The organism is Acinetobacter sp. AOR43_HL, from assembly GCF_027854635.1.
Taxonomy (GTDB): Bacteria; Pseudomonadota; Gammaproteobacteria; order Pseudomonadales; family Moraxellaceae; genus Acinetobacter; species Acinetobacter pittii.
In genome coordinates this window covers 576,714-634,384 of the sequence record NZ_JAKTHX010000029.1, presented here as the reverse complement: position 1 = coordinate 634,384, position 57,671 = coordinate 576,714, and the positions used below count along the sequence as shown (strand labels likewise).

Annotated in this window: 50 protein-coding genes (2 of these 50 cut by a window edge); 19 read left to right on the top strand and 31 right to left on the bottom strand. The window is 37.4% G+C overall.

What is annotated here, in order from left to right:
* Both MKL33_RS14885 and MKL33_RS14880 read right to left on the bottom strand, forming a co-directional pair.
* Nucleotides 1–223: the 5' portion of an energy transducer TonB gene (locus MKL33_RS14885; RefSeq protein WP_270907268.1), read on the bottom strand. It extends 605 nt beyond the left edge of the window; only the first 223 of its 828 coding nucleotides appear in the window; the start codon lies at nucleotides 221–223; its stop codon lies off the left edge, out of view.
* A 190-nt stretch (nucleotides 224–413) separates the two neighbouring features.
* Nucleotides 414–1,547, bottom strand: coding sequence for an LLM class flavin-dependent oxidoreductase (locus MKL33_RS14880; RefSeq protein WP_270907267.1), 1,134 nt, complete (start codon nucleotides 1,545–1,547; stop codon nucleotides 414–416).
* Between the two features lie 314 nt (nucleotides 1,548–1,861).
* Here MKL33_RS14880 and MKL33_RS14875 point away from each other — a divergent pair, with 314 nt between their 5' ends.
* From MKL33_RS14875 to tatC, 7 genes are all read left to right on the top strand, one after another.
* Entirely contained in the window at nucleotides 1,862–2,935 is a 1,074-nt protein-coding gene (locus MKL33_RS14875) for an ABC transporter substrate-binding protein (RefSeq protein WP_270907292.1), read from the top strand.
* Nucleotides 2,936–2,938: 3 nt separating this feature from the next.
* A complete protein-coding gene (locus tag MKL33_RS14870; protein WP_270907266.1) occupies nucleotides 2,939–3,778 on the top strand; it encodes an ABC transporter permease in 840 nt (279 codons plus the stop codon).
* Entirely contained in the window at nucleotides 3,778–4,566 is a 789-nt protein-coding gene (locus MKL33_RS14865; protein WP_270907265.1) for an ABC transporter permease, read from the top strand. The genes MKL33_RS14870 and MKL33_RS14865 overlap by 1 nt, the downstream gene beginning before the upstream one ends.
* Before the next feature lie 19 nt (nucleotides 4,567–4,585).
* A complete protein-coding gene (locus MKL33_RS14860; protein WP_270907264.1) occupies nucleotides 4,586–5,356 on the top strand; it encodes an ABC transporter ATP-binding protein in 771 nt (256 codons plus the stop codon).
* Between the two features lie 96 nt (nucleotides 5,357–5,452).
* On the top strand, nucleotides 5,453–5,668 hold the full coding sequence (locus MKL33_RS14855) for a Sec-independent protein translocase subunit TatA (protein ID WP_005040670.1): 216 nt from the start codon (nucleotides 5,453–5,455) through the stop codon (nucleotides 5,666–5,668).
* A 13-nt stretch (nucleotides 5,669–5,681) separates the two neighbouring features.
* Nucleotides 5,682–6,098, top strand: coding sequence for a Sec-independent protein translocase protein TatB (tatB, locus tag MKL33_RS14850; protein ID WP_151823345.1), 417 nt, complete (start codon nucleotides 5,682–5,684; stop codon nucleotides 6,096–6,098).
* Nucleotides 6,095–6,841 (top strand): twin-arginine translocase subunit TatC, encoded by a 747-nt coding sequence (gene tatC, locus MKL33_RS14845; protein ID WP_019459176.1) that lies wholly within the window; start codon nucleotides 6,095–6,097, stop codon nucleotides 6,839–6,841. The genes tatB and tatC overlap by 4 nt, the downstream gene beginning before the upstream one ends.
* A gap of 29 nt (nucleotides 6,842–6,870) precedes the next feature.
* On the opposite strand, the gene MKL33_RS14840 is transcribed toward tatC, so the two are convergent.
* On the bottom strand, nucleotides 6,871–7,947 hold the full coding sequence (locus tag MKL33_RS14840; protein ID WP_000846949.1) for a sigma-54 interaction domain-containing protein: 1,077 nt from the start codon (nucleotides 7,945–7,947) through the stop codon (nucleotides 6,871–6,873).
* Nucleotides 7,948–8,263: 316 nt separating this feature from the next.
* On the opposite strand from MKL33_RS14840, the gene MKL33_RS14835 reads away from it, so the two are divergent.
* On the top strand, nucleotides 8,264–9,352 hold the full coding sequence (locus MKL33_RS14835) for an LLM class flavin-dependent oxidoreductase (RefSeq protein ID WP_270907263.1): 1,089 nt from the start codon (nucleotides 8,264–8,266) through the stop codon (nucleotides 9,350–9,352).
* Nucleotides 9,353–9,445: 93 nt separating this feature from the next.
* Here the strand turns inward: MKL33_RS14835 and MKL33_RS14830 are convergent, their stop codons facing one another.
* The 4 genes from MKL33_RS14830 to MKL33_RS14810 form a co-directional block, all read right to left on the bottom strand.
* On the bottom strand, nucleotides 9,446–10,708 hold the full coding sequence (locus MKL33_RS14830; RefSeq protein WP_431732261.1) for a lipase family protein: 1,263 nt from the start codon (nucleotides 10,706–10,708) through the stop codon (nucleotides 9,446–9,448).
* Between the two features lie 37 nt (nucleotides 10,709–10,745).
* Nucleotides 10,746–13,238 (bottom strand): TonB-dependent receptor plug domain-containing protein, encoded by a 2,493-nt coding sequence (locus MKL33_RS14825; protein WP_270907262.1) that lies wholly within the window; start codon nucleotides 13,236–13,238, stop codon nucleotides 10,746–10,748.
* Nucleotides 13,239–13,404: 166 nt separating this feature from the next.
* The gene (locus tag MKL33_RS14815) at nucleotides 13,405–15,237 is read right to left on the bottom strand and encodes an ABC transporter ATP-binding protein (RefSeq protein ID WP_270907260.1); all 1,833 of its coding nucleotides are present in this window, start codon (nucleotides 15,235–15,237) and stop codon (nucleotides 13,405–13,407) included.
* On the bottom strand, nucleotides 15,234–17,045 hold the full coding sequence (locus MKL33_RS14810) for an ABC transporter ATP-binding protein (RefSeq protein ID WP_270907259.1): 1,812 nt from the start codon (nucleotides 17,043–17,045) through the stop codon (nucleotides 15,234–15,236). The genes MKL33_RS14815 and MKL33_RS14810 overlap by 4 nt, the downstream gene beginning before the upstream one ends.
* 282 nt (nucleotides 17,046–17,327) lie before the next feature.
* Between MKL33_RS14810 and MKL33_RS14805 the strand changes: the two genes are divergently transcribed.
* Nucleotides 17,328–18,380 (top strand): ABC transporter substrate-binding protein, encoded by a 1,053-nt coding sequence (locus MKL33_RS14805; protein ID WP_270907258.1) that lies wholly within the window; start codon nucleotides 17,328–17,330, stop codon nucleotides 18,378–18,380.
* A gap of 337 nt (nucleotides 18,381–18,717) precedes the next feature.
* Here the strand turns inward: MKL33_RS14805 and MKL33_RS14800 are convergent, their stop codons facing one another.
* Genes MKL33_RS14800 through MKL33_RS14765 form a run of 8 tightly spaced genes read right to left on the bottom strand, consistent with a single transcriptional unit; the run spans nucleotide 18,718 to nucleotide 28,430 of the window.
* Nucleotides 18,718–19,986, bottom strand: a complete 1,269-nt coding sequence (locus MKL33_RS14800; RefSeq protein ID WP_270907257.1) for an acyl-CoA dehydrogenase family protein — start codon at nucleotides 19,984–19,986, stop codon at nucleotides 18,718–18,720.
* Nucleotides 19,987–20,013: 27 nt separating this feature from the next.
* Nucleotides 20,014–21,831, bottom strand: coding sequence for a dipeptide ABC transporter ATP-binding protein (locus tag MKL33_RS14795; protein WP_075382975.1), 1,818 nt, complete (start codon nucleotides 21,829–21,831; stop codon nucleotides 20,014–20,016).
* Nucleotides 21,832–21,833: 2 nt separating this feature from the next.
* Nucleotides 21,834–22,682 (bottom strand): ABC transporter permease, encoded by an 849-nt coding sequence (locus tag MKL33_RS14790; RefSeq protein ID WP_167563602.1) that lies wholly within the window; start codon nucleotides 22,680–22,682, stop codon nucleotides 21,834–21,836.
* Nucleotides 22,679–23,830 carry an ABC transporter permease gene (locus tag MKL33_RS14785; RefSeq protein ID WP_167563603.1) on the bottom strand — a complete coding sequence of 384 codons (1,152 nt, stop codon included), beginning with the start codon at nucleotides 23,828–23,830 and terminating at the stop codon, nucleotides 22,679–22,681. Before MKL33_RS14785 ends, MKL33_RS14790 begins: the two co-directional genes overlap by 4 nt.
* A 5-nt stretch (nucleotides 23,831–23,835) precedes the next feature.
* On the bottom strand, nucleotides 23,836–25,410 hold the full coding sequence (locus MKL33_RS14780) for an ABC transporter substrate-binding protein (RefSeq protein WP_270907256.1): 1,575 nt from the start codon (nucleotides 25,408–25,410) through the stop codon (nucleotides 23,836–23,838).
* Nucleotides 25,411–25,420: 10 nt separating this feature from the next.
* A complete protein-coding gene (locus MKL33_RS14775) occupies nucleotides 25,421–26,614 on the bottom strand; it encodes an LLM class flavin-dependent oxidoreductase (protein ID WP_270907255.1) in 1,194 nt (397 codons plus the stop codon).
* 33 nt (nucleotides 26,615–26,647) lie between these two features.
* Nucleotides 26,648–27,358, bottom strand: a complete 711-nt coding sequence (locus MKL33_RS14770; protein WP_000209266.1) for a class II aldolase/adducin family protein — start codon at nucleotides 27,356–27,358, stop codon at nucleotides 26,648–26,650.
* Nucleotides 27,359–27,371: 13 nt separating this feature from the next.
* Nucleotides 27,372–28,430 carry an ABC transporter substrate-binding protein gene (locus tag MKL33_RS14765; protein ID WP_000060708.1) on the bottom strand — a complete coding sequence of 353 codons (1,059 nt, stop codon included), beginning with the start codon at nucleotides 28,428–28,430 and terminating at the stop codon, nucleotides 27,372–27,374.
* A 1,194-nt stretch (nucleotides 28,431–29,624) separates the two neighbouring features.
* Here MKL33_RS14765 and MKL33_RS14760 point away from each other — a divergent pair.
* The 6 genes from MKL33_RS14760 to MKL33_RS14735 all read left to right on the top strand — a co-directional run bounded on the left by MKL33_RS14760 (nucleotide 29,625) and on the right by MKL33_RS14735 (nucleotide 36,458).
* Entirely contained in the window at nucleotides 29,625–29,915 is a 291-nt protein-coding gene (locus tag MKL33_RS14760; RefSeq protein WP_270907254.1) for a hypothetical protein, read from the top strand.
* A gap of 478 nt (nucleotides 29,916–30,393) precedes the next feature.
* Nucleotides 30,394–30,927, top strand: coding sequence for a fimbrial protein (locus tag MKL33_RS14755; protein WP_000731824.1), 534 nt, complete (start codon nucleotides 30,394–30,396; stop codon nucleotides 30,925–30,927).
* 87 nt (nucleotides 30,928–31,014) lie between these two features.
* Nucleotides 31,015–31,749 carry a fimbrial biogenesis chaperone gene (locus MKL33_RS14750; protein WP_162897226.1) on the top strand — a complete coding sequence of 245 codons (735 nt, stop codon included), beginning with the start codon at nucleotides 31,015–31,017 and terminating at the stop codon, nucleotides 31,747–31,749.
* Between the two features lie 55 nt (nucleotides 31,750–31,804).
* On the top strand, nucleotides 31,805–34,366 hold the full coding sequence (locus MKL33_RS14745; RefSeq protein ID WP_130172652.1) for a fimbria/pilus outer membrane usher protein: 2,562 nt from the start codon (nucleotides 31,805–31,807) through the stop codon (nucleotides 34,364–34,366).
* On the top strand, nucleotides 34,363–35,376 hold the full coding sequence (locus MKL33_RS14740; RefSeq protein ID WP_069031244.1) for a fimbrial protein: 1,014 nt from the start codon (nucleotides 34,363–34,365) through the stop codon (nucleotides 35,374–35,376). Before MKL33_RS14745 ends, MKL33_RS14740 begins: the two co-directional genes overlap by 4 nt.
* A gap of 104 nt (nucleotides 35,377–35,480) precedes the next feature.
* Complete coding sequence (locus MKL33_RS14735) at nucleotides 35,481–36,458, top strand: DUF4882 family protein (protein WP_130119193.1); 978 nt, start codon at nucleotides 35,481–35,483, stop codon at nucleotides 36,456–36,458.
* A gap of 57 nt (nucleotides 36,459–36,515) precedes the next feature.
* Here MKL33_RS14735 and MKL33_RS14730 read toward each other — a convergent pair whose 3' ends face one another.
* Both MKL33_RS14730 and MKL33_RS14725 read right to left on the bottom strand, forming a co-directional pair.
* Nucleotides 36,516–37,625, bottom strand: a complete 1,110-nt coding sequence (locus MKL33_RS14730; RefSeq protein ID WP_270907253.1) for an S-(hydroxymethyl)glutathione dehydrogenase/class III alcohol dehydrogenase — start codon at nucleotides 37,623–37,625, stop codon at nucleotides 36,516–36,518.
* Between the two features lie 228 nt (nucleotides 37,626–37,853).
* Nucleotides 37,854–39,725, bottom strand: a complete 1,872-nt coding sequence (locus MKL33_RS14725) for a non-contractile tail sheath protein (protein ID WP_213074439.1) — start codon at nucleotides 39,723–39,725, stop codon at nucleotides 37,854–37,856.
* A gap of 183 nt (nucleotides 39,726–39,908) precedes the next feature.
* Between MKL33_RS14725 and MKL33_RS14720 the strand changes: the two genes are divergently transcribed.
* Complete coding sequence (locus tag MKL33_RS14720) at nucleotides 39,909–41,066, top strand: catalase family protein (RefSeq protein ID WP_119685205.1); 1,158 nt, start codon at nucleotides 39,909–39,911, stop codon at nucleotides 41,064–41,066.
* 65 nt (nucleotides 41,067–41,131) lie between these two features.
* Here the strand turns inward: MKL33_RS14720 and MKL33_RS14715 are convergent, their stop codons facing one another.
* The 3 genes from MKL33_RS14715 to MKL33_RS14705 all read right to left on the bottom strand — a co-directional run bounded on the left by MKL33_RS14715 (nucleotide 41,132) and on the right by MKL33_RS14705 (nucleotide 43,345).
* A complete protein-coding gene (locus MKL33_RS14715) occupies nucleotides 41,132–41,437 on the bottom strand; it encodes a hypothetical protein (RefSeq protein ID WP_057070836.1) in 306 nt (101 codons plus the stop codon).
* A gap of 830 nt (nucleotides 41,438–42,267) precedes the next feature.
* Entirely contained in the window at nucleotides 42,268–42,723 is a 456-nt protein-coding gene (locus tag MKL33_RS14710; protein WP_057070835.1) for a hypothetical protein, read from the bottom strand.
* Between the two features lie 187 nt (nucleotides 42,724–42,910).
* Nucleotides 42,911–43,345, bottom strand: a complete 435-nt coding sequence (locus tag MKL33_RS14705; protein ID WP_270907290.1) for a GFA family protein — start codon at nucleotides 43,343–43,345, stop codon at nucleotides 42,911–42,913.
* A gap of 189 nt (nucleotides 43,346–43,534) precedes the next feature.
* Here MKL33_RS14705 and MKL33_RS14700 point away from each other — a divergent pair, with 189 nt between their 5' ends.
* Entirely contained in the window at nucleotides 43,535–45,124 is a 1,590-nt protein-coding gene (locus MKL33_RS14700) for a phospholipase D family protein (RefSeq protein WP_086395242.1), read from the top strand.
* Nucleotides 45,125–45,141: 17 nt separating this feature from the next.
* Here the strand turns inward: MKL33_RS14700 and MKL33_RS14695 are convergent, their stop codons facing one another.
* The 3 genes from MKL33_RS14695 to adeR all read right to left on the bottom strand — a co-directional run bounded on the left by MKL33_RS14695 (nucleotide 45,142) and on the right by adeR (nucleotide 47,634).
* Nucleotides 45,142–45,729 carry a uracil-DNA glycosylase family protein gene (locus MKL33_RS14695; RefSeq protein ID WP_270907252.1) on the bottom strand — a complete coding sequence of 196 codons (588 nt, stop codon included), beginning with the start codon at nucleotides 45,727–45,729 and terminating at the stop codon, nucleotides 45,142–45,144.
* Nucleotides 45,730–45,848: 119 nt separating this feature from the next.
* A complete protein-coding gene (gene adeS, locus MKL33_RS14690; RefSeq protein WP_032003636.1) occupies nucleotides 45,849–46,913 on the bottom strand; it encodes a two-component sensor histidine kinase AdeS in 1,065 nt (354 codons plus the stop codon).
* Entirely contained in the window at nucleotides 46,903–47,634 is a 732-nt protein-coding gene (gene adeR / locus MKL33_RS14685) for an efflux system response regulator transcription factor AdeR (RefSeq protein WP_202724095.1), read from the bottom strand. Before adeR ends, adeS begins: the two co-directional genes overlap by 11 nt.
* A gap of 143 nt (nucleotides 47,635–47,777) precedes the next feature.
* On the opposite strand from adeR, the gene MKL33_RS14680 reads away from it, so the two are divergent.
* Nucleotides 47,778–48,944 (top strand): efflux RND transporter periplasmic adaptor subunit, encoded by a 1,167-nt coding sequence (locus MKL33_RS14680; RefSeq protein WP_151302556.1) that lies wholly within the window; start codon nucleotides 47,778–47,780, stop codon nucleotides 48,942–48,944.
* Nucleotides 48,941–52,048, top strand: coding sequence for an efflux RND transporter permease subunit (locus MKL33_RS14675; protein ID WP_270907251.1), 3,108 nt, complete (start codon nucleotides 48,941–48,943; stop codon nucleotides 52,046–52,048). The genes MKL33_RS14680 and MKL33_RS14675 overlap by 4 nt, the downstream gene beginning before the upstream one ends.
* Nucleotides 52,049–52,128: 80 nt before the next feature.
* Here the strand turns inward: MKL33_RS14675 and MKL33_RS14670 are convergent, their stop codons facing one another.
* The 8 genes from MKL33_RS14670 to pqqA all read right to left on the bottom strand — a co-directional run.
* Entirely contained in the window at nucleotides 52,129–52,365 is a 237-nt protein-coding gene (locus MKL33_RS14670) for a hypothetical protein (protein ID WP_016806236.1), read from the bottom strand.
* 252 nt (nucleotides 52,366–52,617) lie between these two features.
* Nucleotides 52,618–52,794, bottom strand: coding sequence for a hypothetical protein (locus MKL33_RS14665; protein ID WP_002113575.1), 177 nt, complete (start codon nucleotides 52,792–52,794; stop codon nucleotides 52,618–52,620).
* Nucleotides 52,795–53,373: 579 nt separating this feature from the next.
* Nucleotides 53,374–54,426, bottom strand: a complete 1,053-nt coding sequence (locus MKL33_RS14660) for a dipeptidase (protein ID WP_270907250.1) — start codon at nucleotides 54,424–54,426, stop codon at nucleotides 53,374–53,376.
* 15 nt (nucleotides 54,427–54,441) lie between these two features.
* The gene (gene pqqE / locus MKL33_RS14655) at nucleotides 54,442–55,596 is read right to left on the bottom strand and encodes a pyrroloquinoline quinone biosynthesis protein PqqE (protein WP_270907249.1); all 1,155 of its coding nucleotides are present in this window, start codon (nucleotides 55,594–55,596) and stop codon (nucleotides 54,442–54,444) included.
* Nucleotides 55,593–55,877 carry a pyrroloquinoline quinone biosynthesis peptide chaperone PqqD gene (pqqD, locus tag MKL33_RS14650; RefSeq protein ID WP_004792407.1) on the bottom strand — a complete coding sequence of 95 codons (285 nt, stop codon included), beginning with the start codon at nucleotides 55,875–55,877 and terminating at the stop codon, nucleotides 55,593–55,595. Before pqqD ends, pqqE begins: the two co-directional genes overlap by 4 nt.
* Nucleotides 55,874–56,632, bottom strand: coding sequence for a pyrroloquinoline-quinone synthase PqqC (gene pqqC / locus MKL33_RS14645; protein ID WP_270907248.1), 759 nt, complete (start codon nucleotides 56,630–56,632; stop codon nucleotides 55,874–55,876). The genes pqqD and pqqC overlap by 4 nt, the downstream gene beginning before the upstream one ends.
* A gap of 8 nt (nucleotides 56,633–56,640) precedes the next feature.
* The gene (pqqB, locus tag MKL33_RS14640) at nucleotides 56,641–57,552 is read right to left on the bottom strand and encodes a pyrroloquinoline quinone biosynthesis protein PqqB (protein ID WP_270907247.1); all 912 of its coding nucleotides are present in this window, start codon (nucleotides 57,550–57,552) and stop codon (nucleotides 56,641–56,643) included.
* Nucleotides 57,553–57,626: 74 nt separating this feature from the next.
* Nucleotides 57,627–57,671, bottom strand: the 3' portion of a protein-coding gene (pqqA, locus tag MKL33_RS14635; protein ID WP_001982218.1) for a pyrroloquinoline quinone precursor peptide PqqA. The gene runs 30 nt beyond the window's last position; 45 of the gene's 75 nt are visible here — the last part of the coding sequence; the start codon falls outside the window, past its right edge — the gene reads right to left on this strand; it ends in the stop codon at nucleotides 57,627–57,629.

Genomic DNA, 57,671 nt, shown 5'->3' with positions numbered 1-57,671 from the left:
AAGCTGGTGTCGGCAATTGTTTTGCGACATACCAAATTCCAAGATGTGCTGAAGCAACCGCAATAATTGCGATTAAGACTTTATTCAACTTCACAGGAGCAGGTTGAATAACATCTTGATCATGCCGTGCAAACGGATCTGCAATTTCAGTTGTGGCTGCAACTGTCGCAAATTGCTCAAAGAGCAAAGCCCGTTTATGGGGATTAAAGATTTGATCACGCATAAAAATTTAAACTAAAAATAAAAGATTAAGTCGTAAATTGCACAAGCCATGCCAAATCTATAAGTTATTATTTTTTATTAATTTAATTTATGTTTTTCAAATGATTGATACAAAAGATGTTGGTTTTCAGACAGTCTTATGCTGTTCAAACAACAAGACCCCTTTGATTTCTCAAAGGGATCTTAGTTTATTATTTTAATTTATATCCTACTAAGGGTAAGACTTCTTCAGCTACTCGATATGCTTCTTCTAAATGCGGGTTACTGGCTAAAATAAAATGTCCAACCCCAATATCAATATACTCTTGCAAACGTTCTGCGACTTGCTCATAGCTCCCGACTAAAATACAGTTTGGGCCACCTCGTACATTTGACATTCCCGCCCATACATTTGGACTCACAAATAGGTCTTCAAAACGGTTGCCCTGTGCTAAGGCTTGCTGGCGCTTTGCTCCTACCGATTCAGTGTCTTTGTGTTCAAAGGCATTGCTATCGACAGCAATGGTTTCATACATTTGTTTAAGCTCTTGGAAGGCCTGTTCTTGGGTTGGTCGCGCTAAAATATCAATACGCATGCCAAATTTAACTTTGCGTTCTGGCGAATTCTGCTCAAAGAAGTTTTGAGCCTGTTCGATTACTTTCTTCTGTTGGTCTACAGGTTCGCCCCAAGTTAAATGGATATCTGCATGACGTCCTGCGACTTGTAAAGCTGCATCGCTTGCACCTGCTAACCATAAGCGTGGAACCTCATATTGGTTCATTGGGTATTTTAGGCCACCTTGTTCAACATGGAAAAACTTTCCATCGTAATTGAAAGGTGCATGATGCGAATAACCTTTCACAAATTCTAAAAATTCGTTGGTCCGTGCATAGCGTTGATCATGTTCAATGAAGTCCCCATACGCGCGTTGCTGTGCGCCACCACCGCCTGAAATTACATTCCACTCTACTCGTCCCTGACTTAAACGCTGCAAACTGGCAGCCATTTGGCTTGCATAGGCTGGATGAATAAACCAAGGCTGAATTGCGATGAGCAAGCGAAGCCTTTTTGTCTCTCTTGCCAGCGCAGATGCTAACACCCATGGCTCTTCAGTATGTGGAAAAGCAGGAATGAGTGCGCCATGAAAACCAACAATATCGGCTGCTTTCGCCACTTGCTGGACATAGTCATAGTAAGCAAATAACTGATCTTCATGTTGCGGTACAACACGTTGTGGAGATTGAACTGCTGGAGTTAATTGATTCCATTCACCGCGTGTGTGTAATTGATGTGCTCGACGACCATCCCCATGAACAGGGATTCTCCATAAAAACTCAACTGACATAATGAATCTCGATAATTTAAAGATTTGACGATATTTAATTCGTTAAAGGTCTTATGAGCAGGAATCATGCCGATATTTTTTTAAATTAATTTTCAGCTATAGTGCTGTTTTATATAAATATTAAAAAAAAGAGTTTAAATGCTGTGTTGATATTCCAACACTTAAACAATAACAAGTGTCCCAATCACAACATAACTACGGTATTTAACCTCAATAATAGTTTTAAAAAATTATAATTAATTGATTTATTTAGGATAATTTTATTGGCTTGGTTCTTGCTCTATACCCATATATTTTTTAATTCTTATGATGATATGCGTATTTTTCCACGTCTACTTTTAGGTTTCAGTTTTTTGGGTCTTGTTGCTTGTGGCGCACAAAAAACCGAAGAGTCCACGCCAAAACAGTCTGAACAGCAACAACTCCGAATTGCAGTCGTTGCCAATGGCACTTCGGGTAGTTTGGACTTTATTGGTGTGCCACAACTGATTTCACAAGATCAAATTTTTCTAAAAGCATTAAAGCAAAATCACATTGAATTAAAATGGGAACCAGTGACGACTGCTGCTGTAGCAACTCTGGTTAATGAAAGTTTTCTAAATAATAAAATCGATTTTGCTTTTTATGGAAACCTTCCTGCTGTAGTCCTTAATGCAACTGGCGTTAAAACGCAAATTGTTGTACCCGGAGGTGTGGGTAATAACGTCTACCTTATTGTTCCAGAAAATTCACCTATTAAATCTATTGAGGAATTAAAAGGTAAAAAAATTGCCTTACATCGAGGACGTCCGTGGGAAATTAACTTTGGACAACTCATACAAAGTAAAGGGCTAAGCTTAAAAGACTTTCAAATTGTGAATTTAAACCCGCAAGCTGGGGCCGCTGCTTTATCTGCCAAAAGTGTAGATGCCTTTTTTACCTTAAGTGATGCACTTACTTTGCAAGATCGCCATTTGGGTAAAATTATTTGGTCATCACAATCTTTGCCAGCAGACTGGAAAATGCGTGCCGAACTCTGGGGCAGCAAAAGTTATATTGAGCAACATCCAGATACGACACAATTACTCGCCGATGCGACAGTACGTGCAATGGATTGGATTGCACACCATCAAGATGAGTTCCAGCAAAGCCAAACTAAGTTTGGTCAACCGCTTAGCGTGATTCAACGTGAAAGCCAGAATACAGCAAGCACATGGCAACAAGACTGGTCACCTAACTATCAAGTCGATTTTCTGAAACAGCATTATTCAAAAGTTATTGATCACGCTGTGAAAAATCAGCTTATTCAAACACCAATCAAAGCAGATGAACTGTTGAATCCGCAATTTACACGCCAAGCGATTCAAAATTTACAGGCAAATCATGCCTCCAATAAGCAGGGAAACTAGACCATGAAAATACTAGTAAAGCCACTTATTGAGCAAAATAATGATTTATTTAAAACCCCACTTCGGAACAAGTTCTCTTCTAAAAAAGTGTACGGGCTGCTCTCTGTAATTTCACCCTTATTAGTATTACTCATTTGGCAGTTGATTAGTTCTTTACAAGTTTTCCCTACTCAAATTTTGGTGCCACCTAAAACTGTCTGGAATACCTTCATTGCGTTGTTACAAAGTGGTGAACTTCAAATGCATCTCAAAGATAGTCTTTCTCGTCTGTTTTTGGGATTTTCTATCGCGGCAATCAGTGCAATTGCTTTTGGTATTGCCTATGGAGCAAACACAACGTTCCGTAATTACACCTATATTTTATTCAACGTTTTTTATCAAATTCCAATCTTTGTCCTTATTCCTATTTTTATTTTAGTTTTTGGGATTGGTGAATTATTTAAAATTTTACTGATTATAAAGGCCTGTTTTTTTCCAATAGCGTTAGCAACGGCCGATGCAGTCAAAAATATTCCAAAAAAATATATTGAACTAGGACAAATCTACCAGCTTAAAACACGTGCTTGGCTCAGGCTTATTGTTCTTCCATCCATACTCCCGCCGTTAATTGGTGGGCTACGAATTGCACTTGGTCGTGCATGGTTGATTTTAGTTGCCGTTGAACTACTGGCAGCTGGAACGGGTATTGGGCAAATGATGGAACTAGGACGTCAAATGTTGCGCTTAGATGTTGTGATGGTTGGTGTGTTTATCACAGGCGTGGTCGGGTTTGGTTTGGATAAAGTTTTACGTTTAGTAGAACACCGCTTTATCTCACCTGCACTCAGTTCGAGGGATAAATAATGTCTCAGCGTTCATTTACTTTAAAACAGGCATGGCAACGGCCAATTATTTTAGTACAAGGCTTGGTACTGCCATTATTGTTATTAGGCTTATGGCAATACAACTCAAGTTTAGGTGCCAGTCATGCTTATGCATTTGTTCCTTTACAAAACATTTATTTCGCATTTATTAAATTGCTTGAAACAGGTGAATTGTGGCTAAACACGTGGGGAAGCCTTAAAAAAGCTGGAATAGGTTTCATATTAGGTTCAATAAGCGGCTTAATTTTAGGTACTTTGCTTGCCTATTCTAAGGTCTTAAATGCTCTCGTTTCTCCACTATTTAACAGTATTCGACAAGTACCGTTACTGGGTTTAACACCTTTAATTGCCTTATGGTTTGGTAATGGAGAAGAAGCAAAAATCTTTATTATCGCGCTTGCCTCGTTTTTTCCATTAGTAATCAATACGTTTCAGGGCCTCAGCCACAATGATACAAAATACGAGGAAATCGCACGTATTTATCAATTTTCATTCTGGCACAAATTTAAAAAAATACGCCTTCCCCAAGCCTTACCCCATATTTTAACTGGTCTAAATTTAGCCGTACCCTTTACTTGGATCACCACTACAGCAAGTGAATTGCTATTCAATGCGGGTGCAGGACTCGGCAACTTAATGATGAAAGCCGAGATTAACGCTGAAATGGATATTCTGTTGGTTTGCGCCATAACAGTTACCCTTTGTGGGGCCTTTATGACGGCAAGTATTCATCTTATTTCAAAACGCCTGCTGCAATGGCGTACCTAATTTGTCTTTTTAAAAAATATTGTTAGGAATTTATATGTCGTTCTCACTACTTTCTATTAAAAAACTCAATAAATCTTTTCAACGTGATCAAAATACTTTGACCGTTTTAGATGGGATTAATCTCAACATTGAGCAAGGTGAATTTATCTCGATTGTTGGGAGTAGTGGCTGTGGAAAATCAACATTATTACGTCTTATTGCTGGATTAGATCAAGACTATGACGGTGAAATCCTACTGAATCAAACTCAGATAAAAGGCACAGATTTAAAATGCGGTCTTATCTTTCAAGAGCACCGATTACTTCCATGGCTTACTGTTTTTGAAAATATTCATTTAGCACTTGAAGAGACCCCACTCACTCGTGAAGAGAGAAATTTACGGGTAAATGAACATATAGAAATTGTCGGACTGAAAGGTTTTGAAAAGGCTTATCCACATGAGCTTTCGGGTGGCATGGCACAACGTGTTGCAATTGCACGCGGACTCGTCAATAAACCCGATATTCTACTTCTGGATGAACCTTTTGGTGCTTTAGATGCCATAACACGAAGTCATTTACAAGCTGAACTTCAACGTATTTGGCAACATGAAAAAATCACCATGATTTTAGTCACTCATGATATTGAAGAAGCTGTCTATCTTGGAGACCGTGTCATTGTGATGTCAGCCCGACCAGGAAAAATTAAAGAAATTATTCATGTTCCCCTGACACATCCTCGACATAAAGAAAGTGAACTTTTATTTGGTTTCCGCAATCAGGCACTTAATATGCTAGATCACTCAGCATAATTAATTTGAATATTGATCGATATTAATATGATTTAGAAAACAGATAATATCGTGATATTAATACTATTTACATTTAATTAATATAGGATAGAGAAAATGGGTTTATCTATTTGGCATATTTTACTGTTTGCAGTGATTGTTATTTTATTATTTGGAACTTCAAAGTTAAAAAATTTAGGTAAAGACTTAGGTGGTGCAATTAAAGATTTTAAAGATTCAGTTAATTCTGATGATCAGAAGTTATTGCAAAACCAACAGTACAAGGATATTAGCCCAGTTGAATCACATAATGAAAAACAAAATAAAATATGAGTGATTTATTATTATGTTTAATATCAGCTTTGGAGAGTTATTAGCTTTTGCAATTATTGCGCTTATTATTTTAGGACCTGAAAAGCTTCCTCACACGTTAAGATCAGTCCTCCTTAAATACAGAGCAGTTAAAAACCAAATTAGTAAAATTCAAAATGATATTGAAAACGAACTTGACCTGATCGAACTTAAGAGAGTCATGCAAGAAGAGCTGCAAAAAATAAAACAAAATGAAGAGCAGCTCAAACAACAACTTGTTCTTATGCAACAAGAAATTGAAAATGTACAAACATCTGTTTTTACGGAACAAAAAACCAAAGCACGTCGCATCAATGACTACATCTATACCCGCTCACAAGATGGGTTAAAGACACCATTTTTAACTCATTTTAAAACAGCCAATAAATTCAGTGAGGATCAAGCCGCATGACGGAACATATTGTCAGTGAAAGCCTCACTGAAATGAAATATAGCGAACATTTAAAAGAATTAAGAAAACGGCTGATCTATAGCATTAGTATTGTTTTAGCGATTTTTTTATTATTACTTCCGCTTGCTCAGAAGAACTACCATTTTCTTGCTCATCCTTTAATTTCATTACTTCCTAGCAATTCCACCATGATTGCAACAGATGTGATGAGTACATTTTTAGCGCCATTTAAACTTAATATTTATTTTGCGATTTTATTAAGTATTCCCTTTATTCTTTATCAATTTTGGCAATTTGTTGCTCCAGCTCTTTATCAAAAAGAAAAAAGGTTCGGTATAGCACTTGTGCTTTCGAGTAACCTACTATTTTATTTAGGAATTGTGTTTGCCTACACTTTAATTTTGCCTCTCGCTTTAAAGTTTTTTGTCTTGGCATCGCCTGATAATGTGTTACCCATGACGGATATCAATAGCTATTTAGATTTTTGTTTAAAACTTTTTCTTGCTTTTGGTCTGGCATTTCAAATTCCAGTTTTAACTTATATTCTTATTTTTATTGGTCTTATTTCTATTCAACAGCTAGAAGCACATCGTAAACACATCATTGTATTCTTCTTTTTTATTGCAATGTTTATTACCCCTCCTGATGTTTTTAGCATGCTTGCTCTTGCAGTCCCAATGTGGTTGTTATTTGAATTGGGTTTATGGGTCACAAAATTCACAACGCAAAAAAACATCCATTAAAAAATGGATGTTTTTTCTATGTAAAACCCTCAAGCAATTTCATTTTCATTCTTATTAGGTAGTAAGTTATATCTTGATAGAAGATTACGTAAAACATTACGTGATAGGCCTAACATTTTTGCTGTCTTGACCTGATTATTCCAGCAACTTGAAAATGCAGTATTTACTATTTTATCTTCAATAATATGCCATGCTTCCCCATCATATTCTTGAAACAAACGCTTCAAAATACTTTCAAACTCTTGAATAAGATCATTGTCTGGTAACACGGCGGACCCAGTTTCCTCAGAAAATCTTAAATGCTCAAGATCAATCGTTTTACCGCCACTTACGAGCAAAGCATAATGAATATTGTTTTCTAGCTCACGAATGTTGCCGGGCCAGCTATAGTTCAGCAGTGCATTTCTTGCTCTATCACTGATATTTGGCTTAGTAGTAATCAGCTTCTGAGAGTATGAACTTAAGAAGAAATCAACCAGAGGTAAAATATCTCCTTTACGTTCACGCAGTGGCAAAATATTAAGCACAACCACGTTCAAGCGATAATATAAATCTAGACGAAACTTATTTTCTGCTACAGCTTTGCGTAGATCGACGTGTGTCCCCGACAAAATACGGACATTAATTGGGATTGGTTTTCGACCACCCACACGTACGACTTCTTTTTCTTGCAACACCCTTAATAGCTTAACTTGTAAGGATAGAGGCAACTCACCTACTTCATCTAAAAATAAAGTTCCACCATCGGCTGTTTCAAAAATACCAGCTCGAGTTTTGTTTGCACCCGTAAAAGCTCCAGCTTCATAGCCAAACAGTTCAGATTCGGCAAGAGTCTCGACCAAAGCACCACAATTGACAGCAAGAAAAGGCTTATTTTTACGATCACTTTTCAAATGAATTTCGCGTGCAATTAACTCTTTACCTGTCCCAGATTCTCCTTGAATGATGACACTAGCAGAACTTGGAGCAATCGTTTCAACTTGATTTAATAATTTACGGGAGTTCTGATCTGAAAAAATAATTGCTTTTGCTCTTATTGGTTTTACAGGTACACCATTATCAGGCAAAGTAATTACTTTATAATCATTATCTAAAAAGGTCTTCATAATTACCCCATAAAACTTATGATATAAGCATTCTAAAAGGCTATATTACATTTCAGTGCGTTTTTTAATAAATAACAAATAAATATATTTAATCCAAAATTCACCTATTTTATTCTAAAAATATTTTCTCTTATAAATTAAAAATAAACACAATTCTTTTTTTATGATATGTTGCTTCTCAAACACAATGTTTATTTTTTGATTAAATCCAAACACTCTAAAAAATTATAATCCATTTCTATATTTGATTTATATAGGTATAAAGCTTGGCATTTATTTTGCTCATTCATTTAAAATCCATAAAATAGGTTTAATAATGAGCATCGAATTTGTAGGTATGGTTTTCCCTAACCAATGGTCTGAAACCAAAGGAACGCGAATTGGCCATAAAATTGACCTCGAATATCTACGTTACCACGCACGGGCACATGAATATGCTGGTTTTGATAAAGTCTTAATTGCTAGCGGACCAACTAGTCCAGACAGTGCACAAATCGCGGCATACCTTGCCCAACATACAGAACGTCTTGGATTTATGATTGCCCATCGTCCTGCACTCCTCACTCCAAATCTAGCTGCACGTTCTTTTGCTACGCTTGACCATACTACAGGTGGAGGAAGAATTCGTTTACATGCAATTACGGGAATTACAGCGGAGCCTCAAGAAGGCGATTATATTGTTGATAAAGTTCAGCGCTATGAACGGACGGGTGAATATCTAGATATCATCCAGAAACTTTGGAAAAGCGATCAACCGATTAGCTATGAAGGTAAATATTTTAAGTTAGATAATGCTTTTTGCCCGTTAAAGCCAGTCAACGTTACAATCCCGATTTCATTCGGTGGCTCATCAGACATTGCTTATGATATTGCAGTTCGCCATGCAGATCTCTATTCACTATGGGGTGAGCCACTGGCAGGAGTAAAAGAGCAAATTACCAAGTTGAAGCTCGCAGCAGAAAAAGCCAATAAACCGCAGCCTCCTGTTAGCTTATCTGTACGTCTTATTATTGGTGCAACCGAAGAACTTGCTTGGCAACGAGCAGAACGGATTCTTGCAGACATCCAAAATAATCCGACTTTTCAAAATAACGGCACATTATCAGGACATAAAATCAAAGGCATCGGTTCACAGCGCTTATTAGCAGCAGCCCAGCAAGGTGATCGACATGACCGCGCATTATGGATGCCAACCGCAACTGCTGTAGGAGCTTATGGCGATACGACTGCCCTTGTTGGTACACCAGACACCATTATTGCCTCGTTACTTGATTATGTAGATTTAGGGGTTACGACTTTTTTAAATCGGGGCTACGATCCGATCTATGATACGGTCGATTATGGTCGTTATATTATCCCCGCTGTACGTGAAGAGGCAGCCAAAAGATTAAAACAAATCGCTTAAACATTTAAAGCAAAAAGCCGCTCATTCAATATCTTTGAAGAGCGGCTTTTTTTAATAAAGATTTTTTCAGTGAGAAAATCTTTAGTCCATCTTTTATTGCAAGTCAGGTTTACAAATAGCCTGAATTTTCTCTCCCGCAATCGCCTTTTTAGCAAACGGAATTGAATCTTTTAAGGAAGCATTAACAGTTTCGCTATGTCCTAAGCCATGATACAAATGACCTTCGACCACTGTACCTGCTTTACAAGCATCTGCCACTAGCTTCATTTGAGAACGAGCATCTGGAGTTCGGTCATTTGCTCCTGTCCCAATAAATAATGGATGACTAATTTTTAATGTAGGGTAATAACCATAATCATTTGACTGTTTCTCTTGCAGCTTTTTATAACTTGCCGGCGGATTAGGTTTATATGCTTGTGCTGGCGAAAGCCCTGCGGTCTGAATATCGCCCATAAAACTTGTTAAGCAGGTATTTCTTGCTTGTTCAACTAAAGGAGCAGCTTCAGGAGTGAAAATATCTTCTGTTTTAATTTCTGGATATAAACTTTGTGTCACTAAAAAACTATAGATGCCATAAGCGAGTGATGGGCTGACTTCGTAAGGGTTTAACTTTAACTGATTTTTTTCAGGCGTCGCTTCAGGATCTTGATAAATCACGCCTGTACCAATTGAACCTTTAATATTTAAGTCAGGTGCGTACGTTGCCGAATAGGAAGAAGCCGCAACAGCCCCAGCGCCTCCTTGTGATTGGCCAACAATCACAAACTTATTAGCGAGTGGCAACTTGGTTTTTAAAGCAGCTCTACCACTATCTAAAATACTATAAGCCAGCATTGGGTTATTAATTAACAAGTGCGGTCCTGCAACACCTAACCCTTCATAATCTGTGGCAACGACAGCAAATCCTTCTTTAAGCCAACGATTTAAATATTGTACATCTCGGTATGATCGTCCACTCCAAGACGGCGCACAAGCATCGGCCAAGCCTACAGTACCATGTGCCCATAGCACCACTGGCCAACCTTCTTTCGGTGGAGTTCCTTTCGGTAAGTGAATACTTCCTGAAACCACAATAGGTGTTTTGCTATCTTTACCACTCGTAGAACTGTAGAGAATCCGAATAGCCTGACTGTCATTTGCGAAACGAATATAAGGATTATGAATCGCTTCTGTTTTTAATAATTTTCCAGCCTGTTCTGGAATAGCCGATTTCCATGTGTAAAACTCGGAAACTCGTCCATCTCCATATTTATCTTCAGGCGCTGGAGCTTGTTGAGCAGTCACCAAACAACTAGAAGTTAAAATCGTTGTGATTAAAGAAAACTTGCATAAAGTTGATAAAAAAGTATGTTGCATTGTTATTTACCTTAAAAACTGTCTCATCATTTTTGATTTAAAATTCGTAACTTACGCGGCCATATAAATACGTTCCAAATGCTCCTTCAGGCGCATTAAAACTATATTTGACAATATTGCCGACCGAGGAATCTTTGGCTTGATCAGGATGGCTATTAAATAAGTTGATCGCCCCTAAATTGAATTTCAGGCCTTTCACGAATGCATCCGCTTTGTAGCCAATATCCAAATCTGCAATCCATTGAGGGTCAAAAGTTTGGTCTAGTGCAGTATTGGTATTATTTAAAGTGGTCCATTTATCGTAGCGACGGACAGCCGTATTCACGCTCCATGCTTGATTTGACCAAAGTGCGCCAAGCGTTAGCTTTGTTTTCGGTGCAGCAGACTCAATCAGGCTTTGTGTATTTCGTCCCGCAATGCTTGAAACAGGAATTCGCTCACCTTTTGCGGTGATAGAATCTCGAGTTTCGGTAATTTCATTTTTGTTATATGCCAGCCCCAGGTTCAGATTTAACTTGCCATATTGTTCAAGGTTTAAATCATGTTTAAGCGCGAGCTCTAAGCCTTGAGTACGTGTATCTAATAAATTATTAAAGAACGCCACATTGGCAATATTCGAATACGGTGTATTGGCAAAAGCATTGGTAATTACACTTCCAGTAATATTGTCTGAAAGCAAAATACGATTTTTAATATCGATTTGATAAAGGTCCAAAGTTGCCGATGTATTAACAAGCGGCTTCCAAACAAAACCTAAAGAATAATTCGTCGATTTCTCAGGTTTAAGAGAAGTTCCGCCAATGAGTAAAGCCGCCTCACTTCCTGCAACTAAAGTTCTTTGTTGAACGTCTTGCCAACCTGAAGGGGTCTGCACTGTTTGTACGCTATAAGCCGAATAGCCCTGCTGTGCCAATGACGGCGCTCTATAGCCTGTATTGACTGAACCACGTACCGTAAATTTAGGTGATACATCATATTTAGCAAATAATTTTCCGTTTGTGGTCGAACCAAAGTCTGAATATTTTTCACTTCGAACAGCGGCACCCACATTCAAGTCTTTAATAATATCTGCTTCTAAATCTAGATAGACACCGTAAACATCACGGCTGATTTTTCGTTGATCCTGATCTGTAATTCCTGCATATATTCCCGGAACACCAACGCCTAAAGTTGTGCTTGGATTGAAATATGGACCGCGGGTGTAGGCAATTGGATCACCTGCATTTTGCTTATATTGCTCCCAACGATATAAAACCCCTGTAGATAACGTGAGTGGGCTTGCTAACCAGTCAATTGCAATATCACGGCTATAATCTAGCCCTGTATTTAATTGTGAAAAAATATTTTCACCCAAGTCATAGTTTGAAGGAGAATTTGGCCCGTAACTTGGATTAATGCCATTGCCTTGTTCTGTGCTGACTTTATTTTGTCCATAGGTCGCATAAAGATCATATTTACCTGACTTTTGCTCTCCTTTTTTAACTCCAACTGTCGTTGCAAAATCATCTACAGTGACTAAGCTCAATGGCGAGCGTCCATCTGGATAACGTTCTTTAAAATAGCTGGATTGATTCAGTAATGTTTTGGTTGTTGGGGGCTCATAAAAGTTTTCCCCTATTGTTTTACGATGGCCATAGCTACTAAAACCATAAAGTGCAACGTCATCTGTCAAAGGCAAATCTAGATTGGCAGTCACATTGATTTGATCTTTTTGTTCAGGGGAGCCAAATTTCCAAGTTCTATAGGGTGTATTTTGTTCTGTATATTGAGCCTTGGTTGAACCATCATAAAAAGTTCGTGTATCAGGTGCTGTGTTACTTGCAGCTTCACGTTTGCCTAAATCTAATGCAACCGTCAATGCACCATCATTAGGGAGCGCAAAACCTTTCAAAAAATTCACTTTATGTTGTTCACCATCTCCTTGAGTGTAGCCACCTGTTTGATAGTTTACACCACCTCCATGATCTCGTGATTTCAAAATAATATTAACGACACCGGCAATTGCATCTGACCCATATTGTGCGGCAGCACCATCTCGCAAGATTTCTATACGCTCAATCGCGCTCACTGGAATTAAACTTAGGTCCGTTACCGCCGCGCCTCTTCCACCTGCATACGCTTGGCGGGTGAAATAAGCTGATGTATGACGACGTTTTCCATTAATTAAAATTAGAGTTTGATCAGCAGATAATCCTCTAAGTGCAACACTTGGCGGAACCGATGCCCCAAACCCACCTGCTGGAGAACTTGGTAAAGTCACCGAGGGAGACAACCTTGTTAATGCTGCTGCAAGATCAGTTGCACCAGTCTCTTGTAACTCTTTGGCAGTTAAAATATCAACTGGTGCAGGTGTATCGAGAGAATTACTAATTGCCCGTCTAGACCCTGTAACAACCACAGATTGTAATGTGATGACATACTCTTTCTCTGACAAATTCTTTTGATCATTTGCCAAAGTAATTGAGGCCGTGAGTGTACTCAGTGCAAAAATTGAGGAGTGAAGAATGAATTGAGAAAAATATGTACGCATATTGGCTTCCTTAACGATCTAGACCGTTATAGCAAAGCCGATGCCAACTATTTTATTATTTATTATCAATACATTAAGAAGCACAAATAAAAGAATCATTGTTTAAATTTAAACAATGATTCAAAAAAATGTTTATAAAACTACAGTTGTGAAATCTGCAAATCGCTTAAACAAGTTGGTTTTGAAAATATGACTGATATAACTGAAAGTAAGCTGACTGCTGCTGTATTAACTGCTCATGCGAACCCTCTTCTACGACATGGCCATTTTCAATCACAACAATTTTATCGGCTTCACGAATGGTACTCAGCCGATGTGCAATGACAATACATGTTCTATTTTGGCATAAGCGTCTGAGCGCATATTGTATTTTTTGCTCGGTATAAATATCGATTGCAGAGGTAGCTTCATCCAGAATTAATATTTTGGGGTTTGCTAAATAAGCGCGAACTAAGCAAACAAGTTGCCTTTGTCCATGACTAAGATTTTTACCAAGCGCCCCAACTTCGGTGAAATAGCCTTGCGGCAGTTGTTGCAATATCTCATCCGCTCCTAAGTCTTCAATAACTTGGATAAGTTTCTGATCTGAAGCATCAGGTTGAACTAGACGTAAGTTATCTAGAATTGTTCCACTAAATAAAACATTATCTTGTAAAACAATACTCACATGCTGTCTTAAACTTGCAAGATGAATACTCTGTATTGGATAACGGTCTAGAAAAATTCCACCTTGCTGGGGTTCATAAAATCGCGTTAGCAACTGAACCATGGTGCTTTTGCCATGTCCTGTTGGACCTACAATCGCAATTATTTTTCCAGCTTCAATGTCTAAATTAAAGTTTTGTAAAACAGGTTTGTGAGTATAGGCAAAATCTACAGACTGAAATTGAATATGACCATTCAAGTGTTCAAGCTTCACAGCATTCGGTTGTTCTTGAATCGTAGATTGAGTGTCTAAAAGTAAAAATATTCGTTGCGCACACGCGGCTCCATTTGCATAACGTTCAAATAAATCGGTCAGTTCCTGTAAGGGTGCTAAGAATAAAAACACATAGAAAATACTCTCTGCAAACTGCCCTATACTAATCATGCCATCACTAAAAGCATAACTACCAATCACAATGAATCCGGCAGTAGCTAGAGTTGAAAGTAAACCTGTAAAGGGAGCAAACCAACTGGTTCGCTTGCTTCCATAAATAATAGAATTATTAAAGTCTTTTAATAATTCTTGATAACGAGATTGATTGGTTTCGGTGTAATTTAACTGCTGAATGATTTTTGCTCCATTTACTGTTTCAACCAAATGAGCAGTAAATCGACTGCGTTCCTCCGCAACTCGTCCCCAATGTTTTTGTGATGACTTTTTAAAAATAGCGGTCATACCAAATAAAATGGGTAGCGTCGCAAATAAGCACCAGAAAAATGGTGGATAGATATGCCAAAGCAGTACTGAAGCTAATCCACAACGCAAAATTGCCGAAAGTAGCTCTGGTGGTCCTTGTATTAAAACAGGCTCTAGTGTTTCGACATCACGATCAGCCCGTGAAATAATCCTGCCAGCCTTGGTACGATCAAAATAACCAATATTTAAACTTTGGATATGCTGAAATAACGACCGCCTTAAACCATTAATTACTTTCAAAGCTGCTCGGCCTGAAAGATATTTTGATACGCCCGCTAAAGCAAAACGACAAATCCAACTTAAGGTTAAAATGCTAATCGCAATGAATAAAACAGGCTGATTCAATACCATTTTTCCAGCAATGTGTTGAAAGCCCGAATCTAAAATATATTTCACCACCCAAGGCCGAACAAAAACGCTCATCACTTGTAAAATTTCTACTGCAATTAAAGCAAGCAGCAAGTAACGGATGGGATAAACTAAAGGAATAAGTTTTTTTAGCATGCCTCTATGAATTGAAGTATTTGCCAAATTTTCTTCAATTTGTAGATCAGCTGATTTTGCAAATGGGCGGAAATTTTTAACATCGGTATTCATGCATCAATCTCCTGCTGCTCTAACTGAAAACCCATCAACTCTCGATAAAACAAACAATCTTGAACCAATTCAGCATGTGTGCCTTGGGCAATAATATGACCCTGATCAAGCACAATAACGCGATCAGATAAAGCAATCGTGGTTTGTTTATTAGAGTTAATAATGATTGTTTTCTTAAAATGGTTTCCATTATCAGACAGCGCTGATAGACGCTGTAAAACTTGTTTTTCTGTAGTCGCATCTAAGGCACTGGTAGAATCATCTAGCGCTAAAATTGGCGAATTTTTTAAAATAGAACGAGCTAAGGCAAGTCGTTGTTTTTGTCCTCCAGACAAGGTAACACCCTTGTCCCCAATCAACGTGTCTAAACCATGATCAAGTCGTTGTAATAGTTCTGATGCAGACGCTAAATGTAAAGCATCCCTCATCTCTTGCTCAGTTGCATCTTGCTTAGCAATTCTTAAGTTGTCTGCCAATGTGCCGCTAAAAAAGAAATATTCCTGAGGAATGATCTGAACCAAATGACGTAATTCAAATAGGCTTAAATCTTTAATATTCGTCCAGCCCGTTTGCTCGGAACCAATCAAAACTTGCCCTTCTGTTGGGTCAATAAACCGATTTAGTAAATTCATCAATGTCGTTTTACCTGAGCCAGTCTTACCAACAACAGTGACGATTTCACCTGCTCGAAATTCAACATGGCAGTGTTTTAAAATATGCTTTTGCGTTGTTTCATCCTGAAAGCTTACATTTTCTAATCTAATATTTAACTCATCACGCCATTGCAAAGGCAGAGGACATCGTTGATCTTTAATTGCGGACTTCTCATCTAGCATTTGCCAGATTCTTGTTGCAGACGAACGCGCATCAGCAAAAATATGTAAGACCTGACCAATGCTTTCAATACGAAACACCAATAAATTTGCCATGAGAATGGCAGCAACAAATTGCCCTACTTGTAACTGATTTTGACCAATTAAATAAGCACCAAAAGCAATGACCCATAAATATGAACCTGCAATAATCACTTGTGGAATAGGCAACCTTTTCGCACTTGTCTTGATGGTCTGAATAGAATGATGAATAAATAGATCTACAGCATGGTTAAAACGTTGTAAAAGTTTCTCTTCGAGTTGAAAAGCTTTAACTACCCGAATTCCATTCACGCTCTCTGCCAAGGTATCGCTGACTTTTTCATATGCAAATGCAACTTGATGGTCCAGAACCACCAATTGATTGGTCAGTTTAAATAGAACCCAAAGCCCTAAAAAAATAAATAATAAAGGAACTAGGCCGAGCCAAGGATGATACCAACACAAGAGTCCAACAGTTACGGTAACAACCAAGCTTGACTCAAACACTTGTCGCCAAAAATTGATGAGTGCTTCTTTTAATTTATCTGAATCACGTGTTGTACGAGATAATACTTCTCCTAGCCCATGTTTCCAGTGCCATGAAACATCTAAATGCTGTACTTGACTAAAGATTCTTTCTCTTAAAATACTTAGCAGTTGCTGGCCAATGGTTAAAGCACTTAACCCTGCCAAATACTGAATAACAGCTCTAATACTGGCAATACTCGTAAGTAGAATGAACCAAAACCAAGGATTTAAAGGATCAGTGATAGCATGCTGAAATAAGGTTTCTCGTTCACTATGTTTTAAGGTATCAATCGCATGTCCGATTGAATACTGTTGAAGGGCTAACCCTATATTCGCAATAACAAATAAGGTTGCCGTCAATAAGAAACGAAATGGCATAAAACGATATAAAGCCAAACTTCGTAGTAATGGATAATTTTTAAACATAAAAGATAGTAAAAATTGAAGATTCCGTTTTATTGCGAGATTCATGCCAAATTAATGGTCTTAAAAAATATTTTAAACCATTGTTTTATATTGGTTTTATATGGTGCTATGTATGGGGGTGTTGTTTTTAAAACACCAGCGCAATTCTTGTGTTGTAATCGCAACAAAATTTGATATATCAACATCACAAAAAAGATATTAAAAATAATTAATAAATATCAACAAATTAATGAATGGCATCAATTTTGCTTTAAAGCATGAAAACCACAAAAGGATGTCACGATGACAACACTTCAAACTCAACCATTAAACACACTTTGGTATACACGCTGCCCTGTACCAACTGGTCTAGGCATTTCAATTCAAAAAGGTTGGCTTAAAGCAAAGTTTAATGAGCAGCAGATTGAAATAAAATCAATTCGAGAATCAAACTCCAAAGATATTCGTAACTCTCATTTTAACCACACCCTTGCCAACTCAGTTCGACACGGCGGTAGTATTCCAGCTATCTGGGCATATTCATCTGGTCAAAAAACGAAAGTAATTGGCTTATCTTGGGCGGATGAAGTTCAACTATTGTTAACGCGCTACGATTCAAACATCAAAACTGTTGCAGACTTAAAAGGCAAACGTTTTGGTATTCCACTGAATCAAGATGCAATTATTGATTTCTCGCGTGCACAGGCAATTCGTGGTTTAGAAAATGCTTTAAAAACAGTGAATTTGACGGTAAGCGATCTTGAGTTGGTAGATTGTTTACGAGCAGATATTCTAGCCGCACAGCAACAACAACCTGAAGAAAATGATTCTAGTTTTTATGGTAATCGCAACAAAATTAATGCAAGTGCAGAGATCGTGGCATTAATTAAAGGTGATGTTGATGCTATTTTTCTAAAAGGTGCACACGCTGCGCAAATTGCTCATGATTTTGCCCTGCATACCATTATTGATATTGGCTCACATCCAGACCCTATTCTACGCTCTAATAATGGAACACCAAGAACGCTGACTGTCGATGAAGATTTTCTAACACAATATCCAGAGCAAGCCCAATCAATTGTCGATGCTGTTTTACAAGCAGAACAATGGGCACATGCCCATGCCGATGAAACCCATCGTTATTTGGCAAAAGAATGTAATAGTAGTGAGCAATGGGTTCATGCTGCTTACGGTGCAGATGCACATCTGAAACTGAACACTAACTTTGATGAAATCTCTATTATTGCTTTACAAGACTTGAGTGACTTTCTCTATCGCTGGAACTTTATTCCTGCAGAAATTAATGTTCGTGAATGGCTGGCGCAGGATATTTCTATTCAAGCTCAAGTGGCTTAACAGTACAAAAGCAAAAAGGTTGTCTTGATGACAACCTTTTTTATTTTTAGCATACAAATTCAAGTAACCGTAAACTATCGTAGTAGTTAGCATCGGTAATGTTAATCTCTTTAATAACAATTATTTTAACGGAGTCTTATCGAGTTTTTATCCAATTTTAGGATTAGCTTTCAGCTGGAGTTACTTTGGTTTCGCCCAAAGTAACCAAAAGCATTGTCATCTGCAAAACCTGTTCTTTTCTTGGATTTATTAAAACCTCTCGTAGAAACAGTCTCTTGTTTAAACCATGCAGGTTGCAGATGACGTTCCGAGTATCATATTTACTTTCGAACTCGGGTTATTTACTAAATTTAGTCACATTTTCCGCCTGCTTCTTCAGAAGCACTGAGTTGTATTCTCCTGGTGGAATATTATTTAAATAATAATTTCCAACATGATATAGCCTCCAGCGAATCGGATCATGCGTGGTGTGAGTTCGTGCATTTCGCCAGAAGCGGTCTAGATTCCATTTCGATAAGGTTGAACTTGCCCCGAGTAATCCAAAAATTTCACTCGAAATTTTTAAAGATGCATGATCAGACTGACTACGGGTGGCAGCAACCGATAAAATCAGTTCAGTTTGTAATTCTTCATCTTCTACATTTGCCAAATGCTGTTCAAAAATTTGTGCTGAACGATCTAACAATGCCTCAGCCGAACGGACCAAAACAGAAAACTCACCAATTTGTTTAATAATATGAGATTCATGTGTAGGTGAATCGACCCCACTTTCTACCCAAGGTCGAGCATGATGTTGTAAATAATCAATCCCGCCTTGTAATGCCCCTTTGGCAATTCCTGTGTCCATTGCAGCGTGTAAAATCTGAGGCCAAGTGAGTCCCGTACGTAAAACCGTGCCTAAACCACCAGTATTCCGCTTAGCAATATAACGTTCATCAACAATCACATCTTTAAAATTAACAGTGCCACTGACGCTATTATTTTGTCCCATTGCATCCCAGTCATCAAGCAACTCTACTCCCTCTGTATCTCGATGAATTAAAATCGAGACTGGTCCATCATCACTACCCGCAAATAAAGAAATCCATTCTGCAAGTAAAGAGCCCGTAGAATAAAACTTACTGCCGTTTAGAATTAATTGTCCTTCTGCATTCCTTTCTACGCGTGTTTTATGCTGGAACTTATCTTTGCCTCCCACTTCTGCAAGTGCATTGCCTAAACGCTTTCCACTTAATACATCGGCAAGTAATTGATCACGAATTTCATCGTCATAGCCAGTTAAAATTCCTCGGAACATAGTGAAGTGAATCTGTAATAACTGCCCTACACCACCATCGGCAGATGAAATAATTTTCACCACATTGACCAAGGTTGAAATACTGGCACCTAAGCCTCCAAATTGCTTGGGCACAATAATCGCGGTTAAACCAGCTTCTGAAATTAAACGCGCCTGATCATAAGGGACAGTCTTGTTATAACTTGGATCTCGAGCAAATTGATTCAGTTGATCTGCCACCTCATTTGCAATCTCAAGTGCTTCTTGCTCGCTTTGAATATGTCTTACGCTACCTAATTCTAAAAAACTGTGTTGGTTAATATCGTTCATTTTTAACTCCGAAAAATCTGTTCTTTTTTATGCGCTAACTTCTAATACGTTGTTTTTAAACAAGCTTGGCGCATGGGTAAGCAAAGTTTTGGTATATATATGTTGAGGATGACTAAGCACTTGATCTGTTTCACCGTATTCAACAATATGTCCATTTTTTAATACGGCGACTCGATCTGCGATTGCACGAACAACCCCTAGGTTATGAGTCACAAATAGTAAGGTCACACCTTGCTGCTGAAGGTCTTGTAACAGTTTTAAAATAGATGCCTGAACTGAAACATCCAAAGCAGAGGTAATCTCATCACAAATCAAAACATCAGGTTGGCACAATAAAGCTCGCGCGATCGCCACTCGTTGTCGCTCCCCACCCGATAAATCTCTTGGATAGAGTTCCTGAACTTGTATAGGTAGAGAGACTTGTTTAAGTACCTGTGTGACTTTTTCTATGGCTTCTTGTCGAGATGCTCCAAAGAAATGCTGCACAACTTTAATTAAGGTCTGTCCAATCGTATGCGCTGGATTCAAGGCTTTATAAGGATTTTGAAAGATATATTGCAGTTTATGTCGCTGCCGTAAATGACGCTGTTGCCCACGCAATGACAAGACTTCATGGGCTAAGGTAATTTGTCCATCTGCATTTTCATTCAGGCCTGCAATAACACGTGATAAAGTCGTCTTACCTGAACCCGATTCACCAACTAATGCTAAACATTCGCCTTTTTTGAGTTGAAATGAGATATCAAAAAGAGCCTGTTGCTGCCCATACCATGCATTAATATGTTCAACTTTTAGCAGTGCTTCTCGATCAGTTTCTCGTTCAATAACCTGATGTTCAATCTCTTTAAAATTAATCACACCAACATGATCCAAATGGTGACAAGCAACAAAATGCGGATCAAACTCATCTTTTAATTGAGTTAATTCAGGTTGTTTTTGACGGCATATGTCGGTGGCGAAAGTACAACGTACTGCAAAAGCACATCCCGCTGGACGCTCATTTGGTGATGGTGCGTGCCCTTCAATTGGAGATAAATATTTACGAATGGCCACATCGGGAATGGCGTTAAGTAAACCTTGTGTATAAGGGTGTTTAGGAGTTTCAAATAGTTGGGTTAATACCGCATCTTCAGCAATTCGCCCTGAATATAAAACAATCACCCGATCTGCAATGTCTTTTACAACCGTTAAGTCATGCGATACATAAATAGCAGCAACATTATATTCACGGCATAATTTACGAATGATGTTCAATACCAAGGTCTGCGTCGTCACATCTAAGGCGGTGGTTGGCTCATCTAAAACAATCAAACGTGGCTGTAGCAAGAATGCCAATGCCAATAAAATTCGTTGTTGTTGTCCACCTGAAAGTTGATGGGGATAACGCTTGAGAAATAGCTCATCATGAGGTAACCCCACTTCATCTAATATTTTGGCTACTTTTTGGTGTTTTTCAGCGTTCGATAACTGGGCCTGATGGACTTCTAATAATTCAAATAAATGTTGACCAATACTTAATGCTGGGTTGAGTGCCGTTCCAGGATCTTGAGCGACATGACTAATTTTATAGCCACGAACCTGACGTAAAGCATGATCATCTAAACTGAGAATATCTTCATCATCCAGTTCAATTGTGCCTTGAATAATCTTGGCACCATGTCGTGCATAGCCCAATAAGGCACTCGATAATGTCGTTTTACCAGAACCACTCTCTCCGACCAGCCCTAGAACTTCACCTTCTCGCAAGCTAAATGAAATATTAGAAACGATATGATTGCCAGTGTTTACCAATGCCACGGTTAAGTCTGTTACGGTCAATACTGTATTTTTAAATGTATTTGCCATGTTTATTTTTCCTCAATCCGAGCTGCTGCACGTCCAACGCCCTCTGCCAATACATTCGTTCCGAGTGCAAACAAAGCAATTAAAATTACAGGAACAAACACGGCCCATGGTTGGACTAATAAACCAGCGCGATTTTCATTGATCATGAGCCCCCAATCTGCTGCTGGAGGTGCCACGCCATAACCCAGAAAAGCCAAACCAGATAACATACCCACTGCCCATGTCAGCATCACCCCAAGATGAATAAGTAAAGGCGTCAACATGTTGGGTAAAATTTCACGAAATAAAATATAGGTTTTTGAATAACCAAGAATTCGGGCAGCTTCGATATATTCCTGTTCCACTAAATTAAGTGCAACGCTTCGTGCAAGACGCACGACTCCTGAAATAAAAGCAATTGAAACCGTTAAAACGATGAGCCAAGGCTGTCGACCTAACATCGAAACAATAAGTAAGACCAAAATAAGATCCGGAAAGGCCATGAAAACATCAGTTAGCCAAGTCACGAACTGATCAATCCTATTTCGGGCAAAAGCAGCTAATATGCCTAAACTAGAACCAATCACTAATGCGACCAAACTAGCAGCCAGCGTCATCCAGATAATTGAAGCACCGCCAGCAAGTACACGTGACCAAACATCATGACCAATATAGTCATAACCTAAAAATGATTTTCCTTCGGGTGGTCCATAAGTCATGCCAACCAATGCAGTGGGCTCAAATGCAACAAATAACGGTCCAACCAGTGCGAAAATCAAAACTAGAGCTGTGACTACAAATCCAAAACGTACTTGTCTTTCACGAATTAATGTTTGAAAAAAGTTTCTTTGGTACCAATGAAGTGAGCTCATTTCCCACCTCCTTGCTGAATATTCTTTAAAGCATTGCGACGATCGACAGGTTTTACCGTAATTGGTCGGCCAGACTTCCATAAACGTAATGCCTGACGTCGGCCTGGCGAACGTGCTTTATGTCTTTTTGCAGTTCGTATTTTTGGTGTGAGTAAAGTCGTGATTAAATCTGCAATTAAATTAACAATCACCACGCAAATGGTGAGCAATAAAACGATTGCTTGAATGGTCGGGATATCCCTCATTTCGATTGCTGCATTGAGCGCATTACCAATACCGGGGTAACTGAAAACCACCTCAATAATGAGCGCACCACTCAGCAAAACCCGTATGGTCAATGCTGTACCCTGCACCAGAGGAACCAATGCATTAGGTAAAACATGTTTCCAAATAATCCGGCGCTCAGGAATACCACGCAGTCGTGCAGAGGTCACATATTCTGACTCTAGCGCATCAATCATGGAACCACGTACTAAACGCATCAGATATGGAATGAGTGATAAAGCTAAAGTTAAAATTGGTAAAATTAAAAACTCTAGTTGGCTATAAGGCGACTCATTAGGAATCAGCAACGATGCGGCTGGCAATATGTGTAAAACCGATGTTGAAAAAAACATCATTAACCAAATCGCAATAACAAACCCCGGCACCGCTTTAAACACAATAGAGCTAGAGACAATAATACGATCGAGTTTGCTATCGCGATGAAGCGAGAGCCACACACCTAACACGACTGAAATCGGTACAGTAACGACAATCACGAGGCTCGTGAGTGCAACTGTATTACCAAAATAATTCTTAATAATTTCTAAAACAGGCACATTGGAATCAATCGAGCGTCCAAAATTACCTTGCAACAATTGACTCAACCAATGCCAGTATTGAAGTAATATCGGATCATTTAATCCCAATTGTTCACGAAGTATTTGTACCGTCGCTTCAGGCGCTTCTGGTCCTAAAATGACACGAGCCGGGTCAGATGGAAGTGCTTGTGTCGCAATAAAGACAATGAGACTAATAACAAATACAACCAATACCCCTGACACCAAACGTGTCAAAAACCAAGGTAACCATGCAGGAAATTCAAATGACTTGGCAATTGTTGGTTGTTGAATAGATGCTTCTATTTTGCTGGATTGAATTGTCATATCGGTTACCCTCTACGCCAGAATTCATCTGTACGCCACGCAGCAAAACCAGTGCGATCAGGCGTTACACCACCAATTTGGTTCGAATGTGCATCAAGGACATTATTAAAGCCCCAAATGAGTAAACCACCTTGCTCATGTTGAATATGCTGTGCTTCATGAACAAGAACTTTTCGTTTTTCCAAATCGGGTTGTTGCAATGCTGCATGCACTAGTTCCGTAAAACGCTCATTCTTAAAACGAGTTTTATTATTTGCCGCACCTGGTCCATCAATTTGCAAAACTGTTAATAAGAAAGGACGTGAAACGTTCGAGCCTGTACTAAATGCCCAATCTTGTTTTACTGCATCCGCAAAGGTAGCAGCCTCAACCTGTTTAACATTAATAATGACACCTGCCTGAGCAGCATGTTGAGCAAAAACTAATGCAGCATTGCTATCTGGGCCTGTATATAAATCGACAGTCAAACTATTATTAAAACCAGCTTCTTTGAGTAGCGCTTTTGCTTTATTTAAATCTTGCTTGCGCTGCGCAATACTGTGGTCATATACAGGATCACTAAACGAATAAAGGTCATTTGCAACTCGTCCTTGCCCAGCTAAAGCACGTTTGACCAAATCGTCTCTATTAGCAATCAATCTAAAAGCTTGTCGTACCCGAAGATCATTGAACGGCGCTTTAGCCGTATTCATATCAAATGATTGCCAAGCATCGGTTTCTGATGAAACAAGATTTAGCCGTTTATTAGATTGAATTAAAGAAATATGCTCAGCACTTACTCCAGATGCAATATCAATTTGACCAGATTGCAAAGCAGCAAGACGCCCTGTTTGATCTTTAAAATCAATAATTTCTATTGCATCGGCATAAGGTTGATTTTCTTTCCAGTAATTTTCAAAACGTACAAAACGTGAACGCTGGCCGGGTGTAAAACTTTCAAGCTTAAAGGGACCAGCACCAACTACATTTTTAACTGGGTCATAATCTGTAGGAACAATACCACCCCAGCTCATCCATGCTTCTGGTAAAGCAACCAATCCCTTTCCTTGAGAAAAAGGAATTTCAACGGTGTATTCATCGCGCTTTTTAATTGCATCTCTTTGCAAAGAATAAAGATAAGCTGCGAATGGCGAGGCAAGTTTTGGGTCGGTCAAACGGCGTAAAGAGAAAATAACATCATCGGCTGTAATGGTTTTACCGTGGTGAAATTCGAGTCCTTTTTTAAGGCGAATGGTCCATTTCGTTCCGTCATTATTAGGTTCAGCAAATTCAGCAAGGGCAAGTTTTGGCTGAATATCTCTGCCCCATTCCCATAACTTTGCATATAAAGGCCAGCCTCTAAACGCACTGGACATACCAATAGGTTTATGTGCATCTAAATTGCCTGCTTGGTTCCCATTAATCACTCCAATTTTGATCACACCACCTTTTTTCGGCGTATCATTTTGGGGTGAAGCGGCAGCAGCGCTTTCAGACGATGAAGAGTCGGGTTTAGAACATCCTATAAGACTAATTGCAGCAAATGCGCCAACACCTAATCCAGTCTGTTTAATGAGTTCTCTACGTGTAATTTTATTCATGCCGTTTCCCTTAAACCACGATTTCTTGATTCAAGAGGGAATCAATGGATGAATTTCTATTTAGCTTAGGTAACTCAAAACCATGATCAAGCTCTAATAATGGAAACAATAAGTCTGCTACCCGATAGGCTTCTCCAATTAAAGGGAAACCAGACAAGATAAAGGCTGATACACCATAGCTTTCGTATTCTTTAATCCGTTTGGCAATATTTTCAGCACTACCCACTAAGGCAGTCCCCGCAGCTGGGTTTAAAATATCGAAACCAAATAAAGATGGGCCAGTCCAAACATTAGGATAAATTTCAAAATCTTTAGCTTGAGGCAAAACCCCTTGTCGTAATTGTTCTAAGTTTTTTTGAATAGATGGGTTGTTACTTTGATAACTCTCAAAACTTTCATTTGGAGGAAGCTGTCGTTTAACAGCTTCGATTGCATAATTTACATCAATTTTGTCAAGTAACGACTGAGCATATTGCCAAGCCTCTTCTTCTGTTTCCCGAACAATAATTTGTAATCGAGTTCCAAATTCTAAAGTTCGGCCAATTTTTGCTGCCTCAGCCGCAACCTTGCTAAACTTTTCTCCAAGTAATGACGGTGTATTCGCAAAACTTAAATACACATCTAACAATTCAACAGAATGCTGAACGCCTTTGACAGAAGTTCCAGCTCCCCACAAAGGAACACCTTGTTTTTGAGTTGGACCACGCCATTTGGACATTGGAGATCCACCCTCTAAGCGTGGAGCAATGTGAATAAACTCGCCCTCAAATCCCGAGGTATCACCTAAGTAGTTTTGTTGAAATGCATTCCAGTATTCTTTACTAAAGTCATAACGTTCATCATGAGTATAGTGAATACCTAAAGCTGCCAACCCCTTATCATTTCCATTAACGACATTAAATAACAAACGTCCTTTAGAAAATGCATCAAAAGTTTGCGCATATTTTGCCAAAACTGCTGGCTGGACTTCTCCGGGATGTTGGGCAACCAGAAACTTTAAACGTTCAGTAAATGGAATTAAACTCGCAGCAATAGCAAGTGTCTCATACTCACTTGTACCCATGAGTGAACCGTAAAAACCAAGTCGATCTGCGGTAATCGCAATCTGTTGTAAGTGTTCATAATCGGTATCCCACCGCCCAGACTCCAACCAAGGATATGGTCCATCTGGAGAAGTGAGATACCATAAAAGTTTTACAGCCATAGTATTCTCGATCTTTATTTTTTAAATCTTTATCTAATTCAGAGGAAGTAAGCCCAGAGATTTTGCTTTTTCAGTCAATCCGCTCATTTTCCATTGCTGATGTAAAACCCCTTGCCCGTATTCTCGGCTCCCACCGACTAATTCAGCCAGCAGCTGAATTTGAGCACCTTCTTCAAGCAATAAAATAAATTCAGCAGTTTCCTGTAGTCCTTGGCGTCCCCATACAGTCGCTCCGCCATTGGCTTCTAAGATGGCCCGATGTTCAATATCAACTTTGAGTTGATCTAAAATAAAATCCACTTCAGCTTGACGGCGATCAATGTAAATCGGCAACTCTTTAAACAAATGGAAGCGCTGAACAGGCACATAACGAATCGGTAAAGTGCGATGGGTTTGAGCCCAAGCGCCTAAATTCGGCGCGTGTACATGAGATATTGTGGTGACATCTGCATGTTCTTTAAAAAGCTTGTTATAGCGCCCACCTGCACTTTTTCTTCCCAATAAAACTTCACCATCAATGGTCTCCACCAATACTTTGCTTTTTTTATCTTTAGACCACGGGCCTGCATAGTTAAAAGTAACTAAGGTATTTTCAGGTCCACGTTCAACAAAATTAACTGTTCCATTTGCAGTAATTGTTCTTGTTTCACGGAATACTTCAAAAGCAAATTCAGCTTTTTCACGGTTCAATTCGATAAAATCGTTGAGTTCACGAGACAATGGCGTTTGAATAAGTGTTGTCATGATCAAATCCTCTTTAAAATTTTTTATTTTGACGGCGTTTTAAAACTTCGAGTAAGGGACGATGATCAACCCATGTTTCAATATCGACATCGCGCTCTAAGAAACCATGCAACCAAAGAAAATCTTTTTGTTGTTTTAAAAGCTCTAAACGGTCTTCACTTAATGACGGATGTAAAGACTTATGAAAATTATTTCGATAGGCTGTCGCAACACTTTCTGCCCCTGCAATCGTTTCATCTTCTAGAATGACTAAAACCTCATCTAAATGATCTTGTGCCCAATCTGCGGTATCAAACAACTCTTCAAGAAAATCGACGACCACATCAAAATGATCTTCTAATAGATCTTCATGGACGGTAATGGGACGAGGTGTGCCGTTATTAACACGAGAAGTCACATCTTCAAATTTATCTAAATCAATTCCAACTTTAAGGCCGCGTTTAGTTGCAGCTTCAACAGCAGATGCTCCTTTTACATACACAGCATCAACTTCACCTGTAATTAATGCGTCTAGACCTGACCAATATGTACTCGCATCACGATTCTCTTTAGATCCGGCACGCTCAGGTACTTCAATAAAATTCACATCTCTGAAAGTGAGATTGGCAAGTTGTAAAGCACCACGAATACCTTGCAATGACATGGCTCTAAAAATACTACCAGCACGTTTGTCAGCATATTCTGGTAAAGCAACTTTCGCATTTTTTAAATGCTCTGGCTGGCTAATATCTGAATCAGGTCGCACAATAATGACTTGCCACTCATCAATCCAAGTCAATCCAATGAGTCGGCTTGGCGCGCCTTCAGAGCGTGCAGCTAATGCAGGTACATTTCCACCTTCTCGGAACAGAGCTGGTAATTGGTGATCAAAATGATGAACCGATAAACCTTTACGCGCATCTTGTAAGACGGCAACATCAATGCCGTGCTTTTCAAACTTTTTAACTAAAGTACCGCGTTTTAATGAAATACCTGTTGCTGTAGGTACTGGACATCGAGTGACCCAAATTTCAGACAGGATGTTTTTTACAAATTCTTTAGAATTTTCTTTTTTATCTACTACAAGTGACATACGGATTCCTTAGGATAATTCCACTTTCATCACTTACATTGAGCAGCTTTTATGCCAATTCAATTTATTATTTATTTTCAATTATTTATGCAAACATAGCAGGATTGGAAATGTTTATATTTCATCATTTTTCAATGTCACTGTTGTTTTATCAACAATTATTTTAGACAAATATAACTTTCTATATATTTGTTATGACCACTTTTTTAATTCAATGATTTTTTTAGGATGCCAGAACACTATCTTCTAGATATAAGTATCAGAAAGCTAAGGATTCAATGTTTATATATAAAAAAAACATCAGTTATCTCATCTCACTAATACTATGGACTGAAATCAATTCTACATAGGCTTCATTAAAAATATCGTTATATTACTGCTCATTAAGGTAACAAGTTCAGTTAAAAAAAATAATTCAACTTGTTACCCTTATTACTTAAGTTATTGAATTTTATAAGACCAAAAAGGAACAAGTTGAGTTAAACATACGCTATCCTTCATTTGTTTGTAGTGCTTATTTCTTTCTAGCTATTGCGGTACTTTTAGCTATGTGGTCTGACGTTGCTATTGATGGATAATAAATAGGATTCATAAAATCTAATTAAATAGAAATTATGATTAGGTTTGGCTAATAATCGCTTGTTTGATTTTTATTGAGCTTTTTCTCTACCTAGAGCTCCTAGAAATTAAAACTATATTTCGCTACACCATTTTCCTAAAATCTTTAAAGTCTATGCTAAATTCTAATTTATTAGCTCTGATATGCTCAAATCCGCAATATAAAGCAAATTTAATTACAGATTGGCTTAATAATGTATATTTAGTCACATTTTTATTAAAATCTATATTTTATTTCTCAGTAATAATTTTGAAATATAAATTATAAATTAAAAAATGAATTATATTTTTATTAAATATTTTAATGTATATCATGATTTTTTAATTTGCAGCCTGTTTTTTTATTAATCATTATTTTCTAAATTTTTAAAAATAACAATAACTTAATATTGTTTTTGTGGTTTTATTATTAATAAATTTTTAGAAATTATAACTATTACATTATTTAAAGTATTTAATGTGATTTATATCACGTATAAATTAATGATTTTTTATTATTTAAAGCTTAATGATTGTTTTTAAATTAAAAATAAGGTATCAAATATATATAAACTATTTTATAAATAGGTATATAAAATGAAAAATAATATATTTAAAATTCTTGTTTTGATGGTGCTTTCCTCTTCCCCACTATTTTGTTATGCAAGTAACACAATAATGATAAGAGGAAATATTGTTGAAGATACATGTTCAAGAGAACATAGCGAGATAGAATGTGTTGAGGTAAATAATTTAAATATTAAACTTGATAGTGAATATTTAAATAAAGATAGTCTTTTTAAATTAGCTCAACATACTGAGAAAATGGACACAAGCATTGAGAGCATAAGTTCTAACCACAAAGTCGTGCTTATTAATTACCATTAATATCCAAACTTATTTTTGCAGTAAGTTTGATAAAAGAGTGATTTGTCGAATCCATCGCATGTTTTGATGAATTGATTGATGAGTCACTCTTTTTTTATAAAAAATGACTATTTGTATATTTTTTCTGTATACATATGCATAATTTATTCTATATAATTGTATTCTATGAATTTAAGCTTATTTTTCACATAATTTGTTTAATTCTTTTTTATTTACATCGTGTACTTATGTAATTTTCTTCTCTTCATAGCTTTTCTTTTTTATAAAATAAAAAACTTTCATAAACAATAATATAGGTTATTGATGGTCGGCCTGAACTTCAAATATAAAACGTGATTTAATTAAAATTATGAAAAAATAATGTGATATAGTTTGCATTTTGTTTAAGAAGTGTTAAGATCGCCGCATTACTTTTCAAGATGTCAAACACTGGAAAAGTAAGGAAATAAACTTTTATCCAGACTTTTGAGAAAACACTATGAAAAAACTTGCTTTGATCGCTGCTCTTTCGGTTGTAGGGATTGCTAATGCTCAAGCTGCTGATGGTACAATTACAATTAATGGTTTAGTTACAGACAAAACTTGTAACATCGCTACTCCAGCTGGTAAAGATTTCACAGTTACTCTTCCAACTGTTTCTAAACAAACTTTAGCTGCTGCTGGGAATGTTGCTGGTCGTACTCCTTTCCAAATTAAATTAGATAAATGTTCTGAAGGTAAAGTAGCTACATACTTTGAGCCAGGTGCAACTGTTGACTTCAATACTGGTCGTTTAATTAACACAGATGCTACTGGCGCTAAAAACGTTAATGTTCAACTTTTAGGTAGTAACAATAATTTCATACCTGTACTTGCTGCGGGTACAAATGGTGCTCAAGCTAATTCTCAATGGGTTGATGTAAGTGCAACTGGTACTGCTGACCTTAACTACTATGCTGAATACTATGCAACTGGCGCTTCTACTGCTGGTAAAGTAACTACTTCTGTTCAATACACAATTATCTATCAATAATTAATTGATAGCGGGGTTTCTATGTCCGCATGGAAACCCTGTTTTGTGTAACACTTTCCTGAATCTTTCTTGGTTGAGAACTCGAAAATGAAATTGAACAGTTATAATTTTTTGTTAGGTTTAGCATTTGCTTCAGCAGTTATTGCACCTGCTACTCAAGCAGAAATTGTAATTCATGGCACTCGTGTAATTTACCCGTCAGATGCTAGAGAAGTTACGCTACAAGTTAGCAATAACGGTTCAAAGCCAGCACTTGTCCAAGCTTGGATTGACGAAGGTGACCCAAAAAGTACACCGGACCAATCAAAAGTTCCTTTTATGATTGCTCCTCCTATTTCTCGTGTTGAAGCAACGAAAAGTCAGACTCTTCGTATTACAGCTTTACCAAATGCTTCTCAGTTAAATCAGAAGCAAGAAACAGTTCTGTGGTTGAATATCTTAGATATTCCACCAAGACCTACTTCAAAAAGTGAAGATACGACGCCTGATAATTTCTTACAACTTGCAATTCGTTCACGTATTAAATTCTTCTATCGTCCTTCATCGATTAAAGAAGATGCGAATTTAGCATCAGATAAGCTTCAATGGATTAAATCTGGTCAAAATTTAACGGTAAAAAATCCTACCCCTTTTCATATCACAATGACTTCTGTTTACCAAAAGGCAGGTGATAAAAAGGTTGATTTATTACCTCAGGGGCTAATGATTAAGCCTTTCTCTGAAGCGTCAGTTCAGCTTAAGAATGGCAACCTTCAAGATATGAGTTTTATTAACGTCAATGACTACGGTGGTCGCGTTGAGCACCCGATAAAATTTCAGTAATCAGATTTATCTTTTTAATAAATTTAAGCACCTATATGTGTAGGCGGACTTAGCTATGCCAAAAAAAAGGCAAGAATCTTATAAATTATTAAAACGCCATATTTGTTACTACTTGGCTTCTGGTGTTGTCACAATGACAATGCCTGTATTCGTGCATGCTGAAGAAACAACTACGAGTGCTCCAGTAGAGGCTGAATTTGATTCTGCTTTTTTAATTGGGGATGCTCAGAAAGTTGATATTTCTCGTTTTAAATATGGAAACCCTGTTTTACCAGGCGAATATAACGTTGACGTATATGTAAATGGTCAATGGTTTGGTAAACGTCGTATGGTCTTTAAAGCATTAGACCCTAATAAAAATGCGGTAACCTGTTTTACAGGGATGAACCTGCTTGAGTACGGCGTTAAACAAGACGTTTTGTCTAAACACACTACCCTTCAAAAAGAAAATAATAGTTGTTATAAAATTGAAGAGTGGGTTGAAAATGCATTCTATGAATTTGATACCTCTCGTTTACGTGTAGATATTTCTATTCCGCAAGTTGCTTTGCAAAAAAATGCGCAAGGCTATGTCGACCCAAGCGTATGGGATCGCGGTATTAATGCTGGTTTTCTATCTTATAGTGGTAGTGCCTATAAAACATTTAATCAATCGAATGATCAAAGCGAAACAACAAACGCATTTATGGGCGTTACAGCCGGTTTAAATATTGCTGGCTGGCAATTACGTCATAATGGCCAGTGGCAGTGGCAAGATACACCTGCTGAAAACCAATCTAAATCAGATTATCAAGAAACAAGTACATACTTGCAAAGAGCCTTCCCTAAATACCGTGGTGTTTTAACGCTAGGTGATAGTTTTACAAACGGCGAAGTATTTGACTCTATTGGGTATCGTGGTATTGACTTCTCAAGCGATGACCGCATGCTACCAAATAGTATGTTGGGCTATGCTCCACGTATTCGTGGTAATGCAAAAACCAATGCAAAAGTTGAAGTTCGTCAACAAGGCCAACTTATCTATCAAACAACTGTTGCACCAGGTAATTTTGAGATTAATGACCTTTACCCTACTGGTTTTGGTGGAGAAATAGAAGTTTCTATTATTGAAGCAAATGGTCAAGTACAAAAATTTTCGGTTCCATATGCTTCAGTTGTACAAATGTTGCGTCCAGGTGTAAACCGTTATTCTTTAACTGTAGGTCAGTTCCGAGATCAAGATATTGACCTTAATCCTTGGGTAGTTCAGGGTAAATACCAACAAGGTATTAACAACTACCTAACAGGTTATACAGGCATACAAGCTACAGAAAATTATGCTGCTGTATTGTTAGGTGCTGCTTTTGCTACACCAATTGGTGCTGTTGCGTTAGATGTGACCCACTCTGAAGCCGACTTTGAAAAACAGTCATCACAATCAGGGCAAAGTTTCCGTTTAAGCTATAGTAAGTTAATTTCTCCGACTAACACAAACTTAACCCTTGCTGCATATCGTTACTCGACAGAAAATTTCTATAAATTACGTGATGCTCTACTTATTCGCGATTTAGAAGAAAAAGGTGTAAACACTTATGCGGCTTCGGGCCACCAGCGTAGTGAATTCCAAATTACTTTAAACCAAGGACTTCCTGAAGGTTGGGGTAACTTCTATGTCGTGGGTTCGTGGGTTGACTATTGGAACCGTAGCGAAAGTACTAAACAGTACCAAATTGGTTATAGCAATAACTACCATGGTTTAACTTATGGTTTATCTGCGATTAACCGTAAGGTTGAGTACGGTTCAAATGATGCGACGCATGATACTGAATATTTAATGACGCTTTCATTCCCGATTAACTTTAAGAAGAATTCAGTCAACGTCAACGTTACTGCTTCTGAAGACAGCCGTACTGTTGGTGCAAGTGGGATGGTTGGCGATCGCTTTAGTTATGGTGCCTCTGTTTCACATCAAGACTATGCAAACCCAACGTTTAATGCTAATGGTCGTTATCGTACTAACTATGCAACTGTTGGCGGCTCTTATAGTATTGCTGATTCTTACCAACAAGCAATGGTTAGCTTAAGTGGTAGTGTAGTTGCACATTCAGATGGTATTTTATTTGGACCTGAGCAAGGCCAAACAATGGTACTTGTACATGCACCTGATGCAGCTGGAGCAAAAGTTAATAATACTGTTGGTTTAAGCGTTAATAAGGCTGGTTATGCGGTTATCCCGTATGTAACACCTTATCGCCTAAACGATATTACGCTTGACCCACAAGAAATGTCGAGCCAAGTAGAGCTTGAAGAAACTAGTCAACGTATCGCACCTTTTGCTGGCGCAATTGCTAAAGTAGATTTTGCGACTAAGACAGGTTATGCAGTCTACATTAATAGTAAAACTGCTGATGGCAACAGTTTACCGTTTGGCGCTCAAGTCTTTAATCAAAAAGATGAAGCTGTAGGTATTGTTGCACAAGGTAGTATGATTTACTTACGTACCCCACTTGCTCAAGATAGTCTCTATGTAAAATGGGGCGATGAAAGCAATGAACGTTGTTCGGTTGAGTACAACATTAGTAATCAGTTGCAAAATAAGCAACAAAGCATGGTAATGACTGAGGCTGTCTGCAAATGAAAAAATTACTCTTAAACAGTGCATTAGTCGCAGTAGGTTTTTGTATTAATACGGCGACTCAAGCTGCGTGTTCACCTAGTTCGGGCTTCAAAACAATTGATGTTCCTATGAGGGTTGGACGAGTTGTAGTTCGACCAAGCGACCCTGTGGGTAAAGTTTTAGTTAAATCACTTTTTGAGATCAGACCAGATTCTTATACCTACTATACCTGTAGTCTTTCGGATATGTTGACGGCACAGTTATTACAAAATTACCCAATTAGTTCACTTGGGGATAGTATCTATTCAACAAATATCCCAGGAATTGGTATTCGTCTCTATCGTGAAGCATTTAATGCTGGAAATTTCTCTGGTTACTACCCTTATACTCGTCGTGTCCCAAGCAGTCGCTTTTATCTTGCAGAAGGCTATTTCGTTGTAGAAATTGTGAAAACAGCTGAAAGTACTGGAGCCGGAACTTTAGTTCCTGGTGTTTATAGTAGTTATTATGCTGGAAACCGAAGTGATCGTCCATTCTTAACCAGTACCGTATATGGTAACGCAATTACTATCGCTTCGTCTTCTTGTGAATGGCGTGGTGCTATTAATAAACAGGTACAACTGCCAACGGTTACAAAGGCAGGTTTTAAAGGTGTTGGTTCAACTCAAGGAGACCAATCCTTCGAACTAAATATTCTGTGTAATGGCGGTATAAACCCAACGGGTTATGAAGAAAAAAACCTTATTAGCTTGAGTTTTGATTATCAACAAGACGGCACTAATACTCAAGTTTTAAAAAATCTTGAACCAAATACAACTAAAGCAAATGGTGTTGGAGTTCAACTTGTATGGAATTATCAAAATAAGAATCAGGTTATTGGCGTAGGTAATAAACTAGAATTGGGAACCGTACAATCAAATCAAACCATTCAATATGATGTTCCTTTAACAGCTCGATACTATCAAACTGCAGCAAATGTTACGCCTGGTAAAGTTCGTGCAATGGCCACTGTAACTATTGAATATGATTAATCATATTCAATAGTTTATAAACATAATAATTTTAAATATTAATAATAAATTTTACTTTATCAATACTTTATAAAAAGTTAATACTTAATTTGATAGGAATATTTATGAAAAAAATAGGTATAGTTACTCTTAGTGCAATTACATTATGTTGGGCTATATATGATGTATATCCTGATAATACCAATACAGTAACACATAATGATTCAAGCAAAAAAGCCGGATCTAAAAACTTTTCATCAACTGTAAAGAATGAAAAATTAGCGCCTCAAATCCTCTTGGCTCAAACGAATTCCCTTAATTCCTCTGCCCCAGTCTGCCAATACAATTTTGATGCAACTCAAGAAGATTATGATCTTTGGAATAATGAACACTCTGATTATTGGTCTATGAAAAAATTCCCATTGATAATTGGCCAAAAATTTAGTCTTAAAGTGGATCAGCCTATACCAGAAAATGAATATGGTATTGTAGAGTATGTAGCTAAAAGTAAAGCTAGTCTTCATTCATCCAATAACATTGGAGATTTCATATTACCTCACACAGGTATTATTGCATTTGAAATGGAGCTTAAGCTTCCAATCTCAGCTCTTGGAAACTCATCATTTGGTAATTCTGCTTATTACTCCTCTGCCATTGGTTTTAATGGCGTAACAAATAATGGCTATACAGTTAGATCCAACTATTGGTTTGATATGGGCACTTATGATCCAGATTTTGGTCAGAATCCTACTAAATTAAGCTATAATATAGCTTATCGGCTTAGAGATAATAGCGGCCCCGACCATCCATACTATAAAGGTCAGAAGCTGACAAATAATGCAAATGGATACCAAAGATTAGGTGTGTATATTAATCAGAACATTAAGCAAGTTGGCTTTATTATAAATGGTGTTGATCAGGGATATAAATCTACTTTACCTGCCCCACTTGAGAATATAAGTTTTTCTGCTTCAAGTGCTATATCAATAGATGCTGAACAATTATTTGGACAAGAGTTGTCAAATGAACTGATTACTGACCGTAATGCGCTACAGTTTAACTACCCTCAAGGTACAACAGACATGTGTGGTAATGCCATTTAAGATATAAACCTATAAGTGGTAAAAAAGGGCTGAATCACAGCCCTTTTTTTATTTCATTTAGAAATGAATGACAGTACGAATTGATTTACCTTCATGCATTAAATCAAAAGCAGTATTAATGTCTTGTAGAGGCATAGTATGAGTCACAAAAGGTTCAAGTTGAATCTCACCTTTCATAGCATCTTCGACCATTTGAGGAAGTTGTGTACGACCTTTTACTCCACCAAAAGCAGTACCTAACCATTTACGGCCTGTAACTAACTGGAATGGGCGTGTCGAAATTTCTTGGCCTGCACCAGCAACACCAATAATAACGGATTGTCCCCAACCACGATGTGCACACTCTAGAGCCGAGCGCATAACATTGACGTTACCAATACATTCAAATGAATGATCTACGCCCCAGCCTGTCATTTCTACAATCACTTGCTGAATAGGTTGATCATAATCTTTTGGATTTAAGAAATCGGTAGCACCAAACTGTTTAGCAAGTTCAAATTTATCTGGATTTGTATCTACGACAATAATGCGCCCTGCTTTCGCTTGACGTGCACCTTGTACAACAGCTAAACCAATACCGCCTAGACCAAATACAGCAACTGAATCACCTTCTTGTACTTTTGCTGTGTTATGCACGGCACCAATACCAGTAGTCACCCCACATCCCAGTAAACAAACCTGTTCGTGATTTGCTTCAGGATTGATTTTAGCCAAAGAGACTTCTGCAACTACCGTATATTCACTAAAAGTTGAACAACCCATGTAGTGGTAAATTGGCTCGCCGTTATATGAAAAGCGTGTGGTGCCATCTGGCATTACACCTTTACCTTGAGTAGCACGTACCGCAACACATAAGTTAGTTTTTCCAGATTTACAGAATAAGCATTCTTTACATTCAGCTGTATAAAGTGGAATCACATGGTCACCAGGTTTAACGCTTGTTACGCCCTCACCCACTTCAACCACAACACCTGCGCCTTCATGACCTAAGATAGCAGGAAAAACACCTTCTGGATCATCGCCAGATAATGTAAAAGCATCGGTATGACATACCCCTGTATGGGTAATTTTTATTAAAACTTCACCCGCTTGAGGTGGTGCAACATCAACTTCAACAATTTCTAAAGGTTTTCCTGGGGCAAAGGCGACAGCTGCACGAGATTTCATCTTTGGGTTTCCTTTAAATCATTCGGTATTTATAGTCGAGCAAAATAGATTATATATTGATAATACAAGAGCTTAATTTTGCTTAAATTAAAATTGGCTTTCATGACAATCCATCACAGCATAGCCAGTCAGATACATCTAAGCAAGCCTACATTTAAAAAAGAAGAAAACCTCTTAGTTGAAGAGGTTTCTTATCAAATCATTAGCTTATAAGCAGCTTGTTTTTACTTAGAGGTAAATATCTGGTGGATATGGTGTGTTATCACTAATTGGAGAATAAAGCGTATTTTCAACAAAGAAGCCATTTGGTGCTTGAGTGGTATCAATCGTAATTGAATCATACATAACTTGTGGATATGCCCAGATAAATTGCTTCATTAACCCTAAAGAAACATTGTTTTTCATGTCACCAAAAATTCGTTGCCAAATGGGTGTTCGATAAGGTTTGGTTTTGTCAAATCCATAAATATAAGCAATAGATGCATCAGGAACAAAACCAGATAAATAAATGACTTTATTGGCAGGATAGCCTAACCCTTGTATAGGTATTTGGGAAACTGCCTGATGTGCCAAGTCTAAGCGAGCTTCTAGCAACCAGTCATAAGCTTCTGTCATCATGTAATCAAAATTAGGATATGAATAATGTTGGCTTGGATAGTTAATATAAGTAGCTAAAGTCTGAATTGGAGATTGAATGGAAGGAAAGAAAATGAGCGGGCTAACTTTGGCACTGGAATATTTTGCTTTGATCACGGTACGAATATTTTGACAGGTTTGACCTAATTTATTCCTAAGCCATGTTTTAAACTCATCATATGGCGTTCCTGTTTTATTCATTGCCTCATAAATAGTACCTAAATCTGGTGCATATAATCCTGTATCTGCATTAAAAGCCAATTTTGTTGGGTAGTCATACACACAAGGTAGATTGGTGTCAGTGTTATACCACCACCAAGGTTCACCAATCTGCATATTTACATCGCATCCACTCACTACCATTGCATCTGCAAACTCAATAAAGACTTTATGTAAATATGCCAAAGCATTCTGATGACTTAAACTAAAAAAATAGCTCGGTGGTTGGTAGCCTGTTTTACCTAAATTACTGTTCCAGTCACGCTGTGCCCAATATTCATTGGCGCCCAAGGAATACATTTCAAAGCTGACCCCAAAAATGGGTTGCAAACTGGCACTATGCAAAGCCTGAGCATATTTCTCATGCCATTTACGAGTGCATGAGTTAACGACCGCCTCGCCTGTCACCAACGTATCAGGTATTTGCCATTTATTAATATCGCTTTTCCATGTCATTTCTGGATAATGCGACATTCCACAATAGTGGTTAACGAAACCCTGGTATCCCAAAGCGACCATATTGTTGACTAGGCGTTGCGGGTTTAAGTCATAGTGGTCATCATAGCTGGTGCAGATGCCATAATTGTGCTGTGGCACAACTACACGGCTCAAATTTAACTTTGCATTTGTTCCAGTTACAACGGAGTTGGTGAGACGAATGTAGCCATCTTTTGGTTGACTTAAAGGTATAGCAGTTTGACCATTATAGTCACTGGTAAAGCCAGAAAATGAAATTCGCTGAATATTGGTTACCGGAAAGCTATCTGTAGCAGAGAAGCCTGCTTTTACTGTATCCCAATTAATACGAATATGCGCCGTTCGCGAGGAAGGATTATTTGCGTAATTAAATAGAACAATATATGCAATTTTATTTACGCCATTTTCATTGTAGTACACCGTTAAAGTGGGCGTTAAACTTGGATTGTTTAGCACTGGCATAGAAGCCGATAATTCAATATCAAAATCCCACACTACCCCTGCATAGCTATATTTGGTTTGATACGCTAAAAATTTATGATCTTTAGTGTCATAAGAATCCCAAGTAATTCCAACCAAATCATTTGTCATACGTGATCTAAAAGATGCTTCAAAACCATTTCCATAGTTCGTAATGGCGAAAGACATCGTTTGCGGGCCGTCTATTCTCCAATAAATAGGGCTAAACCGATCAATAAGTGTATTCTGAGTGATTGGACGAGGTGATGTATTAGTATTATTTTGTACATTCTGTGAGTTATTTATCATGTCTACATTCTCTTAATGTATTAAGAGGTTTTATATTAAATAATAATTCCTATTTTATTGTTCAGATAAGTAACAATGACGTTTAAATTATTTACAGTTTATATTTTTCATAAAGTTTAAAATAAAATTAAACATGAAATCTTAATATTATCCTAAAATATTTTTACACTGAGGAGTTAATAAATGGCAACTTTTATACAGCCTATAAATTTTAAAGGTTTGTTTTTATTTACTCCTCTTGTATTTGCATTATCAGGTTGTACTGAAACTTTATATTCCAACACAACGTCACCCGCAAAGACCTTTTCGGAAAGTAACGCTTATCCAGAGATCGACACAGCATTAGGAGAAAAGATACAGCCTAACGAAGAGTTGCTCGCTCAAAACATAGCTCAAGTCATTGAAAAGTCAATTCGGGAACAGTATACGGCTGGAAATGCTTTACGTGATGCACATCCTAAGGCGCATGGTTGTGTTCGTGCCGATTTTCATGTCTCAAAAAATATACCTGTCCAGTTTGCTAAAGGAATGTTTATTCCAGATCGAAGTTATCAAGCATGGATTCGTTTTTCTAATGCTTCAAATGACGCCTCTAATGCCGACATTAAAAAAGATGCACGTGGCATCGCAATAAAAATTTTAGGTGTGTCTGGACAGAAAATTTTAGAAAGTGAAAAGCAAGCAACCACTCAAGATTTTATTATGATTAATCATCCAGTCTTTTTTGCGAATGATGCTAAACGATATCTTTCTTTTATGAATGACGTGAATAGCCATAATATGGTCAGAAAACTTCACATTCCATTTGCGTTAGGTTTTAAGGGAACAATGAATGCTCTTGGAGCACGTAATTCACAAATTGCAAATCCATTATACGCACGTTATTGGTCTATGGTTCCCTATCAGTTAGGACTTGGCAATGATCGACAAGCAGTTAAATATTCAGTACGTGCTTGTTCAATGCAGCCAAACAATCTACCCAAGAATCCTAGTCATGATTTTTTAAGAGAAGCTTTAAAGAAAACTTTGCAAAGTACAGATGCTTGTATGGAATTTCTTATTCAACCACGAACTTCAAATCAAATGTTGGTAGAAGACTCAATGACAGAATGGGATGAAAAAGCAGCTCCTTTCTATCAAGTAGCAACTATTCATATTCCCAAGCAGAACTTTGACACACCAGAACAAAATAAGTTTTGTGAGAATCTGTCTTTTACACCTTGGCATGCCCTACCTGAGCATAAACCATTAGGCGCAGTAAACCGAATGCGTAAAGTCATTTATGAAAACATCAGCAGAGTTCGACATGATATGAATTCAGTTCTTAGACAAGAACCTTAAATACTTTAGCCATTGTAGTTTGGTGTAAAAATTTTTCTAAAGATGAGAGTTTGCAATTGTTTCTTTTAAGGGAGATTTTTGGTTGTATCGATAGTGATTCGATCAATAAAATCTGCCAACCATAAAATGAAGTCATCTTCGCTTTTATGCTTTGGAATCAAACTCATATCTAGCTTAATAGGGAGTTCATTTTTTACACTAATAACAACACCTTCGAAGTTCACAAAGTTATATAAAAACTTTAGTTCAGTGCCTGCAATAGCTTTTTTTATTTCTACAATAAGATTATTTAAATTTCTAAAATGATTGTTTGAATAAGAACTTTTAATATTTTTATTAATTTTTTCTGCTAATAGTAAGTATTTTGGCATTTCTATCTCCTTATTAATTATTTGTAAAATATAAGTATAAGATGAAAGCTATAAAAATAAGTTTTTAATTTTTATTAAATTGTTTCTGTATTTTTAATTTTAATTGATAAGTTATGTGTAATATAACTGTTTTATTGATTTAAAATGTGATTTGTTTGGGATTTTATTCTGATTAAATTAGTTGGTTTTTTAACCTTATCTCAGGATAATTAATTAAGTTTTATATTAAATAGGCTCAATATTAAATATATTAAGCCTATTTAATTTTTAATATTCACTTAAGACTAAAAGTAAAAATTTATATCTTAAGTAAATTTAGGGAAACTCTTGATTTTATGAATTTTCCCACATTTTCTGCATTCTTTAATTTCGTCATGAGTAATATCAAAGTCATATTCCCAGACATGAATACAAAAAACTTGTCTAAGGTTGTGGAGCATAGACACCTCCTTATAAAAAACCAACTCATTAGTAAGTTCTTTATGAATGCACTTAGCTTATTTTGATGAGTTTTCCTCTTTAGCTTTATCCTCCTTGTGTTTACAGCAGTATCCGAAAACAGCACCAGCACTAAAGAAAAACATAGCCTTGAACATACTTATCTCCAAACGATAGTTAAGTAAATTTAAAATTAACATTGAAGGTTGTATCTGTTTTTAGGCCAATGAGACTGATTCTGTGCGTTATGCAAACTTTTGTGAAAAGTTATAACAATATATTTTTTATGAATAAGGTGGATAAAATTAAAAAACCGCCCCAGTAGGCGGTTGCTGAATTTACAGCGAGATATAGAAGTGTAGTGGACGATCACTTCTATATTTTTTATGTACTTATTTTTCTTGGCTTATAATTTTATTAAAGGCATCTGATTTGAAATAATTAATGATCATCTCTCCACCATCTTGTGTAGAAGAGGATACTTTGGGTGGTTCCTCATAATTAAACTTAAAGTCTGGAGGAATAAATTTTGAGATCGGCGGAAGCTTCGCCTCACCTCCTGTCGTAATTCTTTCAATAAAACCCGCGAGCCAAAGTATATATTCGTCTTTATTTTTATATTTAGGCATAAGGCTCATGTCTAACTTAATGGCACACTCCTCTAAGGGCTTGGTTAGACATTCCTCAAAATCTATAAAATTGTATTTAAGTTTAAATTTGGTGCCTTTAATTTCATTACGAATTACACCAACTAATTGATTTAAGTTTTCTGCCGAGCTTTCTGAAAATAAATTTTTGTCCTCAATCTTTTTATATACATTCTCAGCGATGATTAAATATTGTGGCATCTCTATTTTCTCCCTTTTATTATTAAGCTACTCACTCAGCCCTTTAAGGAAGTATGATAGATATCATGTTTTCTAATGTAATTGTTGTACTGCCAATTGTAATTAGTGTGTTTTTGTGAAACCTACAAGCATAACCATCCGAAAAAATTAAATTTAATGCAGACTAAGTCTCATTTTTAAAAATTCTTTAATCAAACAATATGTTTAGTTCATTTAAAGTTGGAAGTTCATCGTAAGATTCATCTGCATCTATTGTGTTTACCCAATTTGACTTTGAAACGATACAAAAATTAAGCTTTTTTAGCACAGTAATATCTTGATCTAATAAACCTAATGGAATCCACATAAAATCAGTAGTGCCTACTAAGTTAGGTACTGGTGACCCACATTGACTGCAAAATGAAGATGTGAAGCCTGTTTCTTTTTTATAGGTGCGGACAAGTTCTAAACCTGATAACCACTCAAATTTATCCTTATTTACTAATGTTGCTGCGTTTGCCCCGGTTCCGGTTTGTTTACGGCAGAGACTACAGTGGCAATGATAGACAGTATTTATTCTCTTAGTAACTGAAAATTTGACTTCATGGCACAGACAAGAACCCACGTGGCTCATCTCAGGCATCCTTAAAAAAATAATATTGAATATAGCATTAGGCATAAAAGGGTTAAATTTAACTTTATATTTTTAAATAGATATATCTCTATAAAAATAAAGAATTGCTAGCGTTGAGGCTTGGCAGAATGTATTTATAACGTTTAATATGAATTTTGACATATAAATTGAATATAAAAATGCTGTGATGTGCTTATCTTGGATGCGACTTTAAAAGCTTACATGATTAATCAAATTTATCAGCAGTATAGTAGTATGGCATTAAATGCTTGGGGCTTTACACATACACCTTCGTATAACGGTACATACGACCCTGATGAGAATGATATAGTGACGAATAGCTTTAATTGGTTGAATGATGAGCAAGCTACAAAAAAAACAGAACAAGGACTGACTGCTTTTGTGGCATTAGATGATGCCTTTATCAGTATCGCTTCTCGTATGTATCTGATTAGAAATGCAAAAGAAAAAATCGATTTACAATATTATATTTGGACCAATGATTTTGTTGGAAACTTAATGCTGCACGAGTTACTAACGGCGGCAGATCGTGGTGTAAAAGTTCGGTTACTCATTGATGATCAAAATGGAGTAAAGCTGGATGGAGTTCTTAGAAGCCTTCTCCACCACCCCAATTTTGAAATTCGATTATTTAATCCATACAAGTTTAGATATTTAAGAATTTTAGACTATATTTTTCGGTTCAAAAAAGTAAACCATCGCATGCATAATAAGTTAATTATTGCGGATGGCGTGATTGCGGTAACAGGCGGTCGAAATATTAGTAGTGAATATTTTGACGCAAGTAGTAAATTTCAGTTTACAGATCTAGATATTTTATTTTATGGACATACCGTACAACATGCACAGTCTGTCTTTAATGATTTTTGGCAAAGTGATTTAAGTCAAAATGCTACTGAGCTGGTGGGAACATGTGCTGTTCACCATTTGCAAACACTAAGGCAGCACTACCATGATTTAATTCATGAAAGTGAAAATCATACTCAAACTGAAGATAAGCTTTACGATGCTCAAAGCTATTTAAAAGAACTTTTAGAGCACTATCCAATCCAGTGGTCAAAAGCATATTTTGTTGCCGATTCACCTAAAAAAATCTTAGGACTGGCCGCTAAAGAAGAAATGCTTTATGGGCAAGTCCTAAAGATTATGGGTGAACCAAAGCAGCATATTGAATTAGCTTCTGCTTATTTTGTTCCTACCCAACAAGGCACTTACTATTTAAAGCAACTCAAGGTGCAAGGTGTTAAAGTCAGGGTTTTAACCAACTCTTTTGCTGCAAATGACGTGGCAATTGTGCATGCCTTTTATAGTCAATATCGAGTCGAGATGCTTAAAAGTGGTGTAGAACTATTTGAGTTTAAGCCCTTTTTAGAACGCAGACGCAGAACTTGGTATGAAGTGGTGACTGGAAGTGTGATCCCTGCTAAAGGTAAAAATAAATCGAGCTTACATGCCAAGTTTTTTGATGTAGACGGTAAAGTATTTATTGGTTCGTTTAACTTTGATCCTCGTTCGACTTACTTAAATACTGAGGTCGGTCTGGTTATTGAGTCGAGTCAATTACAAGCGCAAATTTCGGTCATGCTCGATCAGCACTTACCTCAAGTTGCTTACCAGCTTAAGTTAAATAGTGAAGGCAAAATTGTTTGGTTAGATTATCAGTCGGATGGAAAGATTGTTGAATATGAAAAAGATCCAGATACGAGCCTTTTCCAACGTACCATGATTAAAGCTGTTTCATATCTGCCAGTTGAATGGATGATGTAACAGCATTTCAAGTTTACTTATAAAATGCCTATCTCTTTAAAGAATTTTTGATAAGCCTCTGCTTTCTTCTCTAGCGCTAATGGATATGCTCTAGAAGAAGATGGTAGACGATATAAATTAATATTTCGTCCAGCAAAGTAAGTCGAGGTAGACATTCCTATAAGCGGTTTTTCGGTGTGTTCTGGTAAAACTGATATTAAAGTATCAGTCGCTTTATCGCCTGTGGTCATAATGGTTTGACATAGAGGAATCTGCTGAAGCAAAACAGCAAGATCTGTTGGTGTTACTATTTCAAGAAATTTATCTGCGGCATTCCCTTTCAACCGCTTAATTTGATAAGCGGTATCAAAGATTGCAATACCAGTTTCAATCAAGAAGTTTCGAATACGTTCTTCATTAAAATTTTTTTGGCTTTCACTTAAAAAGTAAGTTTTGTCTTGGAAAAAAATTAAACCGAAAATACGCCACATATCATTTTGGAAATTAGGATAGTAAAAATCCATCTTCCATTTATTACGTGGCGGTGGAAAACTGCCCAACATTAATAAACGGGCATTATCAGGTAAAAATGGCTCAAGTGGATGAGTTTCTATCTCAATTATCATAAAAAATCAGTATTTACTTAAAAATTTTATAAACAAATTAACCTATTTTTTAGTTAATCACGAGTCATGAAATGCAATTTCTCTTAATTAAAGCGTTAAAGGTTGTACAAAAGCGATCATTATTGAGGAATACTTATTTTAAAAATACTATGTGAATGTTGATTTAAATAATCGACTTGACCTTTATGGGCAATGACAAGAGCTTGTACAACCGAAAGACCTAACCCAGTGCCGCCTAACTCTTTATTTCTTGATTGTTCTAACCTGAAAAAAGGGTTAAATAAATCTTTGCGATGCTCAGCTGAAATGCCAGGTCCTTCATCTTCTATTTCAAGAATCCAGCTAGTTTGTTCTTGTCTCGTTGAAACAATTAACTTTCCCGGATTTGCATAACGTGTAGCGTTATCCAGTAAAGCAATTAAAATCTGTTCAATTCGCCGTTGATCACACTCAACTTTTGGCGCTTCAATATCGAAAATGACTTTAAGCTGAGCTTTTTCTAATTTTTCTTCAAACATGTGCACGACTTTGTGAGCAGTTTCATTAAAACAAATCGTTTCGAGGTTAAGTCTAAGCTGTTGGTTTTCAAAAAGACTCAATGTACGTAAATCTTCGACTAGGTTTGAAAGACCTTCTACTTGATTCAGTAAGTTTTTAAATAAAATAGGGTCAGCTTCAAAAACACCATCAATAATTCCCTGCAACCTACCTTGCAAAATGGTGACTGGCGTTCTTAACTCATGTGCAATTGCGGCATTCCAGACATGAGCATTTTCAACTGAGGTCTCTAGTTTTTGAGCCATATCATTAAAATTATCCATAAGCTCACCAATTTCAGAAGAATGATGCATCGGTTTTTCAACTCGTGCGCTTAAATCGCCATGACTAATTTTCTTTGCTGCATCTGCTAATAGATTAATAGGCACGATAAAGCGTTGAGCAAGCTTAATGCCTAAAATAATTGATAATGCTGTGCCAAACAAAAGCACGGCGAATAACCATATACCATCTAGATAGTGGAAGAACTCATCACTTTCTTTCAGCTTTTCGAGAGATATAAGCCCTACTTCAATTGCAACATAGTAGGTGCCATAACCTAAAATTAGCGAACTCAGCGTAACACTTAGGCTGGTAAAACTCAGTGCAATAATCAGTTGCTTACTAATTCCCGTTTTATTTTTCATGTGGATGATCCAACCTGTAGCCTACACCACGAACATTAATGAGCATATTTCGTAAACCCAGATCTTCTATTTTCTTTCGTAGCTTACTGACGTGACTATCGACCGTACGTTCTAATGCATCTCGATCTGGTAGACACTGATTCATGAGCTCTGAACGAGTAAAGACTTTATGAGGATGCGGTAACATCAGTAATAAAATTTTGTACTCAGTTAGAGTTAAATTGAGTGTTTGTTTTTGATCGCCCGAATGGATGTAAGCAGTATGAATTTCGGTATTCACCTCAATATTTTTATAAATCAGATTTCGGCTGGGAGTTTGCTGGTTTTGTTGAGTACGTCTTAGTACTGCTTGTACACGTGCGACCACTTCATTTGGATTAAAGGGTTTTACGACAAAGTCGTCTGCTCCAATTCTTAAAGCCATGACTTTATCAATTTCTTGATCTAAAGCCGTAAGCATAATGACTGGTGTTGCTGCTTTTTGCCGAATTTTATTCAGTACTTCCCACCCGCTCAGTTCCGGCATTTTTATATCGAGAATCACCAGATCAATAGGCTGCGCTGCGTGTATTTCAATTGCCTGCTTACCATTCATGGCCCGTACAACACGCATACCCTCACGCTTAAGATAATGTTCAATAATATCGCCAATATCATATTCATCTTCTACAACGAGAATAAGCTTATCCTGACAATTAAACGTAAAGGTTGACTCGAACATAGCAATAAGACGCGGGAAAAATTTGATTTATCATACGCGTATTTTTTGATAGATCTCCACACTTTTTCCACATATTCGTGATTTTGGTTACACACACATCAAAAATAATGCCAGCATCTAGAAGTCCATTAGGTGTTATAAAAGTGCAAAAGCATTTTTTAGTTCCATTCGTTTTATCTTTCGTTTTTGTGTTAAACGGCTGTGGCAATGAACAAGTAAGTGATCAAACACAAGTATCTACGGCTAAGGTTACCGTTATTTCAATTCAACCGCAGTCTATTAACTTTAGTGAAAATCTACCGGCGCGCGTTCACGCTTTCAGAACTGCCGAAATTCGTCCTCAAGTTGGCGGTATTATCGAAAAAGTTTTATTCGCTCAAGGTAGTGAAGTTAAAGCTGGACAACCTCTATATAAAATAAACTCAGAAACATTTGAGGCTGATGTAAATAGTAATCGAGCGGGTTTAAATAAAGCTGAAGCAGAAGTAAACCGCTTAAAAATACAACTTGAGCGTTATCAGCAACTTTTACCAAGTAATGCGATTAGCAAGCAAGAAGTAAGTAATATCGAAGCGCAATATCGACAAGCGATTGCAGATGTTGCTCAAATGAAAGCATTATTAGCTCGACAAAATCTTAATTTACAGTATGCGACAGTGCGAGCACCGATTTCCGGACGTATTGGTAAATCATTCGTAACGGAAGGCGCTTTGGTTAGTCAGGCTGATAGCAATACTATGGCGACTATTCAACAAATTGACCGCGTTTATGTCGATGTAAAGCAGTCTATTGGAGAATATGAGCGCCTACAGGCGGCTCTACAAAGTGGTGAGTTATCTGCCAACAATCAAAAAGCTGTACAGATTTTGAATAGTTTGGGACAGCCCTATAACGTTACAGCAAAAATGCTGTTTGAAGATATTAATGTGGACCCTGAAACTGGGGATGTCACCATTCGTATTGAAGTGACCAATCCTGAAAGAAAATTACTGCCGGGTATGTATGTCCGCGTTAATATTGAGCGTGCTTCGGTTCCTCAGGCCTTACTCGTGCCAGAACAAGCTATTCAGCGCAATATGAATGGCGATCCTCAAGTTTATGTAGTGAATGCTAAAGGTGGTGCAGATGTTCGCTCAGTAGAGTTAGGGCAACAATATGAGCAGTTTTATCTCATCAATAAAGGGCTGAAAGCAGGCGACAAAGTTGTTGTTGAAGGTATAGAGCGTATTCAGCCCAACCAAAAACTGGCCATTTCAGCATGGAAAGCGGCTTCAACAGAAAATACGGTGAAGCAAGGAGATGCTAAATGATGTCTCAATTCTTTATTCGCCGTCCTGTTTTTGCATGGGTAATTGCAATTTTTATTATTCTATTTGGTGTGCTGAGTATTCCAAAGCTACCCATTGCACGCTTTCCGAGTGTCGCTCCACCCGAAGTAAACATTACAGCAAGTTATCCTGGCGCTACTCCCAAAACGATTAATGATAGTGTGATTACCCTCATTGAACGGGAAATGTCAGGAGTAAAAAACTTACTCTACTATAGTGCTACAACGGATTCTTCAGGAACCGCTGAAATTACCGCGACATTTAAACCCGGTACCGATGTGGATATGGCACAAGTCGACGTACAAAACAAAATTAAAGCGGTTGAAGCACGCTTACCCCAAGTCGTCCGCCAACAAGGCTTAGCTGTAGAGGCATCTTCCTCAGGCTTTTTAATGCTTGTTGGTTTAAACTCACCTAACCATCGTTATTCAGAAGTCGATTTGAGTGATTATCTGGTTCGTAATGTGGTCGAAGAGCTTAAACGTGTTGAAGGTGTCGGAAAAATTCAGTCATTTGGTGCTGAAAAAGCGATGCGAATTTGGGTAGATCCAAATAAATTAGTTTCTTATGGTCTATCGATTAGTGATGTAAATAATGCGATTCGTAACAATAATATCGATATTGCACCAGGTAGACTTGGTGACCGTCCTCTAGTTAATGGTCAATTAATTACCATACCTTTATCCGCTCAAGGACAGCTTGAAAATGTAGAGCAGTTCAAAAATATTAGTCTAAAGAGCAATATTAGCGGCGCCAATATTAAGTTGTCGGATGTCGCCGATGTAGAAATGGGAGCTCAGTCATATAATTTTGCGATTTTAGAAAATGGTAAACCTGCAACAGCTGCAGCTATTCAGTTGAGCCCTGGTGCAAATGCAGTAAAAACAGCAGATGCGGTAAAACAGAAACTCGAAGAATTAAAAGTAAATTTACCTGAAGGCATGCAATTTAGCGTTCCTTACGATACTGCTCCTTTTGTTAAAATTTCGATAGAAAAGGTAGTTCATACATTAATTGAAGCCATGGTTTTGGTCTTCATTGTGATGTATCTATTTCTTCATAATGTTCGCTATACCTTAATTCCTGCGATTGTCGCTCCAATTGCCCTGCTTGGCACCTTTACCATCATGCTTTTAACCGGTTACTCAATTAATGTGTTAACTATGTTCGGTATGGTGCTTGCGATCGGGATTATTGTCGATGACGCGATTGTAGTCGTTGAGAATGTAGAACGAATTATGGCAACCGAAGGTCTATCTCCTAAAGAAGCGACTTCTAAAGCCATGACAGAGATTACCAGTCCGATTATTGGTATTACCTTGGTGTTGGCAGCCGTATTTTTACCAATGGCTTTAGCAAGTGGTTCGGTCGGTATTATTTACCGCCAATTTACCATTACGATGTCAGTCTCAATTTTATTCTCGGCATTTTTAGCTTTAACACTCACCCCTGCACTTTGTGCAACCTTATTAAAACCTGTTGATGCAAATCATCAAAAGAAAGGTTTTTATGCATGGTTTGATCGTAGCTTTGATAAAGTCACAAAAAAATATGAAGCGATTTTACTTAAAGTCGTTAAACATACTATTCCGACTTTAATTATTTTTGTGGTGATTACAGGTTTAACTTGTGCAGGTATGAAATATTGGCCAACTGCTTTTATGCCAGAGGAAGATCAAGGCTGGTTTTTAACGTCTTTCCAATTACCTTCAGATGCGACTGCTGAACGTACAACAAAAATTGTGAAAGATTTTGAAGGCCATTTAAATGAGCAGTCGGATGTTAAAAGCAATATTTCAATTATGGGTTGGGGATTTAGTGGCGCTGGCCAAAACGTTGCACTCGCTTTTACAACCTTAAAAGATTTTGGTGAGCGTGATAAATCTACTACTGACTATACCAACTTCATAAATGCAGAAATGGCAAACAGTAAAGAAGGTACAACTATGTCTGTACTTCCTCCGGCCATTGATGAATTGGGTACATCTTCAGGCTTTAGTTTACGTTTACAAGACAAAGCAAACTTAGGAATGCCTGCTTTAATTTCGGCGCAAGAAAAGCTTATGGAAATGGCGGCCCAAAACAAAAAATTTTACATGGTTTACCCAGAAGGTCTACCTCAAGGTGACAATATTAGCTTGAAGATCGACCGCGAAAAACTAAACACTCTAGGAGTAAGCTTTGCTTCTGTTTCAGATATTATTTCGACCTCAATGGGATCGATGTATATCAATGATTTTCCAAATCAAGGCAGAATGCAGCAAGTTATTGTTCAAGCCAATGCAAAATCACGAATGCATTTAAAAGATATCTTGAGTTTGAAGGTTGCAGGCGCAAACGGACAACTGGTGTCTTTATCTGAGGTCGTGATTCCTCAGTGGAATAAGTTGCCGCAGCAATATAATCGCTACAATGGCCGACCATCATTAAGTATCGCTGGAGTGCCTAACATAGGGGTATCTTCAGGTGATGCGATGCGAGAAATGGAAAAGCTAATTGCTAAACTTCCTCAAGGTATTGGTTATGAGTGGACAGGTATTTCATTACAAGAAAAGCAATCTGAATCTCAAATGGTATTCCTTATTGCTTTATCAATGTTAGTCGTATTTTTAGTTCTAGCTGCACTTTATGAAAGTTGGTCAATTCCGTTATCTGTCATGCTTGTTGTTCCCTTAGGAATCTTTGGTGCGGTAATGGCCATTATGTTAAGAGAAATGCCAAACGATATTTTCTTCAAAATTGGTCTTATCACTATTATTGGTTTATCTGCCAAAAATGCGATCTTAATTGTTGAGTTCGCAAAGATGCTCAAAGAAGAAGGCATGACTTTAATTGAAGCAGCCGTTGCAGCAGCAAAGTTACGTCTACGCCCAATTTTGATGACTTCCCTTGCCTTTACTTGTGGTGTTATCCCATTGGTCATTGCAACTGGAGCAAGTTCGGAAACTCAGCATGCATTAGGTACAGGGGTATTTGGAGGTATGATATCTGCCACCATCTTGGCCATCTTTTTTGTTCCCGTGTTCTTTATTTTTGTGTTGGGAGCCGCAGAGAAACTATTTTCCAAAAAGAAAATTAATTCTTAGTTAAATGGATTGAGGCGAAACGTATCTATGTTTCGCCTCAATGACTTAGAAATATGAAAAGTCTACTGACAGGAAAACGATTAAGAATTAAGGACTTTAAAGACTTTACCTGTTCTTGGATGAGCAAAGCTATTATCTGGATCTAAATTGATGACTTTATCCGAAATCACAATTTTAGAAAGTGGTAACCAGCTCTGTTCCAATTCAACGTCTATAAAGTTTTTTTCATTGATATTTTCATAAATTTGTTCGACAACGATTTCCATACCACACATACTTTTAGCATTCACTTCTTTTAAGATATGGCGTTTTGACATACTAGTCTCCATTTTTTTATTATCCGCATCGACAATAATAAAGATTGCACTGATACAATATGTAAATTTTAATAATGAAAGTGTTTTCTTTGTTCTAATCATATTTTTGTAATAATTAAATGAATAGTTGAGTGATTATTTAATTTAAATATTATTTTTAAGTTAATCTATTCAATGTAAATATTACTTATTAAAAAATTTACTTTTAATCAAAATTAAAGGGTTCATTAACTGAACCCTTTTTATTTAATTCTAAACTTGTACTGCGTTATCCAGCGAACCATCATCTTTATTTTTAGCAGTGTCTTTACTAATCAATGAGTCTGTATCACTATCTGTGGTAAAGCTTTTGCTATTTTTTTGCTTTTTCTTGTACATACACATCCCAATCGCGATACCTGTTCCCAATACTATAATTGACTTTAACATTTTGCACCTCTTCGATTAATGGAGTAACTTTTGAGAAATTAGCTTAAATTAATAGCATAAAATTTGTTATTTAACGGCTTTGATTTGATCCGCTTTTGTAAGGTGTTTATTTTTTATGTTAATTGAAGAGAAAAATAATCCCGAAAAATAAATTTTGATACAAAGCAAAAAGCCTATTCTAAAAAAGAATAGGCTTTTCACTGTATTTCAGGATTAAGCAGTATTATGAATCGCTTTAGGCAATCTTATTATCTTTAAAAATACATTACAAATGTATTTAATGCTGAACTTTTAGTCAAGATGGGATTGAGGGTTTTTACCAATAATTAGCGATTATTGTGATGACTGTCACGTTTATATAATTAGGATAAGAAAAAACCCATTTCTACTTCTCATAAAGAAATGGGTGATGTGAAAACCACAAAAGACCTGAAATACCAAATGTTCTTACATTCAGTAAGGTTGAGTGTAGTGAATATACCGAATGGTTGACAATTAAACTATTTGTATTTTTTTTAGTCATTTCGGCCAATAAAAAAATAGTTATGATTCTGTAGATTAACTCTGTTTAGTCATTCATTATTGACCAAAAATTCTATAAAGCACCCTCACCCAATTATTAAGACATATATTTTCAATCAGTGTTTTTGAATAACCACGCTGTTGCATACGTTCAATTAAGCGATGTAGGCCTGTCACATCTTCAAGTTCAGTACCTATAAGTGCACCATCGAAGTCTGAACCAAAGCCCACATGTTCTTCGCCCAAATGATCCATTAAATATTCTAAATGTTCCAAAATTACATCAATCGATGTATCTGCATTTCGTTGTCCATCCGACCGTAAAAAAGCGACATCGAAATTTACCCCCACCATCCCTTTACTTTCTCGGATTGCTTTGAGTTGTGGGTCAGTTAAATTGCGTGCTTGGGGACATAAGGCATGCACATTAGAATGGGTTGCTACAATTGGCTGCTGCAATATATCTACAGTATTCCAAAAAGCTTTCTCATTCATATGTGAAACATCAATCACCATCTTTTTATCAGCACAGCGTCTTATAAAATCTTTGCCATCACTCGTGAGACCTGCTCCTGTGTCAGGTGAGTGAGGAAACTTAGCATTTAAACCATGCCCAAAGCGGCTAGGTCTATTCCAAAGTGGGCCAATACTACGCAAGCCTCTTTCATAAAATACATTGAGTAAATCAGGATTTTGCTGTAAAGCTTCAGCACCTTCCATATGCAATACAATTGCTAGCTTTTTCTCTGCCCGGCAATCCTGAATATCTTGAACCGATGTGCAGATTTTAATATTTTTAGAATACTGAGCAAGCTGGTGAGCTAAATCGAGTTGTTCTAAACAAATTTGTTCAATTTGCTGTTGGGTAAAATCAGAAGCATTCTGATCAAATAATTTATTGGAATGATGCTGTTGCACATAGCCATATGGAGGTAAAAAAATCGCAAACATTCCTCCAGTAAAACCAGCTTCTTGACAGCGTTTTAAATCAAGATGGCCAGCTAAACGGTCATGAATAAAAGCATGTACAGGATCTGGATGGTCACTTAGCCATAAACGTGTTAATGCGTCATTATGTCCATCAAAAACTGGAATATGGCGAGGCTCCATGAGTATTCCTACTTGCTATATATCTGTAATCGTGTGGACTGGAATATTTTGGGTGGTGCTTAAAGATTTAGAGTTTCTACTATTACGAAATACTAAATTTTGCAAAGGTGCAGCCAACTGACTTTCTGCCCGTGCTTGTTCAATCATTTGATGATACGGCGATTTCCCACATACAGGATCGGCATTAGCCGCATCTCCAGTCAACATATAGGCCTGACAACGACATCCGCCAAAGTCACGTTCTTTATCGGGACAGCTACGGCACCCTTCTGGCATCCATGCATCGCCACGGAAATGATTAAATCCAGTTGACTTGTACCATATATCTGACAATTTATGTTCGCGGACATTTGGAAACGAAATGGGCAGTTGTCGTGCTGCGTGGCAAGGTAGGGCCATACCATCTGGAGCAACCGTAAAGAAGATTTTACCCCAGCCATTCATACAGGCTTTTGGTCGTTCTTCATAATAATCAGGCACTACAAAAATGAGTTTGCAAGGGTGATTTTGCGCTTTTAATTTTTCTCGATATTCATTGGTAATCCGTTCAGCTCGTGTCAGTTGCTCTTGTGTGGGTAATAAACCTTGGCGGTTTAAAAAAGCCCAGCCATAAAACTGACAAATCGCTAGCTCGACTGTATCTGCATTGAGTTCAAGGCAAAGTTCAATAATTTGTTCAATCTGGTCAATGTTATGTCGATGAATAACAAAGTTAAGCACCATTGGATAATCGTATTTCTTAACCAATCGGCACATTTCATATTTTTGTTCAAAAGCATGTTTTGAACCTGCCAAGGCATCATTCACCACAGGGTCGCTAGCTTGAAAGCTCACTTGAATGTGGTCTAAGCCCGCTTGTTTTAGATCAGCAATACGTTGTTCGGTAAGACCCATGCCTGAGGTAATGAGGTTGGTATAAAACCCTTGCTGATGAGCATGTGCAACGAGTTGTTCTAAATCTTGACGTACCAGTGGTTCACCACCAGAAAAGCCGAGTTGAACAGCACCCATTTGACGTGCCTGATCAAAAACGTCAAACCACTCTTGGGTGGTTAGCTCATATTTATGCTGAGCGTAGTCTAATGGGTTTGAGCAATATGGGCATTGTAGCGGACAACGATAAGTTAACTCCGCTAATAACCATAAAGGCAGGCCAACACCTTCTGTCATACTAAATCAATCCAGTGTTGCTGCTTTGCGACCAGCATGTAATCCACTACATCCTGATCAATCTCAGCAATATCACCAAATTTTTGCTTTAACTGAGCAATAATTGCAGAAACATTTTGCTGCCCATCAATATATTGTCCAATTGCCCCTGCACTTTCATTTAATTTGATCATACCTTCAGGATATAAAATCACAAAACCATTTTGAGCTGGCTCGAACTGAAAACGGTAACCTTGTCGCCATGTTGGCACAAGGTTTAAATCAAACTGCTCTTTATTCATTTAAATAGTCCTTTGTGCCAAACTCGTTTGCTTGTCACGCTGTGATACGGTGCTTCATTGTGAACATATGCCAAAGTTAAAGCATCTAAAATGCTCCATAAAATATCCAGCTTAAACTGCAATATTTCAAGCATTCGTTCTTGTTGTTCATGAGTTGTAAATGAATCAAGCGTAATCGTTAAACCATGTTCAACGTCACGGCGTGCCTGACTCAAACGAGAACGAAAATACTCATAGCCTTTATCATCAATCCATGGATAATGATGCGGCCATGAATCAAGTCGTGACTGATGAATCTGTGGGGCAAAAAGTTCAGTTAAAGAGCTGCTTGCTGCTTCACGCCATGATGCACGGCGTGCAAAGTTTACATAGGCATCTACCGCGAAGCGAACGCCCGGTAAAACTAACTCTTCAGAAATAACTTGTTCACGACTCAAGCCCACAGCTTCAGCTAACCGTAGCCATGCTTCCCGACCACCGCCATCTGGATATTCACCATCTTGATCGATCATGCGTTGAATCCATTCTTGACGGACTCGTTGATCAGGGCAATTCGCCATAATCGCCGCATCTTTAAGCGGAATATTAATTTGATAGTAATATCGGTTTGCAACCCAAGCCTGAATTTGTTGCTGGGTGGCTTTACCTTCATACATCATCACGTGAAATGGGTGATAAATATGATAATACTGGCCTTTATCGATAATAGCTTGTTTGAATTGTTCAGTCGTTAAAGCTTCAGGTGTTTGAGTCATGTTTCACCTTAGAGTTCAATCTGCATGCCATCATAGGCAACTTCTACACCATTTGCCTTAAGCTCAGCAAACTGGCTAGAGTTTTCATTTAAAATCGGATTTGTATTGTTAATATGAATCAGCACTTTTTTAGGTGTACTCAGCTGGTTTAAATAAGACAGTGAACCACCTTCACCACTAATATACAAATGCCCCATTTCACGGCCAGTTTTAGTTCCAACCCCTGTTTGTTGCATTTCATCGTCTGTCCAAAGCGTACCATCAATTATGACGCAGTCTGAACTCTGCATAATCTGCATGATTTGATCATCAATTTTTCCAAGACCCGGTGCATAGAACAACTGCTTTTGTGTCTTATGATCTTTGATAATTAAAGCGATATTGTCGCCGTCATGTGGGTCATTTCGATGCGGTGAATATGGTGGTGCAGCACTTTTAATAATTAAAGGCAAAAATTCTAAATTTTCGAAACCATTAATTTTAAAAGCTTGTTTAGGGTTAATCCCATGATATTGAAGACCGCCATTCCAGTGTTTGAGCATATTAAAAACTGGAAAGCCGCTAGTTAAATCTTGATGGACCATTGCTGTACACCATACATTCATTGGGCAACCTTCACGTAAGGTTAAAAGCCCAGTGGTATGGTCTAACTGACTGTCCATTAAAATAACGCTTGTTATTCCTGTATCACGCAATTTACGCGCTGGTTGAGCTGCTTTAAATTCGAAGAGTTGCTGACGGATGTCAGGTGACGCGTTTAATAAAACCCAGTCTGTTCCATTTTCAGAAACAGCAATCGATGATTGAGTACGGGCTTTGGCTTGGATTGTACCTGTACGCACACCATGACAATTCGGGCAATTACAATTCCACTGCGGAAACCCGCCTCCGGCAGCTGAACCTAAAACATAAATATACATAAAATTAATATCTTATTAGAAAGAGATAAGCCCTAGAACAAGACTAGGGCTTATGACATATTTGATGAAACTGATTAACGTGCTTCAAAGTACATTGTAACTTCAAAACCAATGCGTAA

Excerpts from the sequence above, each read along its gene's own strand:
- MKL33_RS14880 (WP_270907267.1), bottom strand. The coding sequence starts at position 1,547 with ATGTCAGTTGAGTTTTTATGGAGAATCCCTGTTCATGGGGATGGTCGT.
- MKL33_RS14875 (WP_270907292.1), top strand. The coding sequence starts at position 1,862 with ATGCGTATTTTTCCACGTCTACTTTTAGGTTTCAGTTTTTTGGGTCTT.
- MKL33_RS14870 (WP_270907266.1), top strand. The coding sequence starts at position 2,939 with ATGAAAATACTAGTAAAGCCACTTATTGAGCAAAATAATGATTTATTT.
- MKL33_RS14865 (WP_270907265.1), top strand. The coding sequence starts at position 3,778 with ATGTCTCAGCGTTCATTTACTTTAAAACAGGCATGGCAACGGCCAATT.
- MKL33_RS14855 (WP_005040670.1), top strand. The coding sequence starts at position 5,453 with ATGGGTTTATCTATTTGGCATATTTTACTGTTTGCAGTGATTGTTATT.
- tatB (WP_151823345.1), top strand. The coding sequence starts at position 5,682 with ATGTTTAATATCAGCTTTGGAGAGTTATTAGCTTTTGCAATTATTGCG.
- tatC (WP_019459176.1), top strand. The coding sequence starts at position 6,095 with ATGACGGAACATATTGTCAGTGAAAGCCTCACTGAAATGAAATATAGC.
- MKL33_RS14840 (WP_000846949.1), bottom strand. The coding sequence starts at position 7,947 with ATGAAGACCTTTTTAGATAATGATTATAAAGTAATTACTTTGCCTGAT.
- MKL33_RS14835 (WP_270907263.1), top strand. The coding sequence starts at position 8,264 with ATGAGCATCGAATTTGTAGGTATGGTTTTCCCTAACCAATGGTCTGAA.
- MKL33_RS14830 (WP_431732261.1), bottom strand. The coding sequence starts at position 10,708 with ATGCAACATACTTTTTTATCAACTTTATGCAAGTTTTCTTTAATCACA.
- MKL33_RS14825 (WP_270907262.1), bottom strand. The coding sequence starts at position 13,238 with ATGCGTACATATTTTTCTCAATTCATTCTTCACTCCTCAATTTTTGCA.
- MKL33_RS14815 (WP_270907260.1), bottom strand. The coding sequence starts at position 15,237 with ATGAATACCGATGTTAAAAATTTCCGCCCATTTGCAAAATCAGCTGAT.
- MKL33_RS14810 (WP_270907259.1), bottom strand. The coding sequence starts at position 17,045 with ATGTTTAAAAATTATCCATTACTACGAAGTTTGGCTTTATATCGTTTT.
- MKL33_RS14805 (WP_270907258.1), top strand. The coding sequence starts at position 17,328 with ATGACAACACTTCAAACTCAACCATTAAACACACTTTGGTATACACGC.
- MKL33_RS14800 (WP_270907257.1), bottom strand. The coding sequence starts at position 19,986 with ATGAACGATATTAACCAACACAGTTTTTTAGAATTAGGTAGCGTAAGA.
- MKL33_RS14795 (WP_075382975.1), bottom strand. The coding sequence starts at position 21,831 with ATGGCAAATACATTTAAAAATACAGTATTGACCGTAACAGACTTAACC.
- MKL33_RS14790 (WP_167563602.1), bottom strand. The coding sequence starts at position 22,682 with ATGAGCTCACTTCATTGGTACCAAAGAAACTTTTTTCAAACATTAATT.
- MKL33_RS14785 (WP_167563603.1), bottom strand. The coding sequence starts at position 23,830 with ATGACAATTCAATCCAGCAAAATAGAAGCATCTATTCAACAACCAACA.
- MKL33_RS14780 (WP_270907256.1), bottom strand. The coding sequence starts at position 25,410 with ATGAATAAAATTACACGTAGAGAACTCATTAAACAGACTGGATTAGGT.
- MKL33_RS14775 (WP_270907255.1), bottom strand. The coding sequence starts at position 26,614 with ATGGCTGTAAAACTTTTATGGTATCTCACTTCTCCAGATGGACCATAT.
- MKL33_RS14770 (WP_000209266.1), bottom strand. The coding sequence starts at position 27,358 with ATGACAACACTTATTCAAACGCCATTGTCTCGTGAACTCAACGATTTT.
- MKL33_RS14765 (WP_000060708.1), bottom strand. The coding sequence starts at position 28,430 with ATGTCACTTGTAGTAGATAAAAAAGAAAATTCTAAAGAATTTGTAAAA.
- MKL33_RS14760 (WP_270907254.1), top strand. The coding sequence starts at position 29,625 with ATGAAAAATAATATATTTAAAATTCTTGTTTTGATGGTGCTTTCCTCT.
- MKL33_RS14755 (WP_000731824.1), top strand. The coding sequence starts at position 30,394 with ATGAAAAAACTTGCTTTGATCGCTGCTCTTTCGGTTGTAGGGATTGCT.
- MKL33_RS14750 (WP_162897226.1), top strand. The coding sequence starts at position 31,015 with ATGAAATTGAACAGTTATAATTTTTTGTTAGGTTTAGCATTTGCTTCA.
- MKL33_RS14745 (WP_130172652.1), top strand. The coding sequence starts at position 31,805 with ATGCCAAAAAAAAGGCAAGAATCTTATAAATTATTAAAACGCCATATT.
- MKL33_RS14740 (WP_069031244.1), top strand. The coding sequence starts at position 34,363 with ATGAAAAAATTACTCTTAAACAGTGCATTAGTCGCAGTAGGTTTTTGT.
- MKL33_RS14735 (WP_130119193.1), top strand. The coding sequence starts at position 35,481 with ATGAAAAAAATAGGTATAGTTACTCTTAGTGCAATTACATTATGTTGG.
- MKL33_RS14730 (WP_270907253.1), bottom strand. The coding sequence starts at position 37,625 with ATGAAATCTCGTGCAGCTGTCGCCTTTGCCCCAGGAAAACCTTTAGAA.
- MKL33_RS14725 (WP_213074439.1), bottom strand. The coding sequence starts at position 39,725 with ATGATAAATAACTCACAGAATGTACAAAATAATACTAATACATCACCT.
- MKL33_RS14720 (WP_119685205.1), top strand. The coding sequence starts at position 39,909 with ATGGCAACTTTTATACAGCCTATAAATTTTAAAGGTTTGTTTTTATTT.
- MKL33_RS14715 (WP_057070836.1), bottom strand. The coding sequence starts at position 41,437 with ATGCCAAAATACTTACTATTAGCAGAAAAAATTAATAAAAATATTAAA.
- MKL33_RS14710 (WP_057070835.1), bottom strand. The coding sequence starts at position 42,723 with ATGCCACAATATTTAATCATCGCTGAGAATGTATATAAAAAGATTGAG.
- MKL33_RS14705 (WP_270907290.1), bottom strand. The coding sequence starts at position 43,345 with ATGCCTGAGATGAGCCACGTGGGTTCTTGTCTGTGCCATGAAGTCAAA.
- MKL33_RS14695 (WP_270907252.1), bottom strand. The coding sequence starts at position 45,729 with ATGATAATTGAGATAGAAACTCATCCACTTGAGCCATTTTTACCTGAT.
- adeS (WP_032003636.1), bottom strand. The coding sequence starts at position 46,913 with ATGAAAAATAAAACGGGAATTAGTAAGCAACTGATTATTGCACTGAGT.
- adeR (WP_202724095.1), bottom strand. The coding sequence starts at position 47,634 with ATGTTCGAGTCAACCTTTACGTTTAATTGTCAGGATAAGCTTATTCTC.
- MKL33_RS14675 (WP_270907251.1), top strand. The coding sequence starts at position 48,941 with ATGATGTCTCAATTCTTTATTCGCCGTCCTGTTTTTGCATGGGTAATT.
- MKL33_RS14670 (WP_016806236.1), bottom strand. The coding sequence starts at position 52,365 with ATGTCAAAACGCCATATCTTAAAAGAAGTGAATGCTAAAAGTATGTGT.
- MKL33_RS14665 (WP_002113575.1), bottom strand. The coding sequence starts at position 52,794 with ATGTTAAAGTCAATTATAGTATTGGGAACAGGTATCGCGATTGGGATG.
- MKL33_RS14660 (WP_270907250.1), bottom strand. The coding sequence starts at position 54,426 with ATGGAGCCTCGCCATATTCCAGTTTTTGATGGACATAATGACGCATTA.
- pqqE (WP_270907249.1), bottom strand. The coding sequence starts at position 55,596 with ATGACAGAAGGTGTTGGCCTGCCTTTATGGTTATTAGCGGAGTTAACT.
- pqqD (WP_004792407.1), bottom strand. The coding sequence starts at position 55,877 with ATGAATAAAGAGCAGTTTGATTTAAACCTTGTGCCAACATGGCGACAA.
- pqqC (WP_270907248.1), bottom strand. The coding sequence starts at position 56,632 with ATGACTCAAACACCTGAAGCTTTAACGACTGAACAATTCAAACAAGCT.
- pqqB (WP_270907247.1), bottom strand. The coding sequence starts at position 57,552 with ATGTATATTTATGTTTTAGGTTCAGCTGCCGGAGGCGGGTTTCCGCAG.